Below are 56,092 nucleotides of genomic sequence, written 5' to 3' on the forward strand. Positions count from 1 at the left end.
ATGCGCTGTGTCGAGGGCTGGTCGATGGTGATCCCGTGGATCGGCTTTGAGCTGAATCGCATTATCGAGAAGGCGGCGCCGCGTGGCGATGCGCGTTATGTGGCCTTCGAGAGCATCTACGACCCGGACAACCTGCGGGGTCAACGTCGGCGCCCCAGAGCTTCCGGTGGGCTGGAGTGGCCTTACACGGAAGGGCTACGCATGGACGAGGCGATGCATCCGCTGACGATCCTGGCCGTGGGCCTGTACGACGAGGTATTACCCAACCAGAACGGGGCACCGATCCGGCTGGTGGTGCCGTGGAAGTACGGCTTCAAGAGCATCAAGTCGATCCAGCACATCCGCTTTGTCGAGGCGCAACCGCCGACGCTTTGGAATCAGGCGCAGCCGGATGAATACGGTTTCTATAGCAACGTGAACCCGGACGTGGACCACCCGCGCTGGTCGCAACGCACCGAGCGGCGCATTGGCGAGTTCCGCCGCCGCCGAACCGAGATGTTCAACGGCTACGGGGACGAGGTAGCGTCGCTGTACGATGGCATGGATCTGCGCGAGCATTTCTGATGGGGCCCACCCTGAGGAGGCTCGTGTGACCGCTTCGCGGCGCCAGCGCGCGCAGCCACCCAGAGGCGTATGGACAGCGGTGCTGCTGCTATCGCTGGTCCCGGCCATCTGGATCGGCATGCGCGCGCTTGGACTGTTGGGTGGCTTAGGCGTCAATCCGATTGAGAAATTACTGGAGCTTTCCGGCACGCACGCCATGATCGCGCTGCTGATTGCGCTCTCGGTGACCCCACTACGGCAGATGACCGGGCTCGCCTGGATCGTGCGCCTGCGCCGGATGCTGGGATTGGTGGCATTTGGCTATGTGACCGCCCACGCCCTGATCTGGCTGGGGGTGGATCTGTTTTTCGACTGGGAGCTGGTGCTCTACGACCTCACCGAGCGTCCGTTCGTGATGGTGGGGTTTGCCGCCTGGTTGATCCTTCTGGTGCTCGCCGTCACGTCCACCAATGCCGCGCAGCGCTGGCTCAAGAAGAAATGGGTCTTGCTGCACCGCGGCGTCTACGTGGCCGGCGTGCTGGCGGTGCTGCACTTCCTGTGGCTGGCCCGAGCCGACTATGCCGAGGTCGCGCTGTACGCGGCCATCCTGGCGTTCTTGCTCGGCTGGCGCGTCGTCTACCGCTGGCAAACCCGACGGCGTATCCACGCCCGCCGCCACGCCCCCGCCTGAAGGTGTAGGTCAAGGGCCCTTTTTTCACCACGAAGCGCACGAAGGCACGAAGAAGGGCAAAAGGCTTGTAACCACAGAGTTCACAGAGAACACGGAGAACGGAAACCGTAACAAGTGATTAGCGGAACTGCGGCCGGACAGTAGGGCGATGGGCCAAAGTCCGGCTCTGTGCCTGTAATCCTTTGATCTGCTCCGTGCCCTCCGTGGTTCAATCGCCCTTGACCCGGCCCTTCTTCGTGCCTTCGTGTACTTCGTGGTGAACAAAAGGCCTTTGACCGCGCCCTTACGAAGCGCGCTGGCCGGCGTTGAGGGTGACGAGGAATTCGAGGAGGGCCTTTTGGGCGTGGAGGCGGTTTTCGGCCTCGTCCCAGACGACGCTTTGCGGGCCTTCGAGGACCTCGGTGGAGACCTCTTCCTCGCGGTGCGCGGGGAGGCAGTGCATGAACAGGGCGTCGTCGTTGGCCAGCTGCATCAGGTCCGCATCCACGAAGAAGCCGGAGAAGGCCCGGCGGCGGGCGCTCTTTTCCTGTTCCTGACCCATGCTGGCCCAGACATCGGTGACGACCAGGTCCGCGCCCTCGGCGGCGGCGCGGGCATCTCGCGTCAGCTCGAAATGGCTCTGGGTGGTGTCGACCACGCTGGGTTCCGGGTCGTAGCCCTCGGGGCAGGCGGCGACTAGCTGGAAGTCCAGCGAACGCGCCGCGTACATGTAGCTGTGACACATGTTGTTGCCGTCACCGATCCAGGCCACGCGTTTGCCGCGAATGTCGCCGCGGTGCTCGAAGTACGTTTGCAGGTCTGCCAGCAGCTGAGCCGGGTGTTCCAGGTCGGTCAGGCCATTGATCACGGGCACGGACGAGTGTTTGGCGAACAGTTCGAGCTTCTCGTGCTCGTAGGTGCGGATCATCACGCAGTCGACCATGCGCGACAGCACTCGGGCGGTGTCCTCAATCGGCTCGCCGCGGCCTAGCTGAGTGTCGCGTGGGGACAGGAATAGGGCATTCCCACCCAGTTGCTGCATGCCCACTTCGAATGACACCCGGGTCCGGGTCGAGGATTTCTCGAAGATCATGCCCAGGGTTTTGCCGCGCAGCAGGTCGTCGTGATGCTCGCCGCTCTTCAGTTGCTGCTTGAGCTCGATGGCCCGCTGCAGCAGGGCACGGGTTTCGTCTCCGGAGAGATCGAGGAACGAGAGATAGTGACGTGGGTTCATGCAGAGACCTCATTGACGGGTTTGGACGTCAGAAAGGCGTCCACCAGGTCGGAGACGGTTATGGCGATCTGTTCGACCTGCTCGTCGTCGATGATCAGCGGCGGGAGCAGGCGGATGACCGACCCGGCGGTGACGTTGAGGACCAGGCCCCGTTCCAGGGCCGCCATGACCAGTTCGCCTGCGGGACGGTCGAGTTCGACCCCGATCATCAGGCCGCGTCCGCGTACGGCCACCACGCCCGTGTGGTCCTCCAGACGCTGGCGCAGGCGTTGCAGGAGCAGCTCGCCCTGGCGTGCGGCCTGCTCGCACAGGGCCTCGTCCTGCATCACATCGAGCACGGCCAGGGCCGCGCGACAGACCAGCGGGTTGCCGCCGAAGGTGGTGCCATGCATGCCTGGGTTGAACAGCTCGCGGGCCGCGCCGGCCACCAGGTTGGCGCCGATCGGGATGCCGTTACCGAGGCCCTTGGCCAGGCTCAGTACGTCCGGGGTGATGCCCTCGTGCTGGAAGGCGAACCAGTATCCAGTGCGGCCGATGCCGGCCTGGATCTCGTCCAGCATCAGCAACCAGTCCTTGCGGTCGGCCAGGTCGCGCAGCTGGCGCAGGTAACCGGGCGGCGGGACATGGATGCCGCCTTCGCCGGTAACCGGCTCGACCAGGATGGCGACCACGTCGGGGTCTTCGGCCAGGGCCTCGACAGCGGCCGCATCCCCGTGCGGGACGTGCACGAAGCCTTCCACTAGTGGCTCGAAACCTTCGCGGATTTTGGCGTTCCCGGTGGCGGACAGCGTGGCCATGGTGCGGCCGTGGAAGCTGCCTTCCATCACGATGATCTTCGGCGTGCCAATGCCCTTGGCGCGGCCATGCAGACGCGCGAGCTTGATCGCCGCCTCGTTGGCTTCCGCCCCGGAGTTGCAGAAGAAGGCGCGGTCCATGCCGGACAGGGCGCACAGGCGCCGGGCGAGTTGCTCCTGTAGCGGGATGCGGTAGAGGTTAGAGGTATGGACCAGCGTGTTGGCCTGGTCGCAGACGGCATGCGCCACCTTGGGGTGGGCGTGTCCCAGCCCGCACACGGCGATGCCAGAGAGCGCGTCCAGATAGCGGTTGCCCTCGGTGTCCCACAGCCAGGCGCCTTCGCCGCGTGCGAATGCGATCGGCAGGCGGTTGTAGGTGTTCTGCAGGGCATCATTCATGGGTTTCTCCAAAACCAAAGAGCCGGCGGAGGACCGCCGGCTCGATGAAAGGCGTGGCCGCGTCATGCAGCCAAAAACGCCTAGTGTAAGCCGCTTGGGGCTTTACTTCATCTGCTGGGCAACAAAGTCCCAGTTCACCACGGCCCAGAAGTTTTCCAGGTACTTCGGGCGCGCGTTGCGGTAGTCGATGTAGTAGGCGTGCTCCCAGACGTCGCAGGTCAGCAGCGGGGTCTTGCCGTCGCGCATCGGGTTGGCGGCGTTGGAGGTGTTCACGATCTCGACGGAACCATCGCTGTTCTGCACCAGCCAGGTCCAGCCGGAGCCGAAGTTGCCGACCGCGGATTCGTTGAACTTCTCCTTGAAGGCGTCGAACGAACCGAAGGCGCTGTTGATCGCATCGGCCAGCTTGCCGGACGGCTCGCCGCCGGCATTCGGGGCCATGCAATTGAAGTAGAAGGTGTGGTTCCAGACCTGGGCACCGTTATTGAAGATGCCGCCGGCCGGGGCCTTCTTGACGATGTCTTCCAGCGAGGCGTTCTCGAACTCGGAACCCGGCAGCAGGCCGTTCAGCTTGGTCACGTAGGTCGCGTGGTGCTTGTCGTGATGGTATTCCAGCGTCTCGGCGGAGATGTGCGGCTCCAGCGCGTTCTTGGCATAGGGCAGTTCGGGCAGTTCGTAGGCCATGAAAGACTCCTTGTACTGTGTCGTGAGAAACTGCGTGGCGGCGCGCCCCGAAGCAGGACCGCCGCCGAACTCGACAACGATAGTCACCTTGCCCAAGCGATGCAATTTCCGATGATTCAGGTTGGTCTTGTAATGGGGGGAAAACTGTTCTCGATTAGTGTTTCTTCAGTGGTTTTTCGAATCCCTGATCGCCTGAAAGACGAGGTAGATGGCCGATCGTGACGATAGTACGCAGCCGGACCAGGCGGAGTTGCCTGGAAAAACGCCGGTGAACTGGCGCGGCCGGTTCGGGTTGCTGCTTGGGCCACTGATCTTCGCGCTGTTCCTGATAGCGCCGGCACCGGCAGGCTTCGATCCCGCCGCCTGGTGGGTGCTGGGGCTGACTCTGTTCATGGCGATCTGGTGGATTAGCGAGGCTTTGCCGTTGCCGGTGACGGCGTTGCTGCCGATCGCGATCCTGCCGATCCTCGACATCACGTCGATGGAGTCGGCGACCGCCCCCTATGCCAACCCCATCATCTTTCTCTTTATGGGCGGGTTTGCGATCGCTCTGGCGGTTCAACGCTGGGACCTGCACCGGCGCATGGCGCTGGCGATTGTGGCGCGCTCCGGTAATCGTCTGCATATGCTGGTCGGGGCCTTCATGCTGGCGACCGCTGGGCTGTCGATGTGGGTCAGCAATACCGCGACCGCGGCGCTGATGCTGCCGATTGCCCTGTCCGTCCTGGGCCTGATTGAGCGGGGTGCCCCGCCGCAAGAGCAGGATGTGGCCTCGCGGCGCCCTGCGCTGGCCTTGCTATTGGGGATCGCGTTCGCGGCGAACATCGGCGGTATGGCCACCATCATTGGGTCGCCACCGAACGCCCTGACCGCGGCCTATCTTGGGGACCGGCACGGGATTGAGATCGGTTTTCTGGAATGGATGACCCTGGGATTGCCGCTGGCCGCGATTCTATTGGCGATGGCCTGGTGGCTACTGACGCAATGGGTGTTTCCTGTGCACCGGGTGGAGCTGAGCGGTCTACGTAGCTTGCTGGACGAGCAGCGAGCCTCTGTCGGTCGATGGTCGGCGGCGGAGAAACGGGTGGCGGGGGTGTTCGTGCTGGTCGCGCTGGCGTGGCTGACCCGGCCATCGCTGGAGGGGCTGCTGCCGATCTCGTTGACTGATGCTGGAATCGCGATTCTGGGTGCGGGGTTGTTGTTCCTGATCCCCTCGGGCTCGCGCGAGCAGCGCCGCCTGCTGACTTGGGACAACACCCGCGAACTACCCTGGGGTGTACTCCTTCTGGTCGGCGGCGGGTTGAGCCTGGGGGCGGCGATCGAGTCCAGCGGGCTGGCGGCGCTGGCGGCCGATGCGCTGGTGGTCGCACAGGTCTGGCCACTCATCTTGATCATGGCCGGCGTGGCTTTGCTGACGATGACGCTCAGTCATGTGACCAGTAACACCGCGACGGCGGCTACGTTGCTGCCCCTGGTGACCGCGTTCGCCTTGAGCATGGATGTGCCCGTGTTGTTGCTCGCACTACCCGTCGCGTTTGCTGCTTCGGTGGCTTTCATGCTGCCGGTGGCGACCCCGCCGAATGCCATCGTGTTCGCCAGCAATCGGTTGCGAGTGCTGGATATGGTGCGCGGTGGCGCGCTGTTGTCGGTGGTCGCGTTGGTTCTGATCAGCCTGGCGGTCTATGTCTTTGCCGAGGCGTTTTTGCTATAGGGAGACGCTGCTTTACGCGCGGGTTTGCGCTCGAGTCGCTTTGGCTTACATTTTATGCGCGGTTACTGCCGTGCAGCCATTCTGCACAAGGGAATCGCAACGCGGTTCGCGCACCCGTTTCTGGTCAACAACGGCCGGCCGAGCCCGCTCTTTCAATCAGTGTCTCCCCAGCCGCTTACGCCCGGTCATGGGTCGGTGTCTCCCCGGTGTTCTTGTGGGGAAAAAGGCTCTACGGGGTTCAAGTTTTAGCATTCGCCGCCGCTAGTGGGGTGACGGACCTGACTTTCCCGCGGTGCCGACTGGCATCCGATTGATCGAAGGAACTGGATAGATGTTCAACAACATTCGAATTGGCGTGCGGCTCATGGTGGGCATCATTGGCGTGGTGGTCCTCGCCGTGGCGCTGACCCTGGTGGTGGTGGTGAATGCCCTGGGGACGATGGCAGATCGGGCGGAGCAGCGTGAGCTGAACGACCTAACCGGGCAGTTGCTTGACCGTCTGGATCAGGAAGCCGTGCGGGCAACGGCCATGGCCGAGGCCGTCGCACGTATCCCGGATGTCGAGGAGGCCATGGCCAATGGCGACCGTGAACGCCTGGCCGCGATGACCGTGCCCAGCTTCGAGTCGCTCAGCAGCGATTTCGGGGTGAGTCAATACCAGTTCCATACGCCGCCGGCGACCTCTTTCTTGCGTGTACATCGCCCGGATCGCTACGGTGACGATCTGTCTGGCTTCCGCCAGACCGTTGTGGATACCAACGATCGGCAGGCCCCCATCTCGGGTCTGGAAGAGGGTGTGGCAGGCCTGGGTATCCGCGGTGTCGTGCCGATCGCCCACAACGGCGAGCATGTCGGCTCCGTTGAGTTCGGCTTGTCCTTCGGCGAACCCTTCTTCGAGCAGTTCACTGAAGAGCTGGGCGCCCCGGCTGCACTCTACCTGCGCGACGACGGTCGGTTCTCCCGCTTTGCTGGCACCATTGAGGGTGATGCGACCTTTACTGATGCGGAGATGCGTGGGGTGCTGGAAGGCGAGGAACGGGTGCGTAACGTCACCTATCAGGGCGAGCCGATGGCCGTCATCGCGCGTCCGGTGCTGGACTTTTCCGGTGATGCAGTCGGTGTGCTCGAACTCATGGTTGATCGCAGTGCCTATGTCGCGATGGCCCGCAATGCGACTGGAACGGTTGTGATGGTAGGCGCGCTTGCCGTCGTGCTGGGTGCCCTGCTGGCCTGGTTCCTGACTCGCAGCATTGTGCATCCGTTGTGCCAGACGGTGGTGCGCCTGAATGACATCGCCAGTGGGGAAGGGGATCTGACCCGCAAGCTGGAGGTTTCCGGAAAGAATGAACTGGGCGACCTCTCGATTGCCTTCAACCATTTCGTAGAGAAGATCCGGGTGCTGATCCAGCAGGTGGCTGCCGGGTCCGATCAGGTGGCAGCCGCCGCCACCGAGCTGTCCGCGACGAGCGAGGAGACCAACGAGCAGGTGCGCCGTCAGAAGGCGGAGACCGACCAGGTTGCCACCGCAATGAACGAAATGACGGCGACCGTCCAGGAAGTGGCGCGCAACGCGTCGGATGCCGCCGCTGCCGCGCGCAGCACGGACCAGGACGCCACTGCTGGCCAGCAGGTTGTGCAGAAGACCGTCAGCACGATCAATGGACTGTCCACGCAGGTGGAGAGCGCGGCGGATGTGGTGAGTCGCCTGTCGCAGGATGCCGAGCAGATCAATAAGGTCCTCGAGGTGATCGGTGATATCGCGGATCAGACGAATCTGCTGGCTCTGAACGCGGCCATCGAGGCGGCGCGTGCGGGCGAACAAGGCCGTGGCTTTGCCGTGGTCGCGGACGAGGTGCGCACGCTCGCGAGTCGTACGCAGGACTCGACCCACGAGATCCAGCAGATGATCGAGCGGGTTCAGAACGGTACCCGCGAGGCGGTCCAGGCGATGGAGGACGGGCGCGTTAAGGCGCATGCGAGCGTCGAACAGGTGAACCTTGCCGGCGAGTCGCTGATTGCGATTACCCAGTCCGTCACTCGTATCAGCGACATGAACACGCAGATCGCCAGCGCCGCGGAGGAACAGTCCACGGTGGCCGAGGAGATCAACCGTAACGTCGCCAATATCACCGAGGTACTGGACCAGACCGCCGCCGGATCGGAACAGATCCGCAATGCTTCCGAGGAGCTGTCCAAGCTGGCTTCGCAGCAGCAGCAGCGCGTGGGTCAGTTCAAGGTCTGATCACGCCCCAATGCCCGTAGCCGAGCCCGCCATCCTCGTTTCGAGGGGGCGGGCTTTTTCATGCGTGTGGGGGCGAAGGGGTTGATTCGCCACGGAGTGCGCGAAGGCACGAAGAAGGGCTGGGTCAAGGGCGAAGACCGGTCTACAGGAAGTGGGGAAGATCGGAAGAGAGATTGATGAGGTAGTGGAACTGGCAGGACTCGCCGGGGAGGGTTGGTGTGAAGGCCGGTGCTAGAGGACACGCGGGCGGGGGCTTCGCGGGCAAGCCCGCTCCCACAGGGGCGATCGGTGCGCCTGGTGGACCATCGTTTCGAACGGGTCCCGGGCGGTTCTGGCCGATCTATCCTTCGCGACTTCCAGTCTTCCTGTGAGTCGCCTTTGACCTTGGCCCAGCCGTTTTTCGTGCCTTCGTGCACTTCGTGGTGAATAGTGGGCTTTACGGAGCGGGGAAGAGGCGTTGGCCGTTTTCCCAGGCGATCATGCGAGCGACGTTGTCGGGGAGCTGCATCAGCCAGTCTCGGGTGCCGTCTTTTAGCACGGTGAAGTGTTCCCAGCGTGCGAGGCTGAAGGTGTCATTGCCGATCAGGAAGCGATCGGGATAGTCGAGAAATAGTTCGAACCAGTCGGCGTCGATAATCCCACCGGGATTGATGCGCGGATTGCGCATGGAGACGTCGATGACCATGTTGGGGTGACGGATCAGGTAGTCGCGTACCAGTGATGGGTAGGCATAGGACCCGGCATGGGCCCAGAGGATGCGTACCTCGGGCTGGAGAGCGTAGGCATGGTCGATTACGGCCGGGTCGCCATGGATGACGATCCAAAGATTGCGTTCCACCGCCAGTTCGAGCAGGTCTTCGAAACTCGGCGCAAAGCGGTCATCCGCCTGGATGTGGAGTTCGCCGATGCCACGCCAGGCCACGGCGTCGCGGTCCAGAATGGCCTCGACCTGTTCGCGCAGGTCCTCAACGTACATCCAGTCCATCTTGCGCCCGAGGCGTTGAGCGATCTCGAGAAACGGGATAATGCGCGCCTGGCTTGAGGATTCGAGCGACTCGATCAGCGAGGCCCGGGGGGCCATCATGATCGCGGCCTCGATGTGGTTTTCATCCAGCGTGCGAGCAACGGCATCAGGGGGGAAGCGCTCGGCCTGGGTGTCGCGATAGTGAAGGTGCGCGTCGAACAGCGGTTCGATCGCGTGGCTTGGGCTGCAAATTAGCAGTAGCGGACCTAGCAGAAGGGCCGCAGCGGCAACGGCTAGAACGTGGGGAAAGCGGCGCTGGGCGGTCGTCGATTCCATTCTGCGAGTTCCTCTAAATACGGGAACTCCAATTTTATACCGTAGAGTGCGACAGGGCGGGCCCCACGGTCGAGGGCGTCGCAGCTGCGCGGGGCTTCAGGCGCGGCTATCCCCAGACACGGTGGTGTCATTCGAAGAGCGATTGGAGTGGCCATCTCCGTGGTTGGGGTCGAAGCGTTCACGCAGGTACTGGCCGATCGCGTCCGACTCGTACAGCCAGCGGACGCTCCCGTCGGCTTCCTGGATGCGCAGGCAGGGTACCTGCAGCTTGCCGCCCTCACTTTGTAGTTCCTCGCGCCACGCGCCGGCGGCCTGCGCGTTGCGTAACTCGATATCCAGCGAGAGACGCTGCATGGTTCGCCGTGCGCGGATGCAGAACGGGCATGCGGGGAAGTGATAAAGCGCGAGTTGGCGCGTCTGCTCATCGACCTTGGCCTGGTCCGCCGGGTCACGCTCGATTCCACGCGGGCGCGACAGGCGCTCGCCGATCAGCATGAACGGGGTGAGCAGCAGGCGTACGCCACGGAAGAACCATCGGATCAGAAATCGCATGGCCGAAGAATGCCACAGCAACCCGCGCCCAATACAACACCCCGATCCCCTGTAGCGTTAGTCATGCTGGGTCAAGGGCGTTTTTCACCACGAAGGGCACGAAGGCACGAAGAAGGGCCAGGTCAAGGGCGAAAAAGCATCTACAAGAAGAAGGTAAGAGGGGCAGGGGACGTGATGTGGAATTGGAACTGGCCAGGCCCGCCGGAGAGGGTAGGTGGGAAGGCTGGTGCTCGAGTGGGCGTGGGATTCGCGGGCAAGTCCGCTCCTACAGGGGCGCGAGCCGGACCCTGGTTTCGGCGGGTTTCCGGGCGGTCCTGCCCGATCTATCCTTCCGATCTTCCAGCCTTCCTGTGAATCGCTTTTTACCTGGCCCTTCTTCGTGCCTTCGTGCCTTCGTGCGCTTCGTGGTGAAAAAGCCCCTTAGATGAAGGATCAGGGGGTGCCGAAGTCGAATTGCCAGGGGTCTTCTTCGGGGGCGTCGAGAAGGGAGGGGCGCAGGCGGATGATCTCGAAGCCGAGTTCGCGATAGTCATCAATGCGATCGGGTGCGAGGTCGGCGACTTCGACGAAGTCGGCGAAGGCATCGGCCTCCAGACCGCGCCAGTCAGCGAAGGTGCCGCAGACCGCGACGTTTACGCCCTCGTCGCGGACCAGGGCCTCCACCTCGGAATGCAGGCCTGGGTGCTGGGCCGCTTCGCTGCGAGTCAGGCTGAACTGCTCCGCGCCGTGCGCCACAACGGCGACCGGATAGTCGGGATCGTGATCGCGCAGCCGGGCGATGTTGGCCCGGATCTCGGGCAGTAGCGCGGAGAGCGCCGCGCGGTCATTCTCGATAATCTCGAAGACCACGCCCTCGGGGAGTTCGTCTCGCTTCAGGAGTTCGAGAATGGCGTCCGAGGGTTCGCCCTCGGGTGTAGCGTCGGGGGCGCTGAGCGGGTCGGCCGCCAGTGCGGGCAGGACGAACAGACACAGGGTCACAAGCCCGCCGAGGCGGGTGGAAAATATACTGGCGAGTCGATGTGGGCTCATGCCCCCTATTCAATCGGGCGCGTGTTCAGGACGCAAACGACCGCGTCCTTTCTGCGATGGACTCCAATCAGTGGCGGTCGCCGGTGGCTTGCTCGGCCATCTGGTCGTAGCTGGTGTGGCGCACGTCCTTGCCCTTAACGAAGTAGACGACGTACTCGCAGATATTGCGTGCGCGGTCGCCGATACGTTCCAGGGATCGGGTGGCCCAGATGATGTCCATCAGGCGCGGTACCGAGTCCGGCGAAGCGGTCATCTGCTTCATCAGTTTCTGGGTGATGGTCTCGTACAGGCTGTCGATCTGGATGTCGAGCTGAGCGACGCGCACGGCTTGATCCACGTCCATGCGGGCGAAGGCGTCGAGGGCGCCACGGGTCATCTCGCGGGCGTGTTCCCCCATGCTGGCGATATCCGCCATCGGGGCGCTGTTGCGGTCCTCGTCCAGCAGGTGCAGACCCATACGGCCCACGCGCTCGGCTTCGTCGCCCATGCGCTCCAGGTCGGTAATGGTCTTGATCACCGCGATCACCAGGCGCAGGTCGGAGGCAGTGGGCTGGCGCCGCGCGAGGATGTGAGTGCACTCCTCGTCGATCTCGACTTCCTTGGCGTTGACCTGGTAGTCCGAGGTCATCACCTTTTCAGCGAGTTCGACATCCCCCTCGACCATGGCGTGGACGGCATCGGCGAGTTGCTGCTCGACCAGGCCACCCATGGCCATCACCTGCTTGATGATGTCCTCGAGCTCCGCATTGAACTGCTGCGAGATATGCTGTTTGAAGAAGGTCTTGTCCATGGTGCGTGTCCTCAGCCGAAGCGACCGGTGATGTAGTCCTCGGTCTGCTTCTTGGCAGGCGAGGTGAACAGGGTGTCGGTGTCGGCGTATTCGATCAGTTCGCCCATGTACATGAAGGCGGTGTAATCGGACACGCGCGCAGCCTGCTGCATGTTGTGGGTGACGATGACCAGCGTATAGTCCTTCTTCAGCTCGATCATCAGCTCCTCGATCTTTAGCGTGGCCAGGGGGTCCAGCGCGGAGCAGGGCTCGTCCAGCAGTAGGACCTCGGGGTCGATCGCGATGGCGCGGGCGATCACCAGGCGCTGCTGCTGGCCGCCGGACAGGCCGAAGGCGTTCTCGTGCAGGCGATCCTTCACCTCGTCCCACAGCGCGGCACGCTTGAGCGACTTTTCCACCACCTCGTCCAGGCGTCGGCGATTCTTCACGCCCTGCAGGCGCAGACCGTAGGCGACGTTCTCGTAGATGGACTTCGGGAATGGGTTGGGCTTCTGGAACACCATGCCGACGCGGCGGCGCAGCTCCGGTACGTCCACCGCCTTTTCGTAGATGTCGTCGCCGTCGAGCCGGATCGTCCCTTCGATGCGGGCAGCATCGATCAGGTCGTTCATGCGGTTGAAGCAGCGCAGGAAGGTCGACTTGCCGCAGCCCGAGGGGCCGATGAACGCGGTGATGCGGTTTTTCGGGATGCGGATGTCGAGGCCCTTCAGGGCCTGGTCCTCGCCGTAGAACAGTTTCAGGCCTTCGGCGGTCAGGCAGATGTCCTCGCGATCCAGGCTCAGACCACGGTGGGCCTGCGTATTCTGGGCCACGTTGACGCTGTGGGTCTGGGAATCACTCATCTCGGGTACTCCATGGGGAACAGGGTTCGACACATCGCGTGATCGCGACGGTACGGAAAAGCATGGTCATCGCGAGCGCCGCATGCGCGTGGCGATCGGCGTGGTCGACCTCGACGCGACTCGGGGCAGGCGTCGGAGTTGCGTTGGGAGATGGCCACGGGTCCTGCGGACCCTCGCAATGACGGGGAAACAGCACCGTCATCGCGAGCGCCGCAGGCGCGTGGCGATCTCCGTGGTCGACCCCGACGTGAGCCAGGACGGGCGTCGCGCTTGCGTCACGAGGTTGCCGCGGCCCCCGCGGGGCCTCGCAATGACGGGGTGTGTGAGGCACGTTGTGCATCGCGTGCCTCAGTCGCTGTCGGCGCGGTACTTCTCGCGCAGGTAGTTGCGAATCGAGATCGCGGTCAGGTTGAGCACGATGATCAGCATCACCAGCACCAGGGCGGTGGCGTAGACCAGCGGGCGTCCGGCCTCGACGTTCGGGCTCTGGAAGCCGACGTCGAAGATATGGAAGCCCAGGTGCATGAACGCGCGGTCCAGGTGCAGATAGGGGAAGTTGCCGTCCAGCGGCAGGGTCGGGGCCAGCTTGACCACACCCACCAGCATCAGCGGGGCCACTTCGCCGGCGGCGCGGGCGACCGCGAGGATCAGGCCGGTCATCATCGCCGGGGCCGACAGCGGCACGATCAGGCGCCACAGCGTCTCGGCCTTGGTTGCGCCCAGCGCCAGCGAGCCGTGACGGATGCTGGCGCCGATGCGGGTCAGTCCTTCCTCGGTGGAGACGATCACCACCGGCAGGGTCAGTAGTGCGAGCGTCAGCGAAGCCCAGATGATCGCGGGCGAGCCGAAGGTCGGCGAGGGCAGTGCATCGCGGAAGAAGATCTGGTCGATGTTGCCGCCGATCAGGTAGACGAAGAAGCCTAGCCCGAACACGCCGAACACGATCGACGGCACCCCGGCGAGGTTGTTCACCGAGATACGGATGGTGCGCACCAGTGGGCCCTGCTTCGCATATTCGCGCAGGTAGATCGCGGCGAGCACGCCGAACGGGGTGACGACGATGGACATCAGGATGACCATCAGCACGGTGCCGAAGATCGCCGGCAGGATGCCGCCCTCGGTGTTGGCCTCGCGCGGGAAGCCGGTCATAAAGTCCCAGAAGGCGACGACATAGTGGCGCAGCTTGGCCGGCACGCTCATGTCGTTCGGCCACCAGGCATTCACGATGCGTGACAGCGGGATGGTCGCGTGCTGCCCGTCGGCGGTCTCCAGCACGATCGCAAAGCGGGCCAGTTCGTCGCGCAGGGCGTTGCGTTCGGCCTCCAGTTCGGCGTAGCGGGCGTCCAGCTCCTCGCGTTCGGCCTCCAGTTCTTCCTGCCGCTGGCCGCGTTCCTCCAGCGACAGCTCTTCGGCCCGCTCCACGCCGCGCTGGGCGATGCGCAGGCGTTCGAGATCGAAGTTGACCCGGCCGATCTCGATGCGCTCGATACGCTGGATCTGTTGGACCAGTTCGCGGGTCTGCGGCATGCGTTCCTCGAACGCGGTCCGCGCCTCGGCCCCCTCGGCGACGGTCTCGCCGTCCTCCTGGTATTCGCGGATATAGCCGAAGAAATCGCCCCACTGCAGGCGCTCCAGCACGACGACGTCGCGCGGGCGTTCCCACTCGGACATGAAGTCGTCCAGGTACCACTGGAAGTCGCGGCTGTCGAGGTCACGATTGCCACGCTTGATCAGGTGGCGGACCACGATGTCCTGGCCTTCCGGCACGGTGAAGCCGGCGTCGCGCATGGCCTGGGCGGTCATGGTCTCGGAGCGCTGCAGCTCGCCCATGACGCGTCGGGGCTCGGAGTCCTGCTCGGTCTGGTATTCGAATTCGATGACCTCGGAGGGCCAGAAGAAGGACAGACCGTTCACGGCGATCATCAGGATCAGGCCGAAGACCATCACCAGTGAGGCAGCGACCGCTCCAGCATTCAGCCAGATCCACGGGGTGCCGGATTTGAACCAACGATTCATCGGGTATGCCTCAAAGGGAGCTGTATTTCTGGCGCAGGCGCTGGCGCACGATCTCGGCGACCGTGTTTACCGCAAAGGTCAGCGCGAACAGGACCAGGGCGGCCAGGAACAGGATGCGGAAATGGGTGCTGCCGACGGCGGCCTCCGGCATCTCCACCGCGATGTTCGCGGAGAGCGTGCGCATGCCCTCGAAAATGTTGAAGTTGACCACCGGCGAGTTGCCGGTGGCCATCAGTACAATCATGGTCTCGCCCACCGCGCGGCCGAAGCCGATCATCACCGCCGAGAAAATCCCGGGGCTGGCGGTCAGCAGCACTACGCGCACCACCGTCTGCCACGGGGTGGCGCCCAGGGCCAGCGAGCCCTGGGTCAGGTGTTTGGGCACGTTGAAGACCGCGTCCTCGGAGATCGAGTAGATGGTCGGGATGACCGCGAAGCCCATCGCGATGCCGATCACGAGCGCATTGCGCTGGTCATAGGTGATGCCCTGGTCGGTCAGCCACTGGCGGGCATCTCCACTGAACATCCAGACCTCGATCAGCGGGCTCATGGACACGGAGAACCAGCCGATGGCCAGAATCACGGGGATCAGGATCGCGGCTTCCCAGCCAGCGGGTACGAGGTTGCGCAGGCTCTCCGGCAGCGCCCGTGTCCACAGGAACGCGGCGACCAGCATGCCCAGCGGCATCAGGATCAGGATGCTGGCGATCGCCGGCAGGTTGGCCTCGATGAAGGGGGCCAGCCACAGCCCGGCGAGGAAGCCGAGGATGACAGTCGGCAGCGCCTCCATCAGCTCGATCGAGGGCTTGGTGATGCTGCGCATGCGCCGCGACATGAAATAGGCGCTGTAGATCGCGCCCATGATCGCCAGCGGGGTGGCGAACAGCATCGCGTAGAACGCGGCCTTGATAGTGCCGATGGTCAGGGGTACCAGCGAGAATTTCGGCTCGAACTCGTCCGTGGCCGAGGACGACTGCCAGACGTAGTCACCCCCGGAACGGCCTTCGTACCAGACCTTTTGCCAAAGCACATGGAAGGAGACCTCCGGGTGCGGGTTGGAGAGGTCCTGCAGGTGCCAGGTCTCGTGGTCGTCGATCCCGATCAGCAGGCGGTTGCGCGGGTCGACATACACCCGATGCAGCGGCTGGTCGGTGATCTGACGTTCGATCAGGGTCCTTTGCGAAGTGGAATAGTGGATCTTGACCTCGCCGCGGTCGTCGGCGGTCAGGAAGCCCTTGCGGATGTACTCCGGCTGGGTGTTGCGGATCGGGCCGGCGTGCGACGGGAAATCGCGCACCCGGGTGATGCGGTTCACGTTGTCGTCGTCGCGCACCAGCATGTACTGCGCGACCGTGCCGTCAGATCCACCGACGATGATGGAGACCGTGCCCAGTAGGTATTCCAGCGAGGTCACCTTGGCATCGTCGCCGCGGATGACGCGCTTGCTGTCGACCAGGCTGGCGCGCGAGGGGTTGTTGATGTCGAAGAAGTGCAGCTGCCCCTGGTCGTCGCCGACCAGCATGTGGCGGCCGGTGATATCCAGCAGGATGCGGGTCGGCGTGGCGCCCTCCGGGAGCGAGGGCAGGTCGTAGGCGGAGCGTCGGACCTCGGTCTCGCCGGTCATCATCGAAGTGCGTTCCTCGAAGCGCACCAGCTTGAGGTCGCCATCTTCCGTTGCGGCGGCTATACGGATGCCACTGGAACCGCGTTGCACCCCGACGACCGAGATGGCGCGGCCCTCATCATCGACGTCCAGCAGGGCCGAGTCCTCATCGCCCAGCGGATACACCAGACCTGGGTCGTACAGGCGACCCTCGGGGCTGAAACGTTCGTTGTATTCGTACTCGATGGCCAGCACCTGGCCGTTGTCCAGGCCGGCGGCCACCAGGCGCGTGCGCGGCTCGGCTGCGCTGAAGCTCGTAACCTGCACATCCTCCGGTATCGGAAGTGCCTCCTCGTTCACGATCTCGCCGCTGTAGGGGCGGAAGAAGAGAGCACGGCGGTCCTCGGTCAGGCGCACGGCCATCTCGCGGTGGCGGTTCACGGCGAGATGGATGGTCTGGGTGTCGGCGCCGCCTGGGGCCGCGTATTCGGTGCGCGGTTCCAGTGTGGCCCCCTGGAACATGGGCAGCGTCTCGCTGGCCAGGTACACGAACATCAGGGTGAGCGCGCCGATCACGGCCACACCGAAAAAGCCGATGGTGTAGCGGGCGGTGTGATCCTTGGCGCGGCGCCAGCGCTGGAAGCGACCGAGGGTCGTGGTTGCGGTAAGGCTGGACATTCAGGGTCCCCTGATGCGGCAGGTGTAGGGTGGAACTGGCGGGAATGCTACGGGTGCTTCGTGACAAAAACGTGACAGCAATATGACGGACGATTGAACGCTGGATGGCAGGTTGTGGCGCCTGGGCGCATGCAACGGCCACAAAAAAACCGGGCCCCGCGAGGGGCCCGGTTCAGACCATCCGAAGATGGCCGGCAACTGACCTGGTTTATTCCAGGCCGAGGTTCTTGCGCTCGCGTTCGGCCACGGAGGCGGGCAGCGGGATGAACCCGTCACGCACCACGACTTCCTGGCCTTCCTTCGACAGCACCATCTTCAGGAACTCGGCCGCGCGCGGGGTCAGGCCGTCTTCCGGGTGCTTGTTGACCATCACGTAGAGGAAGCGGGCCAGCGGGTAGTCGCCGGTGGAGGCGTTTTCGGCGTTCGGCTCAAAGTACTCGCCCTCGTTCTCGCCTAGCGGGATGGCACGAACGCCGGACGTCATGTAGCCGATGCCGGAATAGCCGATACCGTTCAGGGACTCGGAGACACCCTGGACCACCGAGGCGGAGCCGGGCTGTTCGTTGACCGAATCCTTGAAGTCACCGTCGCACAGGGCATGCTGGCGGAAGAATCCATAGGTACCGGAGACCGCATTACGGCTGTAGATGGTGATGTCGCGGTTGTCCCAGGAACCATCCAGGCCGACCTGGCCCCAGCGGGTGATGTCCTCGGCGCCACCGCAGCGACGGGTGGAGGAGAAGATCGCATCGGTCTGCTCGAGGGTCAGGCCTTCGATCGGGTTATCGCGGTTCACGTACACGGCGATGGTGTCGATCGCGACCGGAACGGCGGTCATCTCGTAGCCGTGGCGCTGTTCGAACTCGGCGTGTTCGCTGTCACGCGGCATGCGCGACATCGGGCCGAAGTCGGCGGTGCCTTCGGTCAGGGCCGGCGGCGCGGTGGAGGTGCCGGCGCCCTGGATCTGGACGTTGACGTTCGGGTAGAAGTTCTGGAACTCCTCGGCCCACAGCGTCATCAGGTTGTTCAGGGTGTCGGAGCCGATGCTCGACAGGTTGCCGGAGATACCGGAGACCGACTCGTAGGCCGGGATGTCGGCATCGACTTCGGCCATCGCCGGGGTGATGGCGAGGGCGGCGGCCGCGGCGGCGGCGAGAATGGTGCGCTTGAACAGCATAGGTGTACTCCCTGGTGCTTGCTTGAAAGGTTGCTCGGACCCGGTCGGTCCTTGATGGAGGATTATCGGGAGGCTTGCTTGCAGTTCGGTGACGCGCACGTGACAGGCATGTGACATGTGGTGGGCCACTACGCCTGCGCAGCGATCGGGGATAGGGGTTCGGCCAGGCTCGGGCGATCCCCGATGGATTACTTCGCTGCGCTCGCAATGACATGGCGCTGTAGCGGTCATTGCGAGGAGCGCAGCGACGCGGCAATCGGTCCTAAGGGACCGCGGGTCGGGAGCCTTGCGGATGACCGTCAGGCGCCCGCCGGGTCTGCCTGACTGGACCGGTCTGGGGCTTCTCCGTGGCGGGTACGGCTCAGGGGGAACAGACAAGTGAAGCGGCTGCCTTGGCCGACCTGGCTCTCGATTGCGAGGTGGCCATCGTGGCGTGCGAGCACATGCTTGACGATCGCCAGCCCGAGCCCGGTGCCGCCGCGGGACTGTGTGCGCCCCGCATCCACGCGGTAGAAGCGCTCGGTGAGGCGGCCCAGGTGATGACTGGCAATCCCAGGGCCGGCATCCTCAACGATCAGCCGGGCCCCGTCTGGATCACGGCGCCAACGCAGGGTAATTGTGGTCCCGCCGGGGGTGTATTTCACGGCATTGAACAGCAGGTTCGCGCAGGCGGAGCGCAGTTCGTCCGGGTTGCCCCGGAACTCCAGTTCCGGGTCCGCCTGCAGTTCAATCTGGTGTGCCTCGCTGCCCGAAAGGAGGCGAGCCTCTTCGATCAGTTTATTGAGCATCGGATATGGGTTGAACCAGTCCTGCGGGCCGGTGGTTTCGCCCGTCTCCAGGCGTGATAGCAGTAGCAGGTCATCCACCAGCAGTTTCATGCGTTCGGACTGTTCACGCAGCATCTGGACCGAGCGCGTCAGTTGCGGCTGTTCCCCCAACTCGTCTTCAAGGCTTTCGGTGACGCCGTAGAGCACGGTGAGTGGGGTGCGTAGCTCATGCGAGACATTGGCAATGAAGTCGCGCCGCATCACCTCAAGCCGGTGAAGGTGGGTGGTGTCCCGGGCCAGCAACAGGTACTGCGCATCGCCATAGGGGAGCATGCGCATCTCCAGCTGACGCTCGCTGTCCAGTGGGCAGGGGACGGTGACGCGGGCCAGGGATTCGCGGGCGCGTTCCATGAAGGCGAGGAATTCCGGGTGGCGCAGCAGGTGGGTGATGCGCTGCCCCTCGTCCCGGGGCCAGTGCAGCCCCAGTAGTTGGCAGGCCATGTCGTTGACCCATTCGATGCGCAGGTCATCGTTGAGGATGACGACGGCGTCCGGCATCGCGCGAGCGGATTCGCGGTAGCGCTCCAGCAGTTGGCGCAGGCGGTGGACCCGGTTCTCGTGGCGTTTGCGGCGGCGGTAGAGGTGATCGAAGATCACCCCCCAAAGGCCGCGCACGTCTGGTGGTTCGGCGCGCCCGCCGCGCCGCAGCCAAGTCTCCAGCCACATCAGGTTGGCGATGTTCCAGGCCAGTGCGGCGCCGAGCAGGAAGGCCACGGTAGGCCAGAACTGGCCCGTGGCCCAGCCAAGCAACAGGATCGGCAGCGCGATCAGCAGGCTGGTAATGAGGATGTCGGGCCAGGTATTGCGTGGCTGCACGGGAACCGCCGGAGCTCAAGTAGATACCGATGAGTGTACAAACATCGGGAGCCGATTACGGCGTTTGCGAGAAACGGTACCCCGAGCCGCGGACGGTTTGCACAAGGTGGTCGTGGCCGGTGTCGGTCAACGCTTTGCGCAAGCGACGGATATGCACGTCCACCGTGCGTTCTTCTACGTAAACATTCGTACCCCAGACCTTGTCGAGGAGTTGTTCCCGGCTGAATACCCGGTCCTGATGGGTCATGAAGAAATGCAGCAGGTTGTATTCGGTGGGACCCATGCTGAGTGGTTCACCGTTGCCGGTGATGCGGTGCGAAATCGGGTCCAGGCGCAGCCCTTCGACCTCGATGGGTTCCTCGCTGGTGGTGGGCGAGGTGCGCCGCAGAACGGCCTTCATGCGGGCGACCAGTTCGCGTGGGGAGAACGGTTTGGTCACATAGTCGTCGGCGCCCACGTCCAAACCACGCACACGGTCTTCTTCTTCGCCGCGAGCGGTCAGCATGATCAGAGGAATGTCCTTGGTGACCGCGCTGGTCTTCAGGGTGCGTGCCCAGTCAATGCCGCTGATATCGGGCAGCATCCAGTCCAGCAAAATCAAATCGGGTGGGTCTTCCAGAAGCAAAGACTTGGCACTGCGGACATCGCCCGCTTCACGCACGTCGTAGCCAGCCTTCTGGAACGGCAGCTGTAGCATCTCGCGGATAGCCGCGTCATCCTCAACCAGCAGAATTCGAGTGGCCATGGCCTCGCCTCGTGATTGCCTGGTCGGCATTAGATAACAGCCATGTTACAGCCATGTGAACGCACGGACGTTGGATAGCCGTGGAATGGATAGAAGACCGATTCTAGGGAGACGCGGATTTAACTGCCGAGGACGAAGCGCTCGTCCCCGTGGAGGAAGATCATGCCGTCGTGGTGGGGCGAACGCGCCAATTGTTGACGTATGGCTTGTTCGTGACCTGGTTTGAGATGGGTAATGGCAATGCGCGGGCGGTGTTCCAGCAGGGCCAGATCCTCTTCCAGGTGTTGCGGGGTGTAGTGCTTGGCCAGGTCCGCCATGCCTTCCATCTCGTCGGGCAGCCCCGTCTCGATCATCAACAGGTCGAGATTGGGCATGGCGTTGAGGGCAGGCCAGAGCTTGCTGGAGGAGGTGGTGTCGCCGCTAAAGGCGAAGGCCGCGCCGTCGCTGTTGGTCACGCTATAGCCAACCGCCGGGACTGTGTGGCGCGCGGGTAGCACCCGTAGCTCGCGTTGGTCGACGTGAAGGATCTGATCCGGCTGTAACGACTCCAGGCGGATCAACGGTTGATCGGGTCGGGGTAGCCGGGTGAAATCCGGCCAGATGACCCAATTGAACACGTGATCGCAGAGGGCCTTCAGGGTTGCTGGGAGCCCATGCACGTGAATGGGCTCGGCGTTCGGGCTGTAGACCATGTCCGCCAGCATCGGCAGAAAGGCGATATGGTCCAGGTGCGAGTGGGTCAGAAAGACGTGGCGAATCCGCCGCAGTTCTTCCAGCGTTAGATCACCCACGCCACTGCCAGCGTCGATGAGGATATCGTCATCGATCAGGATCGAGGTGGTACGCCGACCTGGACCGATTCCCCCACTGGCGCCGAGGATGCGAACGGAGAGGCTCATGGGTGATCGTCGTCCAGTCCCATTTCGGGTGCACCTGCGGCCCCCGACATAAACCGGAGGCCAGGGCCGCTCGCCCCGGAACGCTGAAAGTGGGTGACGGACATATCGGTATGCTAGACCGGGTCCAGGCTCCAGTTCCGTGATGGGTCACGCGAAAAGGGCATTCGGTTGAGCGGTAGGACGAGTGAATCCTGTACCGATGGACTTTGCGCGGCCGGGGCTTCCCGCTAACAGGTGGAGTTGCTAGAATGCGCAGCTTCTGAAGGGGCGGTAGCTCAGCTGGGAGAGCGTCGCGTTCGCAATGCGAAGGTCGGGAGTTCGATCCTCCTCCGCTCCACCAGGATTCAAGAAAAAAGGCCTGCTTTTGCAGGCCTTTTTTTGGTTTCAGGTGTCGGCTCTTAACAACCTACCAGCTCTTGTAGGGCAGGAACTTGCCGTTCCAGGTGATCTTCACGCGGTCACCCTTCGGATCTTCGACTTTGTCGATGTCCATGGTGAAGTCAATCGCGCTCATGATGCCGTCGCCAAACTTCTCGTGGATCAGCGCCTTCATGGTGTCGCCGTAGACGTTGATCGCCTCGTAGAAGCGGTAGAGCACCGGATCAGTGGGAATGGTCTTGTCCCAATCCTTGTGCGGAAAGACCTGGAGTGCCTGTGAGACCTCCGGCCCGAGGCCGAGGAAGCTGACGAGCTTGTCGGCCTGGTCCGTTTCCAGGTGGTTCATGCCGTAGCAGGCGGAGGTCACGTAGACCTCGTGCAGGCCGGTGGCCTTGGCAATCTCGGCCCAGGTGGTGTCGCGGTTCTCCTTGGCCTCCAGGATGGTGGTGGTCATGGCGCTCTTGCTGAGACTCATCATGTGCTCCTTGAATGCGATGGATAAAGGGGGCTAGACCGCGCGGACCATGCGCGGGCCCGGTTCGGGGTTGGCCTCGGGGTTGGCCGGATTGACGCTGCGCGGGCTGTGGCGCGGATTGTCACCACGCGCGGCCGCTTCCTGAGCCTTGGCAGACATCACCTTGGCGCCCTCGACGAGGAAGTCGACCAGATGGTTTCGGATTGGGTAGTAGGCCTCTTCCTGGTGCAGCGTGGCCCGTGTGCGTGGGCGCGGGATGTCGATCTTGACCGACTCGGCGACCTGGGCATGCGGGCCGTTGGTCATCAGCAGCACGCGGTCGGCTAGCAGGATCGCTTCATCCACGTCGTGGGTGATCATGAAGACGGTCTGATGGGTCTCCGACCAGATCTTCAGCAGCTCTTCCTGGATCACGCCTCGGGTCAGGGCGTCCAGGGCCCCGAACGGCTCGTCCATGAGCAGCAACTTGGGTTCGATGGCGAATGCCCGGGCAATCCCGACGCGTTGGCGCATGCCGCCGGAGAGTTGCGACGGCTTGCGGTCCATCGCATCGTCCAGGCCGACCATCTTCAGGTATTTCTCGGCGTGTTCCAGCCGTTTGGCCTTGCTCCAGTTCGGCCAGCGAGCACGTACCGCGAACATCACGTTGTCGCGTGCCGACAGCCAGGGCAGCAGGCTGTGGTTCTGGAAGATCACACCCTGATCGAGACTCGGGCCCTTGATCTCCTTGTTATCCATGATCACGTTGCCGTCGGTGGGCGTGGCCAGGCCGGCGAGCACGTTCAGGATGGTGGATTTACCGCAGCCTGAATGGCCGATCAGGCAGACGAACTCGCCTTTTTCAATCCCGAGGTCGACGCCCTCAAAGACCGTCATCAGGTCCGGCGAGTCAGGTTGCGGGAAGCGCTGGCTCAGGTTCTCGATTTCGAGGAATCCCTTGCTCATGTTTTTACTCCTGGTTGGGCTGCGCCGACTCAGTCGGCGTAGCGCACAAGTTTGGTGGCCTGCGCGAGGGAGGCATCCAGCAGGAAGCCGATTACGCCGATCATCAGGATCGCGAAGATCACGCTGGCAAGATCGAGGTTGTTCCACTCGTTCCAGATGTAGTAGCCGATGCCGGTACCACCCACGAGCATCTCGGCGGCGACGATGACCAGCCAGGCGATGCCGATGGAGATGCGCATGCCGGTCAGAATGGTCGGGGCCGCGGCGGGCAGGATCACCGTGAACGCGGTGCGGACCTTGGACAGCTGATGCGTCTTGGCTACATTCAGCCAGTCGTTACGGACCGAGGCCACGCCATAGGCGGTGTTCACCAGCATCGGCCAGATCGAACAGATGAAGATCACGAAGATCGCCGAGATGTTCGAGTCGCGGATGACGAACAGGGCCAGCGGCATCCAGGCCAGCGGCGAGATCGGCTTGAGCACCTGGATGAACGGATCGAAGGCCTTGTTCAGCAGGGGCGACATACCGATCACGAAGCCGAACGGGATGGCGATCAGAGCGGCCAGGGCGAAGCCCAGCAGGACCCGGTAGATCGAGTAGGCCAGCTGGATGCCGATGCCCTTGTCGTTCGGGCCCGCGTCGTAGAACGGGTTGCTCAGCTCGCTGAAGGCGTGAGCGAACACTTCGGTGGGTGCCGGGATGCCGCTGCTCGAACTTCTGCGGTCCGTACCGGCGCCCATCAGCTGTTCGTACTCGCTTAGTTCGCCTTGTTGCGGGATCAATGCCTCCGGGGCGGTGGCAAGCTGCCACACGCCCAGGAAGAGCACCAGAATGGCGATCGAAAGTAGCGTTGCGCGGAAGTTGAGATTACTCAACATGGCTTAGCTCCTGCGGATTTCGAAGCTGTCGAGATAGCCTTCCGGGTCGGTGTAGTCGAACACCTTGCCCATGATCTCGAAGTTCTTGTAGGTGTCGCTGGGGGCTTCGTATCCTAGCTCGGCCATGACCTCGGCACACTCACTGGCGAGGAATACGTCTTCGGCCAGCTGGTTGTAGTCGAAGTCGCGATCCACGTAGCCCCAGCGCTTCATCTGCGTGAGAATCCAGGTCGCCATCGAGTGCCAGGGGAAGGGATCGAAGTCGATCCGGTGCGGGTCGTTCTTGACCTCGCCCAGACCGTCCGCGTAGCGCCCGGTCAGGACCTGTTCCACCACCGACTGCGGCTGGTTGAGGTATGCACGCGGGGAGATGGCCTCGGCGATCTCGGCCCGGTTGTTGATGTCCGAGCTGTACTGCGTGGCCTCAATCAGGGAACGGAACAGGGCCCCGAAGGTGTTCGGATGCTCTTCCGCCCAGGCCGCCGAGCAGGCAAAGGCGCAGCACGGGTGGCCGTCCCAGATCTCTTTGGTGAGCATGTGGATGAAGCCGATCCCGTCCCAGACCGCGCGCTGGTTGAACGGGTCGGGGGCCAGGTAGCCGTCGACGTTCTCGGCGCGCAGGTTGGCCACCATCTCGGGCGGCGGGACGACGCGGATGCTGATATCGCGATCCGGGTCCAGCCCGTGCTCGGCGACCAGGTAGCGCAGCAGGAAGTTGTGCATGGAGTACTCGAAGGGCACGGCGAAGGTGAAGCCCTTCCAGTCCTTCGGGTCCCGCTTGTCCTTGTGCTTGTTGTGCAGGGTGATGGCCTGGCCGTTGATGTTTTCCACCGCCGGCATGATGTAGTGCTCGCGCGAAGAGCCCGATCCCAGGGTCATCGACAGCGGCATCGGCGAGAGCATGTGCGAGGCGTCGTATTCGCCGGACAGCGACATGTCGCGGGCCACCGCCCAGCCTGCGGTCTTGATCACGTCGACATCCAGACCCTGGCGTTCGTAGAAGCCCATCGGGTGCGCCATGATGATCGGGGTCGCGCAGGTGATCGGCACGAAACCGACGCGCAGCTTGGTCTTCTCGAGCGGCCCGCCGTCCTTGATGGCGGCCTTCACCTTGTCCAGCGGCAGGACAGAGCCGAGAGCCGCGGCGACGGTGCCGCCTCCGATCATCTGCAGGAAGCGGCGGCGATTGATCTCATTATGTCCGAACATCCCGCGGACGATGGCGCTTTCGACCGCGCGGTCGACCATGGCCTCGTCGCTCAGGTCTTCTCCGGTGGTGTGGGCCTCGGCCGCCACGGGATCGTGGGTCGCGCGGCGTTCCAGCTTTTCTTCCAGGTCCGGGGAGGCCGTATCGAAGCAGCTGCAGCTACCGGGGCTGGTGTGGCCGTGGCGGCAACTGGAGCCGTGGCGCAGATCGGCATTGGCGTCAAACGGGTCGTGAAGGCTCTTGGTCGGCATGGGTTTGCTCTCCTCGTGTGTCGAATCGTTGCGGGCTTCTTTGCCGCGCATGTCGAGGGTCTTTGCAGGTGCCATGCCAACACCCGGGAAACGTACAGACGCGCGGACGAGGATCAAAAATGAGCAGACGCTTTGACGTCAATCCAAACAAAGTGGACGAAACGTCCACGTTCCGAGTAGGAGGTGCGCTAAGTCGTTTCTATGCCGAGTTTTTTCAGGCGGTAACGCAACTGGCGCGGCGTCAGGCCCAGGGCCATGGCGGCGCGGGTCTTGTTCCCGCCGGTTTGCACGATCGCCTGCTTCAGGCGTTCCGCTTCGGAGGCATTGACTCGTTGATAGGGGCGCACTATGTCGGTGCGCATTGCGCTGGAAGAGGGCATGGTTTGGCCCGTTGTGCCCGCCGATGGTGCCTCCGCGGGGGGCGATCGGGTTTCGGACTCGAAGGGGCTGATGCGCGACTCCTCATGCAGGATTTCGTCAATCAACGGGGTGCCGATGCGTCCGTCGGTGGATAGCAGCACGGCCCGTTCCAGTACGTTCTCCAGCTGGCGAATATTGCCCGGCCAGTCGAAGCCTTCCAGGCGCTCCAGTACGCCATCGTCGACGACCACGTTCCAGCCATGCAGATGGGTGTAACGGTCAAGGAAGTGGCGGGTCAGCAGGCGGATATCACTGGAACGGTCGCGCAGGGCGGGCATGTGTAGCGGGATCACGTTGAGCCGATAAAACAGGTCCAGACGGAAGTGCCCGGCGTTCACCGCGGCTTGCAGATTCTGGTGGGTAGCGGCGATGATGCGGACATCCACCGGTAGATCCCGATTGCCCCCGATGGGTTGTACGACGCGTTCCTGTAGCACGCGCAGGATCTTCGACTGCAGTGCCTCGGGCATGTCCCCGATCTCGTCCAGGAACAGCGTGCCACCGTCGGCCAGGGCGATCTTGCCGACTTTGGCGCTGGAGGCGCCGGTGAACGCGCCCTTTTCGTGCCCGAACAATTCGGATTCGAGCAGGTCGGCGGGGATCGCGGCGCAGTTAATGGAGATGAAGGGCTTGGCATTGCGCTGGCTGATCCGGTGGATCATGCGCGCAATCTTCTCCTTGCCCGTGCCCGAGGCCCCAGTGACCAGCACAGTCGCCTGGGTATCCGCGATGCGGTGGACCTGCTTGAGCACATGGCGCAGTGCGGGGCTTTCGCCGAGGATGCCGTACTGGCCGCCCTGGGTATCCAACGCGCTTTTCAGATAACGATTCTCGGAGACCAGTTCGGCGGTGCGTTCGGCAATCAATTGATGGATGCGCAGGACCTGGCCGATCATGCTGGCGACCACCCGTAAAAGATTCAGGTCGTCCTGGAACTGGCGCGTGCGCCGGCGCAGGCGATGCACGCCGAGCACGCCGATTGCGTGTTCGTCCTGGACGATGGGTACCGCGATATAGGCGACCGTCTCCTGCGGCAGGGTAGAGCGGTCGATGGCGCGGGCGAGGTATTCCGGTTCGTTGTCGATGTCCTGGATCAGCGCAATCTGACCCGTCTTCATGACGCGGCCGGTCACACCTTCGCCGAGGCTGTAGCTGCCACGGGCGCGTTCGGCATCGGTCAGGCCGTAGGCGTGTCGAATGCGCAGTTGGCCGCTATCGGGGTCCGGGAGCAGGACTCGGCCCCGGTTCAGGCCCAGCAGCTGCGACATCATCCCGAGGATGCGATATATGGCGGCGTCCGGGTCGCCGGAGCGTCCCATCAGCTTGGCGACTTCCAGCAGGAGGGTGATCTCCTGTTCACGGGTGGCCAGATCGGGGCTGGCGTGCTCTGTGGAGGTCTCCAGTGTCATACAAGGGGGCATGCAGAAAACTTGCCAGCGGCGAACACGGGTTGCGGCCCGTTGTTCCATCGCCAGCAGGCGCGATTGTGGTGCTTGTGCATTGCGATGGGGCGGGTGTTGCACCGGACGGTGGCGAAAAACAAGAAAGGTGTGGCCGGGGTAGCCCCGACCACACCGGATGCATCAGCCTTGTGCGTGGTAGCTGCTGCGCTTGATGAGCCGTACACAGATCGCGTCCAGCATGTAGCCGATGATGCCGATCACCAGGACGATGGCGGCAAGCTTGTCGTACTCAAGGGTGTCGCGGGCGTCGTTGATCGCATAGCCCAGGCCGGAGGTCACCCCCAGGTATTCGGCCGGTACCAGGACGATCCAGGCCACCCCGACCGCCAGGCGGATCCCGGCGAAGACATCCTGGGCTATCGCGGGCATCACGATATAACGCAGGGTGTGATACGGGTTGGCACCCAGGTTGTTGCCGACCTTCAGCCACGTCGGGTCAATACGTTGCACGCCATGCGCGGTCGCGTAGGTGATGGGCCAGACGGCGGCAATGGCGATCAGGAAGATGATGGCCGCGTCCCAGGTGGCGAAGGCCAGCACCGCGATCGGCATCCAGGCCAGCGGCGAGATCATGCGCAGGAACTGGAACGGCACATGGGTGACCTGCTTCAGGGTCAGGAAGTAGCCGATCATTACCCCCAGCGGGACGCCGATGGCGATTGCATAGGCCAGGCCCCAACCCACGCGATATAGGCTGGACTCGATCGGGGACCAGACGTTGCCAGTGCTGACAAGCTCCCAGAAGGCCGCCAGCGTGGGCCCGGGGGCGAAGCTGGCAAAGGCCATCGTGTCCTCGTTGTTGGCGATGGCCCAGCCGCCCCAGTACCACAGGGCGAACAGGCCGGCGATCCCCAGTGCCGGGTATTGCAGTGCCCGGCGGGCGCGGTCGGCGAACCGCAGAAGCGGCATCAGCCGCTCCACGGTTGTGGGGTCGACGGAGAGCGTGGCTTCGCGGTTCATAGGACCACCACCTCCTCGCGGTCAAAGGGCGAATCCATGTCGACGCCGGGCGCGCCCTGCCACGCGGTGTGTTGTTCCATGGCCTTGCGCACGAACTCATAGTTGACCAGGTCGTCCTTGACGAAGTCCGGATCAAGGTCGTCCAGGAACCGGGTGTCGCCGCCGACCAGGGTCTCGTTCATTGCGCCCACCAGCATCTTGGTGGCGGATGGGTAGGGCCACGGGGAGAAATCGATGCGCCCGTTCTCCCATTCGGGATGCCGGATCGCGCCGCTGTCGGCGTAGGTGCTTTCGTCGTGGTAGTGGGTCATGGCGCGTTCGACCACATTGGCGGGCATGGGCAGGTAACCCTTGCCATCCCGCGACAGCATGGTGGCGATGCTCTTCTTGTCTTCCTGAATGGTGCCCTGGGCGCGGACCACGGCGTTCATCACCTTCTGGGTCCACTCCGGCTCGCGTTCGGTCAGGCGCTCGTTCATGCAGACCACGCAGCAGGGGTGGTTCTTCCAGATGTCACCGGTGAAGCGCAGTACGTTCCCACGCGCCAGGAGTTCGCCAGCGGCATTGAAGGGCTCGGCGACGATGTAGGCATCGATAGAACGGGCGGCCAGGGCCGGGGGCATGTCCGGCGGCGGCATGATCATCAGGTTGACTTCGTGCGACTCGAGCGCGGCGCCCTGGTCGCGGATCACGGGGGTCAGGCCGGCATCGCGCAAGGCCATCTGCATCACGACGTTGTGCATGGAGTACCAGTAGGGGACCGCGACGCTCTTGCCGCCCAGGTCGGAGAACGACTGCACGTCTACGTGGCGTCCGGTGACCACGGCGGAACCGTTGGTGTGCGCCCAGGACATGATCTTCACCGGGAAGTCGTTCTGATAGCGCATCCACAGGGGGATGGGCTTGAGCAGATGCACCAGGTTGAAGCGGTTGGAGGCGAAGGACTCGATCAGCGGCGACCAGCCCCGGATCAGGGTCGGGTCGGCGACCTCCAGGCCTTCGTCCTCGAAATAACCCTCGGAGTGGGCGACCAGCAGGGCCGCGGCGTCGGTGATCGGGATGTAGCCGATGCGGACCACTCCGTCGAAGTCGCGAACGATGTTATCGGGTTCTTCGAGGGCGTCGGGTTCAACGCCGAACAGAGAGCCCGGCATGGCCAGGCCGGTACCGGCCAGACCACCCACAGCGGCGGTGCGCAGGAAGTTGCGGCGGGAAAAGCTGCGATCCAGCAGCTGGTCCAGTTCGCGGTCGATGTCGTGGTGATTGTCGCAGTTGCACATGGTGGCAATTCCTCGGTCAGGGTCGGTGATGGCGTTGGATCAGGCGGCGCGCACGCGGGCGCTGGAATGCTCGGTCTTGCTCTTGTCCTCGCCAGCGTCGTCGTCCGGCGTGGTTTCGGTTTCTCCGGTGCTGCTTTCGGCGGTGGCCGCGGTGCGAGTCGCGCCGAAGTACCCCATTAGTTCGGCCTTGAGGTCGACGAAGGCCTGGCTGTTCCGGTTGCGTGGGTGGGCGATATCCACCTTCAGTTCGGCTGTGATGGTTCCGGGGTTGGAGCCCATGACGAGGACGCGGTCGGCCATGGCAACGGCCTCCTCGATGTCGTGGGTGACGAACACCACGGAGATCCCGCGTTCGTGGGCGAGGCGTACGACCTCGTCCTGCAAGGCGACGCGGGTAAAGGCATCCAGGGCCGAGAACGGCTCGTCCAGCAACAAGAGCTCGGGGTCTGTGGCGAGGCTGCGGGCCAGGGCGACCCGTTGCTGCTGGCCACCGGACAGGGACTGCACGTTGACCTCGGCCTTCTCGGTCAGGCCGACGGTCTCCAGCAGGCTGTCGATGCGGGACTGCATGTCGCGCTTGCGCCCCTGAAAGATCAGGCCTAGCGAGGCGTTCTTGCGGACGGTCATCCAGGGATAGAGCGAAGGCTTCTGGAACATCATGTTCCAGCGCGGGCTGGGCTTGATGACCTGATGCCCGTTGATGCGCACGCAGCCGTCGCTGGGGATGAGCAGCCCCGCAAGCATGTGCAGCAGGGTGGATTTCCCGCAGCCACTCTGGCCGATCAGGGCGATGGTCTCGCCCGGTGCGACCTGCACCTGGATGTCCTTCAGGGTTGGCTGTTCCTGCCCGGGATAGTGATGGGTGATGTAGTCGATGGAGATGGCGGCGCCCATGGCGATTCCCTCTTGACCTTGCGTTCATGAGCCGGCGGATCTCGTGAGCCGACGGCGCGTTCACAGAGGTTCCTTACAAGCAGCGTGCCAAACCCGCACCGGGGACCGGAGATTGTTTGGATAAAGGGGTTGAAATCGCGTCTTGAAGCCGAATAGGGGTGGTTGCGGTCATGAAGCCGAACCACCGCGTGGTCGGTGGCGGGCTCGTCCAGGGCGGACAAAGCGGACAAAGTGTCCGACGCGGTTGAACAAATGGGACGAATTGTCCTGTTTGGGCGGACGGCTTTGGAAGCGATTTGCGGCGAAACGGCTTCATGCTGCGGTCTGCACGGTTTTGGCACGGCTTCTGCACTGGATTGGGCGACCCGGTCGAACGCCGGGCTTCATCGAATCCCAAATGTGAGGAGCCAAACCATGTCCGTAGCCGAAGCCACCACTTCCTTGTCCATGAACGCCCTGGAACCGATTGATCAGGACGGCCTGAACAATCTGGCCACCAAGGGCAAGGCCAACCCCGAGAGCATCGTGACCTTGAAGGCCACCACGGTCTGCGAGGGCAAGTTCCGCAACCTGACCTACGTGCGCGATCTGGATGCCCACGTGATCGACGAGCCGCCGCACCTGCTGGGTGACGATACCGCCCCGAACCCCTCCGAGGCGGTACTGGCCAGCCTGGGTGCCTGCCTGTCGGTCGGCATGCATGCAAATGCCATCGATCGTGGTATCACCCTGACCAAGCTGGAGCTGACGCTGGAAGGGGATATCAACGTGACTGCCGTCTGGGGCGTGGGTGACACCGATCAGACGAAGCGTCTGGGTTTCACTGACATCCGCGTGAAGGCCCATCTGGAAGGCGACGCCAGCGAAGAACAGTTGAAGGACCTGGTCGCTCATGCGGACTTCTGGTCCCCGGTCGCCAACACCATGCGTAACCCGGTGAACGTCAGCGTCGAGCTCGGCTGAACCGCGCTCTGAACCCAACGGGAGAAAACCCCAATGCTTGAAACCCGCACTCAAGATGTGACGGGGGTGTCGCCGGCCGCAAGGCCGGCGGATGCCGACGCGGCCCTGCAGGCGCTGGTGGAGCGAGATCTGGCTCCGCTGACCGCCCGTATCGACCGCGAGGGCCTGTACCCCGAAGAATTCCTCCGCGAGGCCGGACGCCTCGGGGCCTTTAATCGCCACCTGGCCAGTCAGAACGCGACAGGGACTACCGACATCGCCAGCGCGATCCGCGGAACCGAGGTGATCTCGGCGGAGTGCATGACGACAGGCTTCGTGGCCTGGTGCCAGAACGCCTGCGCCTGGTACGTGGAGAACAGTGCTTCGGACACCCTGAAGCGCGAGGCATTGCCGAAGCTGGCCAATGCCGAGGCGCTGGGTGCGACCGCGTTGTCCAACCCGATGAAATGGTTCGCCAACATCGAGGACCTCAAGCTGAGCGCCGAGCGGGTGGACGGGGGTTACGTCGTCTCCGGCTCGCTGCCGTGGGTCTCCAACCTGGGCGAGGACCATTACTTTGGCGCGATCTTCCGCACGACCGACGCCAACCCGCGCCCCGTGATGGCCCTGATCAACTGCTCCGATCCCGGCTTCAGCCTGACCGCCTGCCCGGAGTTCACCGCGCTGGAAGGTTCGCGCACCTTCGGCTGCCACTTCGATCGAGTCTTCGTACCGGATGAGCATGTTCTTGCGGATTCGCTTCCGGAGTACATCCGCCGCATCCGTCCCGGCTTCGTGCTGCTGCAAATGGGGATGGGTCTGGGGTTGATCGACGGCTGCATTCGCACCATGCGCGAGTCGAACGAGACCCTGGCGCATGTCAACGGCTATCTGGACGACCAGGTCGGGGAGCTGGAAGAGGCGCTGGAGGATGGCCGCGCGGCCTGTTACGCCCTGTCCGAGACCCCGTTCGACGACTCCGAAAGCTTCTTTGCGGACGTACTGCAAATGCGGCTCACCGGATCCGAACTTTCCCTGCGGGCCTCGCAGTCGGCCCTGTTGCACTGCGGTGCTCGCGGGTACCTGGCGAACGCGGCGGCCCAGCGCAAGCTGCGCGAGTCGTACTTTGTCGCCATCGTGACCCCGGCGATCAAGCACCTACGTAAGGAGCTGGCGCGTATCCACGCGCACTGAGTGCCCCCAACCCGAACCGCGAAGGATAGACCGATGCTTGAAATCACCACCCGACTCGATGCGGAAACCGTGGTCGAGAAGCTCAAGGCCGCAATTGAAGACCAGGGCTTGAAGCTGGTCGCGCACATCAATGGCCAGGCCAATGCCGCCAAGATTGGTGTCGAGGTCCCGACGGATCAGATCCTGGAGATCTTTCATCCTGCCTACGCCGTGCGGGTCTGGGAGGCCTGCAAGTCGGCGGGCATCGACATTCCTCTGCGCATCCATGTGTCCGAGGAGGGGGGACTGATTCACGTTCGTACTCGCCCCGCGAGTTCGGTGTTTGCGCCCTGGGGTAGCCCCCAGCTGGACGCCATCGGTGCCGAGCTGGATCCCAAGCTGGCGGCCGTTCTGGATGCCCTGGAAGAGGTGATGTCATGAGCGACGAACAAGACGATTTCAAGCGGTACATCTGCAAGGTCTGCGGCTACATCTACGACGAGGCGAAGGGTGATCCGGACTCCGGCCTCGCCCCCGGGACCCGTTTCGAGGATATCCCCGACGACTGGTATTGCCCGGACTGCAATGTGACCAAGGCCGACTTCACCGCGCTGGAACCGCGTGGCGAACTGGCGGATGCGGGCGCGGCGGCCATGGCCTGGAGTGCCACCGGTGGTGCAGATGATCCGAATGCGGTCGTGATCATTGGCGGCGGCATGGCGGGATGGGCCCTGGCCGAGGCGCTGCGTGAGCGCGATCCGCGCCGGACAATCCGGCTGCTCACCGCCGATTCGGGGGATTATTACAGCAAGCCACGGCTGTCCAACGCGGTCGAGCGCGGGGTGGCCGTGGAGGATCTGGTCGAGGAGCGCGGTGTGTCTCGAGCGGCGCGGTTGGGCGTCGAACTCATGCCGTTTGTTCGCGTGCTGGATATTCATCGTGCTCAGAAACGGGTGATTACGGCACGCGGGGGCATCCCCTACGGCGAGCTGGTCCTGGCGACCGGGGCGCGCCCGCGGCGCATCGAGTTTCCTGGCGATGCCGCGCCGCCTTTGAGCGTGAACACGCTGGATGATTACCGGCTTTTGCGGTCGGCGCTTGAGGATCGGGATGGCGCCCCCAGCCACACCCGTGTGGCGATCGTCGGGGCGGGACTGGTCGGCTGCGAGCTGGCGGATGATCTCGCCGCCGGTGGGTACCCGGTATCGCTGATCGAATGCGCTTCACAGCCACTGTCCGGTTTGTTACCAGGGGCACTCGCGGAAGACCTGCAAAACGCGCTCGCCGAGCGGGGTGTGGAATGGCATATGGAGGCCACGGTTGAGCGTATCGAGCGCGTGGCCGAGGGTACCCAGCGGCTGCAGCTGGCCACTGGCGAAGCCATTGAGGCCGAAGTGGTGATCACCGCGCTGGGACTGGTGCCGAATCGGGACCTGGCCGAGCGCATCGGCTTGGCCTGTCACCAGGGTATCGAGGTGGATGCACTGCTGCGCACCACCGATACGTCGATCTACGCCCTGGGGGATGGCTGTGAGTTCGAAGGGAAGCTGCGACCCTACGTGGAAACCCTGCGGGGTCAGGCCGCTGCGCTGGCGCGCACGTTGTCGGGCGAGCCCACGGTGTTTCGTCCGGATGCCGGGATCGTCCAGGTGAAGACCGCAAGCCTGCCGCTCAATGTCTGTCCGCCGTCGGCGGCGGGTGGTGACTGGGTCGAGATCGCAGGCGGTGCCTCAGGGCGTCATCTCGAATATCACGCCGAAGGGCGCCTCGTCGGCTTTGCCCTGTCCGGAGACCAGGCCCGACGGGTGCGCGAGCTGGAGACGCGCCTGGGCGAGTCGGCCGCGGATAACCGGCCCCGACTCGCGTCCTGACGATGCACCCGGCAGGCGGGGTCAGATGACCCCGTCGAGCCGCAGATAGCCGATCAGGAACAGCACGGCCAGTACACCCGCCAGGGCATACAGCCAGTTGGACAGCGTTGGATTGTCCGGGCGGCTGAAGAAGGCCGCCCACAGCGCGAGCAGAATCAGGACGAAAAAGAAGAACAGGAAGCGCATCGGTCAGGCTCCTTCCGGCACGGCATAGGGAAGCTCGACGATCTGAGCCTTCGGGCCATCCGGTGTGCCCCAGTGCAAATCGGTCTCGGCAGCGGCGACCTGGACGACCGCCAGTGCGGAATACAGGCCGTCCGGATGTAACTCCGCCGCGACAATCTGGCCGTCCGACTGATCCGGATTACCGGCGGCCTGGAATACGGGGGAACCCGGCTGGGGTGGGGTCTGAGTGTGGATCGCCAGGCGGAACATGCGTTTTTTGAGCTTACCCAGGTAGTGCATGCGGGCCACGACTTCCTGGCCGGGATAACAGCCCTTGTCGAAGCTGATCGCGCCCAGGGCGTGCAGGTTCAGCATTTGCGGAACAAACATCTCGGTGGTCTCTTCGACAACCGTCGGGACGCCGGCGAGGATGTCCAGCAGTGCCCAGTCGCGCGGGCCGACCGGAGCGGCGTGGACGTTCAGGCTATCCCAGGCCTTGCGCATGGCGTCGAGTTCGCCGAACAGTTCGAAGCGCGGGTGCAGGCCCGGGACTCGGACGACGGTAACGCCATCCTTCTCGGCGACATCCTCGGGGCTTTCCGGGCAGATGCCCAGGGCATTTTGCAGTTCCTTTTCGGCGTCCGGGCCAGAGAACCCGAAATGGATGCGCGAGTCGCCCGCGTGTTCGATGATCACGTTGGCGCGCAGCACGAACATCTGCAGGCGCTTGGCGACCGGATCGACGCGATCGGCCGGCATCTCCAGCAGATAGCCGTCGGCTGTGCGCAGCACCCGAAACACCGCGTAGGCGCGGCCCTTGGGGCTCGCGTAGCTGGAGAGCTGACCGTGCTGGTGGTCGACCGCGCGGATGTCATTGCCGAACTGGCCCTGCAGGAAGTCGGTGGCGTCGTCGCCGCGTACCTCCAGCAGACCGCGATGGGAGAGATCACAGATCACCTCGCCGTTGACGGCCATGCGCCGTTCGCGCTCCGGATTGCCGTAGTGCAGGAGGTCGTCCTCCTCGAACTCGGCCCCGGCATCGATCAAGTGATTTTTCCAGTCTTCGCGCATCGGAGATCTCCCGTGGCAACACTCGCCGCCGTGCGCCGCCGGACCCGGTCGATGATCGGGTATCGGGGCGTGCGGACAAGGCAGCGCTGCCCTGGACTGAGGTGGTAAGCTGAACCAAGCGGCTCGATAGTAGACGAACCGTTTGCAGGGTGTCAGCCCTGTTTCTCTTTCTTCCCGTTCTTGGGGGTGGCATGGCTCGGCAGGCACGTCCCGTTTTTCTGGATTTGCGCAAGATACGGCTGCCGTTGAATGCCGTGGTTTCTATTCTGCACCGGATTACCGGTGTCTTCCTGATTCTGGCGATCCCCGTGGTGCTTTGGCTGCTGGATCGTTCTCTGGCCAGCCCGGAGGGGTTCGCACAGGTCGTTACGATCATCCATCACCCGGCGGGGCTGGTGCTGCTCGCCATCGGATTGTGGTGGCTGCTGCATCACTTGTTTGCCGGGATCCGCTACCTGTTGATGGAATTCGGGATTGGCGAGGACCGCGAGGGGTCGCTGCGCACCGCACGCGACGCGCTTTACGCCGGTCTCCTGGCAACGGCGCTCGTCTGGCTGGGGCTGGTCCTGTGAGGCTCCTGAGCGGGCAGCGCGCCTGGCTTTTGCAGCGCATCACCGCGGTGTATGTCGGGGTCTACGTGATCCTGGCGCTGGGCTTCTTTGTCCTGGCGGCCCCGGACGATCACGCCGCCTGGCTGGGCGTTGTCGGGCACCCGGTCGTCGGGCTGTTGACGGCCCTGTTTGTGCTGTTGCTTCTGCTGCACGCTTGGATTGGTCTGCGCGATGTGGTGATGGACTACGTGCACCCACCCGCGACGCGGCTCACCGTGCTGGTGTTCGCGGCCGGGGGGCTGCTGCTGATGGGATTCTGGGCCTTACTTATTCTGATCCGCGCGGGGCTTGCATGAAGGTTTTGGCATGAACGTGACACGACGCAAGTTCGACGCTTTGATTATCGGGGCCGGCGGTGCAGGGCTGCGCGCGGCACTGCAGCTGGCGAATGGCGACGCCAAGGTGGCCGTCGTGTCCAAGGTATTCCCGACCCGTTCGCACACGGTGGCAGCGCAGGGCGGGGTGAATGCCGCGCTCGCCAATGTGCTGCCGGATTCGTGGCACTGGCACATGTTCGACACGGTCAAGGGTTCGGACTACCTGGGCGACCAGGACGCGATCGAGTACATGTGCCGTGCCGCCCCCAAGGTGGTGTACGAGCTGGACCACTTCGGCGTGCCGTTCTCGCGACTGGACAACGGCAATATCTATCAACGCGCCTTTGGCGGGCAGAGCCAGAATTTCGGCCAGGATCAGGCGGCGCGGACCTGTGCCGCGGCGGATCGTACCGGACACGCGATTCTGCACTCCCTTTATCAGCAGAACCTGCGCGCGCGCTCGCACTTCTTCGACGAGTATTTTGCGGTCGATCTGCTGCGTGATGAGCAGGGCTACGTACTCGGCGTACTGGCCTTCGAGATCCTGACGGGCGAGCCGATCGTGATCGAGGCCAAGACTACGCTGATCGCCACTGGTGGGGCCGGGCAGTTGTTCCGTACCACGACCAACGCCCTGATCAACACCGGTGACGGCATGGCGATGGCGCTGCGCGCGGGCGTGCCGCTCGAGGACATGGAGTTCGTACAGTTCCATCCGACCGGCATTGCCGGGCGCGGGATGCTGATCACCGAGGGCGCGCGCGGGGAGGGCGGGTTCCTGATCAACTCCGAGGGCGAGCGTTTCATGGAGCGGTACGCCCCACGGGCGAAAGACCTGGCGTCGCGGGACGTGGTCAGTCGTTCCATCGCCACCGAGGTGCGCGAAGGGCGCGGTTGCGGGCGCAACGCCGATCACGTGCTGCTGGATCTGCGCCACCTTGGGGCCGACACCATCATGCACAAGCTTCCGGGCATCCGCGAGACGAGCATGACCTTCCTCGGCGTGGACCCGATCGAGGCGCCGATTCCGGTGTTTCCGACCTGCCACTACAGCATGGGCGGGATCCCGACCAATCGTTTTGGGCAGGTGGTCGCGCCGGTAAAAGATACGCCCGAGGACCCGGTACCCGGTTTGTACGCGGCGGGCGAGGCCGCGTGTGTGTCGGTGCACGGCGCGAACCGCCTGGGCGGCAACTCGCTGCTGGATATCCTGGTCTTCGGCCGCGCGGCGGCCAACCATATCCTCGAATACCTGGCCGAGAACCGCTATCACCGCGCGTTGGACGACACCGCGGTAGAGCAGGCGATGGCGCGGCTCACGCGCTGGGACCGCAAGGACCCGGGCGATGGCTCCGCGGAGCAGGTCGAGCCGCTCAAGCGCGAACTGCGCAAGGTGATGGAGGATCACTGTTCGGTATTCCGTAGCGACGAGGTGATGCGCGAGGGTGTGGACAAGGTTCAGGCCCTGCGCGAGCGCCTGAACCATGCAGTGATCGCGGACCATTCCAGTACCTTCAATACCGCACGCGTCGAGGCGATGGAGCTGGAGAATTTGATGGACTGTGCCATCGCGACCATCCGTTCGGCCCTGGGCCGCGAGGAGAGCCGAGGGGCGCATTCACGCATCGACTTCCCGGAACGCGATGACCAGCACTGGCTGAAGCACAGCCTGTACTCGTTGACCGACGACAGCCTCGACTACAAGCCAGTGCGCACAAAACCCAACACCGTGGCCTCATTCCCGCCGAAGGAGCGGGTGTACTGATGGCCCGTTGGCAATGCAATGCAACGCGGGATGCGGTTCGTGCGGCGAATCGCAGCGGCAAGCGCTGAAGGAAAAGACCGATGGAATTCTCGATCTACCGCTTTAACCCGGAGACGGACACGCTGCCGAAGATGCAGCGCTTCAGCCTGTCCGACGCTCAGGTCGAGCCGGGGATGATGCTGCTGGACGCCTTGCTGCTGCTGAAAGAGCAGGACGATTCGCTCGGTTTTCGCCGCTCCTGTCAGCATGGCGTCTGTGGCTCGGATGGCATGAACATCAACGGTATGAACGGCCTGGCCTGTATTACGCCGCTGGCGGATCTGGATGCACCCATAACCCTGCGGCCGTTCCCCGGCATGCCGGTGATCCGCGACCTGATCGTGGACATGGGCAACTTCTGGGATCAATACCGCAAGGCCGAACCCTGGCTGGTCAACGACAGCCCGGAGCCTGAGGTCGAGCGCAAGCAGAGCCCCGAAGACCGTGAACAGATTGACGGGTTGTACGAGTGCATCCTGTGCGGCTGCTGTTCCGCCGCCTGTCCTTCCTACTGGTGGAATCCGGACAAGTTTCTGGGGCCGGCGGCGCTGCTGCAGGCGGCACGGTTCATTCAGGACAGCCGCGACGAGGCCACCGAACACCGCCTGGAGCAGCTGGACGATGCCTGGAAGCTCTACCGCTGCCACACCATCATGAACTGCACCCAGGTCTGCCCCAAGGGCCTGAACCCGAGCCGGGCCATCAGCGACATCCGCCGCACCATGCTGAAGAAGTCGCTGTGACCGAACTGCTGCAAACCGGCGGTTCAGCCCCCGTAGGAGCCTGCTTGCAGGCGAATGCCCCCGCCAAAGCCGGACGCGGGCAGGGGCTTCGCCTGCGAGCAGGCTCCCACAGGGGGGCTGGGCGGGCGTGTTGGTGATGGAACCCGATAGCCGGACGCGCTGGCGTTGCCGCCGCGGCATGCTGGAGAACGACTGGCTGCTCGGGCAGTTTCTCGCGCAGGGATATGCGCAACTGGACCAGGAGGGTCGCGATGCCTTCGAGCGCCTGCTCGACTACCCCGACAACGTGTTACTGGATGTGGTCATGGGGCGCCAGACCACGGTGGACGACGGGATAGCCCGGCTTGTCCCGGCGATCCGCGCCGCCGCTCAGGCTGCGGCTCCGACCTGATCCGCTTCTCCCCCGGCTCGCGCTTGCGGGCCAGATCCTGCTGCTGTTGGCGGTTGTGGCCTACGTGCTGGTCTACAGCCCGCTGTGGACGCTGGCCCCGGTATTCGGCCTGGCCATAGTCGGATGGTGGTGGCAATGGCGTTCGCGCCCGCCGGCCTGGGACTGGCTGGGCCAAACGCCGGATGGTGCGACCTGGCTGGCGACGGCTGAGGGCCTACGCCAAGAGCAGGTGGACTGGGTTGAGGTGTTGCCCGACACGCGGGTGCTGTGGCGCGTCGTGGTCCTGATCGTGCGCGAGCGCAGTACCGGGCGCGTGTCGCGCCTGTGGCTGCATGCCGCGCGCATGGATGCAGATGACCTGCGCCGGCTGCGAGTGCGGCTGCGCTGGTCGCCCGGCCGCGAGGTGGCGGATCCCGGCTGGTGGGTGCGGCTTCGCGCGGGGGTTGCGCAGGGCGTTGCTATACTGGCGCAAAGCCGAGTACCCGGAGGCCCGAGCATGGCTGGACCCTATAACGCGCAGGTGATGGTGGATGTCTCGCATCTGCTGAGCGACGAGCCCGATCACGTCTACAGCGAGGACGAACTGGATGCGATCGAAGAGCTCGATCCGGAGCTTGCGCTGCGTCTGGACCGGGCGCAGACCCATGCGCAGCGCGAGGCGGCGGACGTGCCCGCCGATGGCCCGATTGACGAGGACGCCGTGCGCGCGGCCATCGAGGAGGCACGCCGGATTCTGATGCAGGACGGCGGCGATATCGAGTTCGTGGAACTTGATGGCCGGACCGTCCGGGTCCGGCTCAAGGGTGCCTGTGTCGGTTGTCCGCGTTCCACCCTCGATCTCAAGAATGTGGTAGAGCGCCTAGTGCGTTCGCGGGCCCCCGGCGTGGCCAGCGTCGCCAATACCTTCTGACCCCCTTTCCGGACTTTCTGGTCAGCAGAACCGGGTTGTCGGCTGCGTCCCGGGCCTGATCGGAGGCCCACTTTGCAAGTGCCCCAGGACATGAACCCCTGCGCTGGGGCACTGCGCCCGGACCGCGGGTTAGAGGATTGCCTTTGGGAGGCCTTCTGCAATTGGCGCCGGAGCCCTCAGGGCGTCTGATGCTCGATAAAAAACCGTTCGGCGCATCAGTAGCCGAGGTCCAGGGCGGGTTCGTCGAGGGCGGCGGCCTGCTCACGCAGAGTGAGGATGTGGTCTTCCCAGAAGCGCGGGGTGTAGAAGACCGGGAAGCCGTCGATGAAGGCGGGGTCGTCCGCGCGCCGTGCCAGCCATGCGGCATGGCGCAGGATCCGAAGAGTACGTAACGGTGCGATCAGGCCCAGTTGACGACGATCCAGGGGTACGAAGGTCTCGTAACCCTCCAGCAAGGCCTGCATCTGCCAGGCCATCTCGCCGAGGTCCCCTGACAGGAACATCCACAAGTCCTGCATCGCAGGGCCGGTGCAGGCGTCGTCCAGGTCCACGAAATGCGGGCCTTCCTCGGTCCACAGGATGTTGCCGGGATGAGTATCGCCGTGCAGCCGCAACTGGGGGACCGGTCCGATGGTCTCCAGCGTGCGCTGGATGCGTCCGAGCAGGTCGGCGCTGAGATCCCGATACACCGATTCCAGCTCCATTGGCAGAAAGCCGGAGGCCAGTACGTCCTGGCGCGCCTCTTCGCCGCGCGGGATCGGATCCAGTATTGGGCGTTCGTGGAAGGTGGCGGCCCGGCCGACCTCGTGGATGCGCGCAATGAAACGTCCGATACGGACCAGGGTGTCGCGCTGTTCCAGATCCGGTGCCCGGCCGCCACAGCGTGGGTAAACGGCGAACAGGAAATCCGCGTGCAGATGCAGTGTCTCGCCCCGGTCATCGGCGAGCGGGGCCACCACCGGGACCTCACGGGCGGCCAGTTCCTGGCTGAATGCGTGTTCCTCGCGGATCGCCGCGGGTGTCCACCGCTGCGGACGGTAGAACTTGGCGATGACCGGCGTCGCGTCCTCGATCCCGACCTGGTACACGCGATTCTCGTAGCTGTTGAGCGCGAGCAGGCGGCCGTCGCAGCGCAGGCCGGTGGTCTCCACTGCATCGAGGATGTGGCCAGGTGTTAACGCGTCGTAGGGATGTGCATACATCCTTGCAGTGTACGGGTTTGCCGCGCATGGTTCCGGGCGGGATGGCGAAAGGGGGCGCGGGTGAATCGGTATTACTGGGGGCTGTTGGCAGCGCTTGTGTTGTTGCTGATCGCGTGGTTGGTTGCAAGCACCGGGAACTGGCTGGACCTGGCATCGCTACAAGCCGCAGGTGGCCGGATCGAGACCTGGCGCGTGGATCATCCGGCGATCGCGGTGGTCCTGTTTTTCTTGCTGTACATGGTCGTAGCGGCGTTCTCGGTACCCGGGATTGTGGTGATGACCTTGGCCGGCGGTGCTCTGTTCGGGGTGTTCTGGGGAACCGTGCTGTCGTCACTGGCGTCGACCCTGGGTGCGACGATCACCTTCGCCGTCGCTCGGGTTCTGGCGCGGGATGCGGTCCAGCGGCGTTATGCGCAACGATTGGAGCGGATCAACGAAGGATTTCTCCGCGAGGGCGCGTTTTATCTGTTTGCGCTACGTATGATCCCGGTGTTCCCTTTTCTGCTGGTCAACGCGGGGATGGGCCTGTTGCCGATACGGGCCTGGACTTATTTCTGGGTGTCGCTGGTTGGGATGTTACCGGCGACCGCGGTGTTTGCGAACGCGGGGACGCAGCTCGGCCGGCTGGAGGGGCTTGAGGATGTGCTTTCACCCATTCTGATCCTGTCCCTGGTCGCCACCGGGGTATTTCCTCTCCTGGCCCGGTGGCTAGTGGGGGCTGTAAGGCGCCGAAGGCTGCGGTAGCCGCCGTTGACACAAGTCTCCACGGCCTACCGTTACACCCCTCGATATACATATCTGAAAAAACAGATGTATTATTTTTTCGCAAGCCGTCGCATCGGCGGCCCGGAACGGCCGGCCGGGCGGGAAGTCATAACCACAACGAAAAAGGCGGTCGGGGATCCCCCGGGACGTCACGATGACGAGGAATCCTGCTTTGAAAACGAGTTTGTTGTTGCGACAGGGACAGGCGATTGTGCTTGCGCTGGGTCTGCTGGGACTTGGCCTGGTGGCACAAGCCGAGGAAGAGGAGCCGCGCGATCGTCCGATCGACCAGGTGCTGGAGCCGATCCAGCTGACGGATCGGGTGTACTACTTCTACGGTTCTCTGGAGAACCGCACACCGGAGAATCTAGGCTTCACCAACAACACGGGCTTTGTGGTGACCGATGATGGTGTGGTTCTGCTCGATTCCGGCCCCAGCTACAAAGTGGCGAAGCGGATGGCGAAGGCCATCGCCGAGGTAACCAACCAGCCGATCACCCATGTAATCTCGGTCGGGAGCCAGGATCATCGCTGGCTGGGCAACGGCTATTTTCATGAGCAGGGCGCCGACATCGTCGCTCTGGCGCGTACTGCCGCCACCCAGGCCGAACGCGGCGAAGGGCAGATCGCTTCGCTGGCGAATGCCGTGGGCGAGGACGCAATGAAAGGGACCGAACCGGTCCCCGCGCCCAATCCGATTGACGCGGACGAGCACACACTGACGGTTGGTGGCGTGGACTTCGAGTTGATCTTTGCCGGTGATGCCCACTTTCCGGGTGACATCATGGTGCACCTGCCGGGGGAAGATGTGGTGTTCACCGGTGACATCGTTTATACCGAGCGCATGCTGGGTATCCACCCGTTCAGCAATCCGGTCGAGAAGCTGGAGGCGTTCCGCCATCTGGAATCGATCGATCCGGAGATTGTTGTTCCGGGGCACGGGCGTGCGACGGATATGGCCGAGGCCCGCCGTGACACTGGCGACTATCTCGAGCTGTTGGTGCGAGAAGTGACCGCCGGCGTGGAGGACTGGGAATCGCTGGACGAGACGGTTAGCCGGTTGGCCGACCTGGACGACTTCAAGCATCTGCGTCACTACGATGACTGGCATCGCCCGAACGTGAACCGCACCTACCTGTTCATCGAAGGCAACATGTAAGTATCGACCGAACCCCGGCCGCAGGCCGGGGAACCTGCCGACGGCGCGTAGCACATGGTATGCTTCGCGCCGTTGTCGTTTCCGGCAACTTCCAATTTCTGATACGCGACGCGCGACCCCGCGTATGGGTCGGCGAAGGAGCCCCGCAATGCCCGCAGTAACCCTCCCCGACGGCAGCCGCCGCGAGTTCGATCATGCAGTCACCGTGCTGGATGTGGCCAAGGACATCGGTCCGGGCCTCGCCAAGGCGACCCTGGCCGGCAAGGTGAATGGCCAGCTGGTCGATGCCCGCCACCAGATCGACGACGACGTTGAACTCGCGATCGTGACCGACCGCGACCCGGAGGGGGTGGAGATCATCCGGCATTCGACCGCGCACCTGATGGCGCAGGCGGTCAAACAGCTCTTTCCCGAGGCGCAGGTCACCATCGGCCCGACCATCGAGAACGGCTTCTACTACGACTTCGCCTATGACCGCGGCTTCACGCCGGAGGATCTGGAGAAGATCGAGAAGCGTATGAAGGAGCTGGCCAAGCAGGACCTGCCGGTAGAGCGCTCGCTGATGGACCGCGACGAGGCGGTGAAGTACTTCCGCGACATGGGCGAGGCGTACAAGGCCGAGATCATCGCGTCGATCCCGCAGGGCGAGAACATCTCGCTGTACAAGCAGGGCGACTTCGTCGACCTCTGCCGGGGTCCGCATATCCCGTCCACCGGCAAGTTGAAGGCCTTCAAGCTGACGAAGGTGGCCGGTGCGTACTGGCGTGGCGATTCCGACAACGAGATGCTGACGCGGATCTATGGCACTGCCTGGCCGAACAAGGACCAGCTGAAAGAGCACCTGGAGCGGCTGAAAGAGGCCGAGCGTCGCGATCATCGCAAGATCGGCCAGGAGCTGGATCTGTTCTCGATCCAGGACGAGGCCGGTGGCGGCCTGGTGTTCTGGCACCCGAAGGGCGCACGAATCCGCCGCGAGATCGAAAAATACTGGTACGACATGCACGAGAAGGCGGGTTACGACTTCGTCGTCTCGCCGCACATCGCGAACCTGGAGCTGTGGAAGACCTCCGGCCACGCGGACTTCTACGCCGAGTCCATGTACGAGCCGATGGAGGACGAGCACCAGGCCTTCCAGTTGAAGCCGATGAACTGCCCGTTCCATGTGCTGATGTACAAGGACCGGCTGCACTCCTACCGCGACCTGCCGCTGCGCTGGGCGGAGATGGGTACGGTGTACCGTCGCGAGATGTCCGGTGCGCTGCACGGGCTGATGCGTGTGCGCGGCTTCACCCAAGATGATGCGCATATCTTTTGCCGCGAGGACCAGATCGAGTCCGAGGTGATGGCGGTCATCGACCTCACCCTGGAAGTGCTGCAAACCTTTGGTTTCGAGAAGTTCGACGTGAACCTGTCGACCAAGCCGGAAGATGCCGTCGGGTCCGACGCGATCTGGGAGCACGCGACCGCGTCGCTGCGCTCGGCAATCGAGAAGAAGGGGCTGGAGTACTCGGTGGACGAGGGCGGTGGTGCCTTCTATGGCCCGAAGATCGACATCAAGATCCATGACGCCATTGGCCGCGAATGGCAGTGCTCCACGGTACAGCTGGACTTCAACCTGCCCGAGCGTTTTGGCATGGAGTACGTCGCCGAGGATAACGAGCGCCGGCGCCCGATCATGATCCACCGCGCGCTGCTGGGCTCGGTGGAGCGCTTCTTCGGCGTGTTGATCGAGCACTATGCCGGACACTTCCCGACCTGGCTGGCCCCGGTGCAAGCCGAGGTGCTGACGATCACCGAGCGCCAGGATGCGTATGCCCAGGAAGTGACCAAAGCGCTGCGTGACAGGGGTTTCCGGGTCGAGGCCGACTTGAGAAACGAGAAGATCGGCTTTAAGATTCGCGAGCACACGCTCAAGCGCGTGCCGTACTTGCTGGTCCTTGGAGACAAGGAAATGGAAAACGGGCAGGTCGCGGTGCGCACGCGAAGCGGAGAAGACCTCGGCGTCATGAGCCTCGAGGACTTCGGCGAGCACCTCCGGGAGGAGGTTGCCGCTCGCCAACACTGACCTTGAATTGGAGAAAAGGCTATTAGCGCAGCAAAAACGGTCCGCCTGAACGATCAGATCACCAGCCCACAAATCCGGCTGATCGACGCCGAAGGCGAGAATCGAGGGGTCTGCAGTACTGCAGAAGCTCTGGAAATGGCCGCCGAAAGTGGTCTGGACCTGGTCGAGATCTCGCCGAATGCCGAGCCACCCGTGGCCCGGATCATGGACTACGGGAAGTTCAAGTTCGAACAGGCGAAGAAGGCTCAGGAAGCCAAGAAGAAGCAGAAGCAGATCCAGATCAAGGAAGTGAAGTTCCGTCCGGGTACGGACGAGGGCGACTACAACGTCAAGATTCGCAACCTCCGCCGCTTCATTGAGGGCGGCGACAAGGGCAAGGTGACCATCCGCTTCCGCGGTCGCGAAATGCGCCACCAGGAGCTGGGTGGCGAGCTGCTGGACAAGATTGAGCAGGACATGTCCGATATCGCGGTCGTCGAGCAGCGACCGAAGATGGAAGGACGCCAGATGATCATGGTGCTGACGGGCAAGAAGAAGTAAGCCCGTCAGACAACAAGGGCGGTCGGGTCTCCGCATACCCGCATCGCCTTTTCACAAACGGCCGACCCATTTGGGGTACGGCCCAAAATGCCGGAGAGAGTAATGCCTAAGATCAAGACCAATCGGGGTGCGGCCAAGCGCTTCACCCGTACCGGGTCGGGGAAGTTCAAGCGGTTCCAGTCGCACCGCAGCCACATCCTGACCAAGAAGCCTACCAAGCGTAAGCGTCACCTGCGCAGCCCAGCGATGGTGCACGAGTCGGATGCCCCGGCCGTGCGCAAACTGCTGCCATACCGTTGAACTGACCGAGGAATCGAGACATGCCACGAGTCAAGCGCGGTGTAACCGCTCACGCCCGTCACAAGAAAGTCCTGAAGCAAGCCAAGGGCTATTACGGCGCCCGGAAGAACGTCTTCCGTGTTGCCAACCAGGCCGTCATCAAGGCCGGTCAGTATGCCTACCGTGACCGTCGCCAGAAAAAGCGCCAGTTCCGGTCGCTGTGGATCGTTCGCATCAATGCGGCGGCCCGTCAGTTCGATCTGTCCTACAGCCGTTTGATGAACGGTCTGAGCAAGGCGGAGATCGATATTGACCGCAAGACCCTGGCCGATCTGGCTGTGCACGACCTGACTGCGTTCGGCAAGATCGCAGAGAAGGCGAAGGCCGCACTGCCGGCCTGATCAAGGCCTTAAGGACTGCCCGTCGGCGGTACGCCGGCGGGTCCCGAGAAGGGAGGGTCAATGCCCTCCCTTTTTTGTTTCGGGATCGACGAAAAAGGCGCCTGCAAGGCAGCAGTCCCTGAACTACGGACCGCTGCCTTGCAGGCGAATATGGGGCCGGGGAGGCCCGTACCAGTCGGGGGAAGACGTGGAACAACTGCAACAGCTGGTCGCCGAGGCGCGGGAACGCATCGAAGGGGCCACGGATCTGAAGGCGCTGGACGAGGTCCGGGTGCACTACCTCGGCAAGAAGGGTGCGCTCACGGCTCAGCTCAAGGAGTTGGGCAAGCTTCCGGCGGAGGAGCGGCCGGCGGCGGGCCAAAAGGTGAATGAGGCCAAGACCGAGGTGGCCGGGTTGATCGAGGCGCGCAAGGAAGCGCTGGCTCAGAGCGCACTGGCGGAGCAACTGGCGGGCGAGAAAGTCGATGTGACCCTGCCGGGGCGCCGTCTGGCCGATGGCGCCTTGCATCCCATCACCCAGACCCTGGAGCGGATCGAGGCCTTCTTCGGTGGCCTGGGCTTTCAGGTGGCGGAAGGCCCGGAGGTGGAGGACGACTTTCACAACTTCGAGGCCCTGAATATTCCCGAGCATCACCCTGCGCGCGCGATGCACGACACCTTTTATTTTGATGCCCATCGCGTGCTGCGGACCCATACCTCGCCGGTACAAATCCGCACCATGGAACAACAGCGGCCGCCGTTGCGCGTGATTGCGCCAGGGCGTGTCTATCGCTGCGATTCGGACCTGACCCATAGCCCGATGTTCCACCAGGTGGAAGGGCTGTGCGTGGACACCGACATCACGTTTGCCGATCTGCGCGGGGTGCTGAGTGCGTTCCTGCAGGCGTTCTTCGATCGCGACGATCTCGCCACACGCTTTCGGCCGTCGTACTTCCCGTTCACCGAGCCATCGGCCGAGGTGGACATCCAGTGTGTGCATTGTGGCGGGGAGGGCTGCCGGGTGTGCAGCCATACCGGCTGGCTGGAGGTGATGGGCTGCGGGATGGTGCATCCGAACGTGCTAGGGCATGTGGGAATCGACGCCGAGCAGTACACCGGCTTTGCCTTTGGTCTGGGCGTCGAGCGCATGGCGATGCTGCGCCATGGGGTGAACGACCTGCGGCTGTTCTTCGACAACGATATCCGGTTCATCGGGCAATTCGGGCAGACAGGCTAATGCGTATCAGTGTGCAGTGGCTGCAGGAATGGCTGCAGATCGACGAAACCCCGGAAGCGCTGGGTCATCGCCTCACCATGGCCGGGCTCGAACTGGATGCGCTGGAGCCGGCGGCACCGGCGTTCAGTGGCGTCCGGGTCGGGCATGTGGTGGCGGTCGAACCGCACCCGGACGCGGACCGTCTGCGCGTATGCCGTGTGGAAGCGGGCGAGGCGGAGCCATTGACCATCGTCTGTGGTGCGCCGAACGTCCATCAGGGGATGCGGGCGCCGGTCGCGGTGATTGGTGCCGTGCTCCCCGGTGATTTCCGTATCAAGCGCTCCAAGCTGCGGGGTGTGGCATCCGAAGGGATGCTCTGCTCCGCCCGCGAGCTCGGACTTGCCGAGGATGCCGCGGGCCTGATGGCCTTGCCGGAGGGTTTGGAGGCTGGTGTCGACCTGCGCGAAGCCCTGGGCCTGGATGACACTATCCTTGAGGTCGACTTGACGCCGAACCGGGCGGACTGCCTTGGAATGCGCGGGATTGCTCGCGAGTGTTCGGCGCTCTTGGATCGTGCACTTCATGCCCCGGAGTGGCCCGAGCCGAAGGTAAGCCTGGAGGCCCGTATCGCGGTGGAGTCCGGGGACGCGGCGGCTTGCCCGTTGTATGGCGCACGGGTCTTTGAGGGACTCGATGCCAAGGCGGCAACACCGTTGTGGATGACGGAGCGTCTTCGCCGGGCCGGGGTGCGCCCGCTCAGCGCCATCGTGGACGTAACCAATTACGTCATGCTGGAACTCGGGCAGCCCTTGCATGCCTTTGATGCCGACCGCATTGGAGACCAGATCCAGGTTCGCTGGGGTAAGGAGGGGGAGGCCCTTACGCTTCTGGGTGGCGATCAGACAGTCAAACTTTCGCCGCAGGACCTGGTGATTGCAGATGTCGAACGACCCCTGGCGCTGGCCGGGGTGATGGGTGGAGCGGACAGCGCTGTCAGCGACACCACCACGCGGGTGGTCCTGGAGTGTGCGCATTTCGCACCGCGGGCCTTGGCCGGCCGGGCGCGCGCCCATGGCCTGCATACGGACGCCTCCCATCGTTTCGAGCGGGGCGTGGATCCAACGCTGGTTGCGCAGGCCATGGCGCGCGCGACGCAGTTGCTGCTGGAAATTTGCGGCGGACGCTGCGGCCCGGTCGCGCAGGTGGGGGAATCACCAGCCACCCATGGGGAGCAGGCGATCGGCTTGCGCTCGGAACGTATTCAGCGCTTGCTGGGTGTAAGCCTGGAAGCGCCTGAGGTCGAGCGCATCCTGCAGGCACTCGATTGTCGTGTTGAGCGTGCAGCGGACGGTTGGACCGTTCATGCGCCACGTGCGCGTTTTGATCTGGAACGCGAAGAGGACCTGGTCGAAGAACTGGCACGGGTGCACGGCTACGACGCCTTGCCGCAGACCCTACCCAAGCCGGTGGCGCCCGCCTTGCCGGCGACCGGGTTGCGGTCACTGCGCACAGGGCTTTCCCGCCAAGGTTTCCACGAGGTGATCAGTTTCAGCTTCATCGCCCGCGAAGCCGCGAGCGCCTTCTATCCGGATGTGGAGCCCTTGGCACTGGCCAACCCGATCTCGTCGGACCTGGCGGTGATGCGTCCAGGGTTGTGGCCGGGGCTCGTGACCACCGCCGCGTACAACCAGGCGCGGCAGCAGTCGGATCTGCGTTTGTTCGAACACGGCCTGCGTTTTGTTCCGGATGCATCCGGGCTGCGCCAGGAGCCACGACTGGCGGGTCTGCTCGGGGGGCGGGCGTCCCTGGAGAACTGGGAGGGTGAGGCCCGTCGTCTGGACTTCTTCGATGCCAAGGGAGTGGTCGAAGGGCTGTGCAAACGCGTGGACGGGACGCTGGGCTTCCGGATGGAGCGGCACCCGGCCCTGCATGATGGCCAGTCGGCCCGCGTGCTGGTCGCCGGCGCGGCAGTCGGCTGGGTGGGGCGCTTGCATCCAGCGCTCTGCGAGCGCTTCGATGTCGAGCCGGTCTTTCTGTTCGACCTGGATGCTGCGGCCGTCACGCACGCACCAGTGGCCCAGTTCACGCCCTTGTCGGCCTATCCGTCGATCCGCCGTGACCTGGCGCTGGTTGTGGCCGACACGGTAGCTGCTGGGGATGTGCTGGCCGCCATCGATGAACTGGACCTGGAGCTCCTGCAGGATGTGCGCCTGTTCGACGTGTACCAGGGCAAGGGCTTGAATCCGGACGAAAAGAGCCTGGCTTTGGGCTTGATTTTGCGGGCTTTTGATCGCACCCTAGGCGAACAGGATGTGGCTGGCGTCACTGATTCGGTGGTGCAGCATCTCCAGGCTCAGTTCAACGCAACCTTGAGACAATAGCCGATGGCAGCTGTAACCAAGGCGGACCTCGCCGCCGCGCTTAACGAGGAATTGGGTCTCAACAAGCGTGAGGCGAAGGAATTCGTCGAGATGTTCTTTGAGGAGATGCGTCAGTCGCTGGAGACCGGCGAGGGTGTCAAACTCTCCGGCTTTGGCAACTTTATTCTGCGCGACAAGAACCAACGGCCTGGACGCAATCCGAAGACGGGCGAAGAGATCCCGGTCTCTGCACGTCGGGTGGTGACCTTCCGGCCGGGACAAAAGCTGCGTGAACGGGTAGAGAGCTATGCTGGAGGCGAGTAACCACCAGGAACTCCCGGCGATCCCGGGTAAGCGCTACTTCACGATCGGCGAAGTCGCGGAGCTGTGTCAGGTCAAGCCGCATGTTCTGCGCTATTGGGAACAGGAGTTCCCAATGCTGGAGCCGGTCAAGCGCCGCGGCAACCGACGCTACTACCAGCGTCAGGACGTGATCCTGATCCGTCAGATTCGGGCGCTGCTCTACGAGGAGGGCTACACTATCAACGGTGCTCGGCAGAAGCTCTCCGGTGACGAGGCCAAGGGCGATCGCCAACAGGCCCAGCAAATCATCCAGGACACGATCTCTGAACTCGAATCCGTATTGCGGGTGCTGCGCGCCTGACGTTCGCTCCTGCCCGGGTTCGGAAGAGAGTGTTTGAACCACAGAGGGCACAGAGTTCACGGAGAAAGTCGTTAGGGTGTGATCGCAGGATGAATGCCCTGCATGTCGGTATTTTCACTAGCCGAGCGCCTTAACGCCCAGGCCGGTTCCGCGCCAGTGGGGCTCACTTCTTCTTTGAATTCACTATCCATCGTTGTCCTGCGTCTCCCTAGCGCATTTCTCCGTGTCCTCGGTGCTCTCTGTGGTGAAACAAACAGCCGAGCGCACGATGCTTTATCGGCATGATTGCCTCATAGGCCGATAAGTTCTCTGTGACGGTGATTGGCGCTTTCGTGAGGGGCGGGAATCCGCTATGATTCGCTGCTTCGGGGCGTGGCGCAGCCTGGTAGCGCATCTGCATGGGGTGCAGAGGGTCGCAGGTTCAAATCCTGCCGTCCCGACCAAAAAATAAAGCCGGATCAACCGCTTGGTCGATCCGGCTTTTTTGTGTCCGGGGATTGGTTCGGCACCACGGAATCGATTGCTTCGCGTCCCAGGGTAACGGTGGCATCAACGCGGGGCAATTCTGGTGGCGAGTGACGCGTTCCTCACTCCATGGAGCGGCGGCGTGCCTCGCGCTGATAGTGCAGCAGGGCGATGTTGGTTTGTCTCTCCAACCACTGTGTCATCCCTACGATCTCGAAACCGGCGTACTCGTGGCCGTCTCGGGTGCTGTTACGACGATTGGCCAGGCGCAGGTCGCCGGAAAGTCGTTCACTCACCTCGGGAAGCAACAGGTTCGCGAAGGCAAGGGCCTCGCCGGTCTCGAGGGTATCCAGGATCGTGGTGGGAAGTTCGATGCACATACCCTGGCCGGAGAGATCGACGAGATCGCCGATGACTGGATCCTTCCAGTCCTTTGCGCGTAGCTCGACCTGTGGCCGTTGGGACATGGGGATGTGGACCCGGAAGGTCTCGCGGCGTTGCAAATGCTGGAGTGTGTCTGGGTAGGGGCAGGCATAGAGAGCCCCGTCTTCTTCCTGCTCGATGCGGGCGACCGGCGTCGTGAAGCGCACGGCGACTCCGCGCAAGGCGGCAAAGACGCGCAGGCTCATGCCGCTCTTCACGTGCTGATGGGCACGAGGCGGGTTCAGCTCGTCGAGAAAGAGTTCTTTGGCTTCGGGGTCGAGTCGGATCAGGGCAGATGTGTACAGCGGGCCGTCGGCGTCCAGGCGAACGCTGACCATCGTGAGTTTGTTATCCAGATCCTTGAGGATGCCGGCGATCCGGTCGGGTTTGTCGACCGTGTAGTCGGTTTCGTCCATGCGTCCGTGGAGTTAGTAAAGTGTGAGGACGCAAGGTACTGGTGGATGTTCGGAAATGCCAGCACCGCGGCGAAAAAGATGTCTCAGGCTTGAGTAATACGCCGTCCGCCGCGGCTATTGGGACGCGTTCGACCGTAGGGGTCGTAGGTCGCGGCTGGGCCGATTTCTTCCCCACGCAGGATCTGCATCGAAAGCTCAACACGCTGGCGGTCGCGCTCGATCAGGCGGGCATTTCCGTGGTTCAGGGTATTGCAGCGTTCGATGGACTGACGCAGGGCCTGCCAGTGGTCGTTTAACACTGCACCATCCTCGAGCCGTGCCAGCAGGCGCGCCATGCCCTCGGGTGTAAAGGACTCGTGCTCGGCTTCGGCGATCTCGCGCTGTTGCCGCGTTTCGGTCTCGAGTTCCTGTAGCAGGCCCTGCTTGCTGGCGACCACGTCCTGCAACGTCTCGGGCGTGCGGGCCTGGACCGCGCGGGTTTCCTGGATCAACGCTTCCTCCAGCTGATGGGCAAGCCGGATGGAGGTTTCCAGGGAACGTTGCAGACGGTGGCGCGTGTCGGTGTTCATGGCGGGGTCCTGGCGTCGGATCAGCGCAGCAGGCGTTCGAGGTCAATCATGCGATCGGCCAGCTGTTCGTTGTCCATGGGGTAGTTGCCATTGGAGATCGCCTCGCGCAATTCGGCAACCCGTGCCGCGTCGAACGGAGCGTTTTCCCCGGCGCTGGAGGCCGAGCTCATGGCCTGGGCGGCACCGGTCAACGTAAGCGAGTCGTTCCCGGCCGCAGGGGCATTGCTGGGGCCCTGGGCGTGGTTACCGGTGTTGCCGTTGTCCTCGCGTCCCTTAACCGTGGAGCTTTGGCTGTCGGGGCGCAGACTGTTCGAATTGAGGCCCTTGATATCCATTGTGCCGTCCTGTCGTTGTAACTGTGCTGCAATTGTTTACGGCCGGGATGACTGAAACTGTAGCCCGAGCGCGACCGGTTTTGTAACCGTCTTCACAAACCGGTGTTTAAAGCGCGACCCGGACATGCCCGGAAGGCATGATCTCGCCCTCTACGATGCGCCCTGAAGAGGCATTCTTGACCCGAATGCGATCCCCCAGGGTACCGTTCTCCAGCGCTTCCCCTTGCATGCGGATGGCGATCGAGCCGTTCTCGGCCAGAATCGTCACCCGCTGACCGCGGCTCACGATTTCGCGCTGGGTGACATGCTGGGTGCCAATGATTTGTCCCGGTCGTATGCTGCGACGGGTTTGTTGGCCGACCAGGTCGGATTTGTCTTCATGATAACTGCCGGCGTGCCGCGACGTCTCGATCCGCTGATAGCGGAGATCCCCGTTCGTGAGTGTGTGCTGACGCGGCAAGTTGCGGCTGGCTACCAGCACTTCGGCGTAGCGCTCGACCGTGGCCGGGACGTACAGCTGCCAGGTCACCGGGCCCGCGCATTGGAGATGGACAGCGGTATTGCCATCACTTCGCCCGCCGGGTGGGAATCGAGCGTTCAGTCCATCGTGGCAATAGGCCAGACGCAAGCGGTTGTCGAGCTGGCCGATCTCGATGTTGATGTCGTCCGCAGCCGAGGCGTTTAGCTCTTGTAACAGGAATTGCTCGGCGGCTTGGCGAATCTCTCCGACGGGATGGATCTCCGCGGCGCCTGCGGCGCTTGGCAATACCAGAATAGCGATCAGGCCCAGCCAGCGCGGGGCCCTGATTCGGTGGTTGTCGGTTGGCCACAGTGCCATTTTCGTTTCCTGTCCGCCCAGGGCGGAGGTGCTACGTCGTGTACGGGGGCACAATGCCCCTGGCATGGCAAGAGGTATGCACAATTAATGCCAGGAAGAGATTGGGGGTTCGGTTCAAGCCCGGGCCACAGCCGCCGTTATCCCGAGGAGACGGCGCGTGGCGGGGCCTGCGCGCCTGTATGAATGACAGGCCGGGGGTGCGCAGTGCAAACTCGGGCACAGATACCGGCCCGAGCGCACGGTATTCGGGACAAGGAGAGCGGCACCATGAGTCAATTCATTGACGATGTGAATCAACGAACACAGTTGGTCGGGCAGAACCGGATGGAGCTGCTGCTGTTCCACCTGGGCGGGTCTCAGACATTTGGGATCAACGTGTTCAAGGTGCGCGAGGTCATCCCATCGCCGCCCCTGCGCCAGATCCCGGGCTCGATGAGCGTGGTGCGGGGCGTGGCGACCCTGCGCGGCGGTACGGTTCCAATTATTGACCTGGCCCTATCCATGGGCCTGCGAAGCGCCGCGGGTACAAGCGAAAGCGACTCCCAGAAGGTGGTGGTCACCGAATTTAATCGCTCTGTGCAGGGCTTCTGGGTATCGGCGGTGGATCGGATCGTCAACGTGAACTGGCAGGATGTGAAATCACCCCCGCGCGGTACCGGGCGCGAATCCTTCCTGGTCGCGGTGACCGAGATCGACAACAAGCTGGTCGAGATCATCGATGTCGAAAGGGTGCTTTCCATCGTGAATCCATTGCCAACCGAGGTCTCCGAATCTATTCGTGACGAAGCCGTGTCACCAGGGGGGCGCAAGGTAGTAATCGTCGATGACTCGGTGGTTGCCCGCAAACAGATCGAAAGCGCGATCAATGGCTTGGGCTTTGAATACGTGATCTTTAAGGATGGCCAGGAAGCACTGGAGTTCCTGGAGCAAAAGGCCGAGGAAGGTCCGATCAGAGAACAGATCGAGCTGGTGATCTCGGATATCGAGATGCCGCGGATGGACGGCTATACCCTGACTGCGCGCATCCGGGATTCTGCCGGGCTTAAGGATCTGAAGGTGCTGCTGCACTCTTCGCTTAGTGGCGAATTCAACACCGACATGGTCAAGCGTGCGGGTGCCGATGCCTTCTTGTCCAAGTTCAACCCGGACGAGCTGGCGAGCGCGGTGCTGGATCAGACCGGGCGTGATGGTCAGTGACGCGGCGAGGCGGCAGCCGCTTGCCGGGTGGCCATGCAGGAGCGGTGCTGAATGGCCGGATCGGTGCTTGCGCAGCGTTCTGGGCTTGGAGCCTGTCGTGCCGAGTGCTGGAAACCGTATACTGGAAGCTGCTTAGTGATGTTGACCCGGACCGTGGAGCCGGGCGGCCCTGTCAAGGATTCGTCATCAGGATGCTCCATCACCATGGACTGCGCTTAGGGATGAACGGGTGATTGATTCCCGCGACTACGAGGAATTCTCGCGTTTCCTGCAGGATTGCTGCGGTCTCGTGCTCGGCGATAGCCGGCAATACCTAGTGTCCAGCCGCTTGTCGCGCCTGCTCGACGAGTTCAGCTTCAAGAGCGTTCCTGAACTTTTGCATGCGATGCGCCAGGCGCCGAATCCGCGCCTGCGGACGCGTGTGATCGACGCGATGACGACGAACGAGACCTCCTGGTTTCGTGATGGTTTTCCGTTCGAGATCCTGCGCCATGTGTTGTTGCCGGAACTCGCTGC

General features: G+C 63.5%; 55 protein-coding genes and 2 tRNA genes (2 of these 57 only partly in view). 28 read left to right on the forward strand and 29 right to left on the reverse strand.

Translation table 11 applies throughout. The annotated features are described in order from the left end of the window. A protein-coding gene (gene msrP / locus D002_RS0105355; protein ID WP_018140886.1) for a protein-methionine-sulfoxide reductase catalytic subunit MsrP crosses the window boundary here: on the forward strand, nt 1-564 show its 3' portion. Its footprint begins 411 nt before the window's first position; only the last 564 of its 975 coding nucleotides appear in the window; its start codon lies beyond the left edge, outside the window; the stop codon is at nt 562-564. Nucleotides 565-589: 25 nt separating this feature from the next. Beyond that, nucleotides 590-1,234 carry a sulfite oxidase heme-binding subunit YedZ gene (locus D002_RS0105360; RefSeq protein WP_026181546.1) on the forward strand — a complete coding sequence of 215 codons (645 nt, stop codon included), beginning with the start codon at nt 590-592 and terminating at the stop codon, nt 1,232-1,234. A gap of 283 nt (nt 1,235-1,517) precedes the next feature. On the opposite strand, the gene argF is transcribed toward D002_RS0105360, so the two are convergent. From argF to D002_RS0105375, 3 genes are all read right to left on the reverse strand, one after another. Continuing rightward, nucleotides 1,518-2,447 (reverse strand): ornithine carbamoyltransferase, encoded by a 930-nt coding sequence (argF, locus tag D002_RS0105365; RefSeq protein ID WP_018140888.1) that lies wholly within the window; start codon nt 2,445-2,447, stop codon nt 1,518-1,520. After that, nucleotides 2,444-3,640: an acetylornithine transaminase gene (locus tag D002_RS0105370; protein WP_018140889.1), complete on the reverse strand. Its 1,197-nt coding sequence runs from the start codon at nt 3,638-3,640 to the stop codon at nt 2,444-2,446. Before D002_RS0105370 ends, argF begins: the two co-directional genes overlap by 4 nt. A 102-nt stretch (nt 3,641-3,742) precedes the next feature. Next, complete coding sequence (locus tag D002_RS0105375; protein WP_018140890.1) at nt 3,743-4,324, reverse strand: superoxide dismutase; 582 nt, start codon at nt 4,322-4,324, stop codon at nt 3,743-3,745. Nucleotides 4,325-4,532: 208 nt separating this feature from the next. On the opposite strand from D002_RS0105375, the gene D002_RS0105380 reads away from it, so the two are divergent. Both D002_RS0105380 and D002_RS0105385 read left to right on the forward strand, forming a co-directional pair. Then, nucleotides 4,533-6,035 (forward strand): DASS family sodium-coupled anion symporter, encoded by a 1,503-nt coding sequence (locus D002_RS0105380; protein ID WP_018140891.1) that lies wholly within the window; start codon nt 4,533-4,535, stop codon nt 6,033-6,035. Between the two features lie 331 nt (nt 6,036-6,366). Beyond that, nucleotides 6,367-8,277 (forward strand): methyl-accepting chemotaxis protein, encoded by a 1,911-nt coding sequence (locus D002_RS0105385; RefSeq protein WP_018140892.1) that lies wholly within the window; start codon nt 6,367-6,369, stop codon nt 8,275-8,277. Nucleotides 8,278-8,713: 436 nt separating this feature from the next. On the opposite strand, the gene D002_RS0105390 is transcribed toward D002_RS0105385, so the two are convergent. The 11 genes from D002_RS0105390 to D002_RS0105440 form a co-directional block, all read right to left on the reverse strand. Then, on the reverse strand, nt 8,714-9,577 hold the full coding sequence (locus tag D002_RS0105390; RefSeq protein WP_018140893.1) for a hypothetical protein: 864 nt from the start codon (nt 9,575-9,577) through the stop codon (nt 8,714-8,716). A 96-nt stretch (nt 9,578-9,673) separates the two neighbouring features. Beyond that, nucleotides 9,674-10,129, reverse strand: a complete 456-nt coding sequence (locus D002_RS0105395) for a glutathione S-transferase N-terminal domain-containing protein (protein ID WP_018140894.1) — start codon at nt 10,127-10,129, stop codon at nt 9,674-9,676. A gap of 432 nt (nt 10,130-10,561) precedes the next feature. Next, nucleotides 10,562-11,158: a DsrE family protein gene (locus D002_RS0105400; protein ID WP_018140895.1), complete on the reverse strand. Its 597-nt coding sequence runs from the start codon at nt 11,156-11,158 to the stop codon at nt 10,562-10,564. Nucleotides 11,159-11,225: 67 nt separating this feature from the next. Beyond that, the gene (gene phoU, locus D002_RS0105405) at nt 11,226-11,948 is read right to left on the reverse strand and encodes a phosphate signaling complex protein PhoU (RefSeq protein ID WP_018140896.1); all 723 of its coding nucleotides are present in this window, start codon (nt 11,946-11,948) and stop codon (nt 11,226-11,228) included. A gap of 11 nt (nt 11,949-11,959) precedes the next feature. Continuing rightward, complete coding sequence (gene pstB, locus D002_RS0105410; protein WP_018140897.1) at nt 11,960-12,790, reverse strand: phosphate ABC transporter ATP-binding protein PstB; 831 nt, start codon at nt 12,788-12,790, stop codon at nt 11,960-11,962. 348 nt (nt 12,791-13,138) lie between these two features. After that, nucleotides 13,139-14,806, reverse strand: coding sequence for a phosphate ABC transporter permease PstA (gene pstA, locus D002_RS0105415; protein ID WP_018140898.1), 1,668 nt, complete (start codon nt 14,804-14,806; stop codon nt 13,139-13,141). Nucleotides 14,807-14,816: 10 nt separating this feature from the next. After that, nucleotides 14,817-17,087: an ABC transporter permease subunit gene (locus D002_RS0105420; RefSeq protein WP_018140899.1), complete on the reverse strand. Its 2,271-nt coding sequence runs from the start codon at nt 17,085-17,087 to the stop codon at nt 14,817-14,819. A 208-nt stretch (nt 17,088-17,295) separates the two neighbouring features. Further along, the gene (locus D002_RS0105425; RefSeq protein WP_018140900.1) at nt 17,296-18,264 is read right to left on the reverse strand and encodes a PstS family phosphate ABC transporter substrate-binding protein; all 969 of its coding nucleotides are present in this window, start codon (nt 18,262-18,264) and stop codon (nt 17,296-17,298) included. A 299-nt stretch (nt 18,265-18,563) separates the two neighbouring features. Further along, a complete protein-coding gene (gene phoR, locus D002_RS0105430) occupies nt 18,564-19,907 on the reverse strand; it encodes a phosphate regulon sensor histidine kinase PhoR (protein WP_018140901.1) in 1,344 nt (447 codons plus the stop codon). 55 nt (nt 19,908-19,962) lie between these two features. Then, nucleotides 19,963-20,652 carry a phosphate regulon transcriptional regulator PhoB gene (gene phoB, locus D002_RS0105435; protein ID WP_018140902.1) on the reverse strand — a complete coding sequence of 230 codons (690 nt, stop codon included), beginning with the start codon at nt 20,650-20,652 and terminating at the stop codon, nt 19,963-19,965. Nucleotides 20,653-20,771: 119 nt separating this feature from the next. After that, nucleotides 20,772-21,551: a 3',5'-cyclic-nucleotide phosphodiesterase gene (locus D002_RS0105440; protein ID WP_018140903.1), complete on the reverse strand. Its 780-nt coding sequence runs from the start codon at nt 21,549-21,551 to the stop codon at nt 20,772-20,774. 264 nt (nt 21,552-21,815) lie between these two features. On the opposite strand from D002_RS0105440, the gene D002_RS0105445 reads away from it, so the two are divergent. Further along, nucleotides 21,816-21,891, forward strand: a tRNA-Ala gene (locus D002_RS0105445). Nucleotides 21,892-21,957: 66 nt separating this feature from the next. On the opposite strand, the gene cynS is transcribed toward D002_RS0105445, so the two are convergent. From cynS to D002_RS0105485, 8 genes are all read right to left on the reverse strand, one after another. After that, nucleotides 21,958-22,404 (reverse strand): cyanase, encoded by a 447-nt coding sequence (gene cynS, locus D002_RS0105450; protein WP_018140904.1) that lies wholly within the window; start codon nt 22,402-22,404, stop codon nt 21,958-21,960. Nucleotides 22,405-22,437: 33 nt separating this feature from the next. Further along, nucleotides 22,438-23,349: an ABC transporter ATP-binding protein gene (locus D002_RS0105455; RefSeq protein WP_018140905.1), complete on the reverse strand. Its 912-nt coding sequence runs from the start codon at nt 23,347-23,349 to the stop codon at nt 22,438-22,440. A 29-nt stretch (nt 23,350-23,378) separates the two neighbouring features. Next, nucleotides 23,379-24,230 carry a nitrate ABC transporter permease gene (gene ntrB / locus D002_RS0105460; RefSeq protein WP_018140906.1) on the reverse strand — a complete coding sequence of 284 codons (852 nt, stop codon included), beginning with the start codon at nt 24,228-24,230 and terminating at the stop codon, nt 23,379-23,381. A 3-nt stretch (nt 24,231-24,233) separates the two neighbouring features. Then, nucleotides 24,234-25,688: an ABC transporter substrate-binding protein gene (locus D002_RS0105465; RefSeq protein WP_026181547.1), complete on the reverse strand. Its 1,455-nt coding sequence runs from the start codon at nt 25,686-25,688 to the stop codon at nt 24,234-24,236. Nucleotides 25,689-25,876: 188 nt separating this feature from the next. After that, nucleotides 25,877-27,517, reverse strand: a complete 1,641-nt coding sequence (locus tag D002_RS0105470; protein ID WP_018140908.1) for a sigma-54-dependent Fis family transcriptional regulator — start codon at nt 27,515-27,517, stop codon at nt 25,877-25,879. A 174-nt stretch (nt 27,518-27,691) separates the two neighbouring features. Next, nucleotides 27,692-28,531: an ABC transporter permease gene (locus tag D002_RS0105475; protein WP_018140909.1), complete on the reverse strand. Its 840-nt coding sequence runs from the start codon at nt 28,529-28,531 to the stop codon at nt 27,692-27,694. Next, nucleotides 28,528-29,811, reverse strand: a complete 1,284-nt coding sequence (locus D002_RS0105480; RefSeq protein WP_018140910.1) for an ABC transporter substrate-binding protein — start codon at nt 29,809-29,811, stop codon at nt 28,528-28,530. Before D002_RS0105480 ends, D002_RS0105475 begins: the two co-directional genes overlap by 4 nt. Before the next feature lie 39 nt (nt 29,812-29,850). After that, entirely contained in the window at nt 29,851-30,705 is an 855-nt protein-coding gene (locus tag D002_RS0105485) for an ABC transporter ATP-binding protein (RefSeq protein ID WP_018140911.1), read from the reverse strand. 414 nt (nt 30,706-31,119) lie between these two features. Here D002_RS0105485 and D002_RS0105490 point away from each other — a divergent pair, with 414 nt between their 5' ends. Genes D002_RS0105490 through D002_RS0105505 form a run of 4 tightly spaced genes read left to right on the forward strand, consistent with a single transcriptional unit; the run spans nt 31,120 to nt 34,691 of the window. Beyond that, entirely contained in the window at nt 31,120-31,668 is a 549-nt protein-coding gene (locus tag D002_RS0105490; protein WP_018140912.1) for an OsmC family protein, read from the forward strand. A gap of 33 nt (nt 31,669-31,701) precedes the next feature. Then, entirely contained in the window at nt 31,702-32,841 is a 1,140-nt protein-coding gene (locus tag D002_RS0105495) for an acyl-CoA dehydrogenase family protein (protein ID WP_018140913.1), read from the forward strand. Between the two features lie 33 nt (nt 32,842-32,874). Then, complete coding sequence (locus tag D002_RS0105500) at nt 32,875-33,261, forward strand: DUF302 domain-containing protein (RefSeq protein WP_018140914.1); 387 nt, start codon at nt 32,875-32,877, stop codon at nt 33,259-33,261. Continuing rightward, nucleotides 33,258-34,691 (forward strand): FAD-dependent oxidoreductase, encoded by a 1,434-nt coding sequence (locus D002_RS0105505; RefSeq protein ID WP_018140915.1) that lies wholly within the window; start codon nt 33,258-33,260, stop codon nt 34,689-34,691. Before D002_RS0105500 ends, D002_RS0105505 begins: the two co-directional genes overlap by 4 nt. 21 nt (nt 34,692-34,712) lie before the next feature. On the opposite strand, the gene D002_RS13795 is transcribed toward D002_RS0105505, so the two are convergent. Next, on the reverse strand, nt 34,713-34,877 hold the full coding sequence (locus D002_RS13795; protein ID WP_018140916.1) for a hypothetical protein: 165 nt from the start codon (nt 34,875-34,877) through the stop codon (nt 34,713-34,715). A gap of 3 nt (nt 34,878-34,880) precedes the next feature. Then, on the reverse strand, nt 34,881-35,927 hold the full coding sequence (locus D002_RS0105515) for a folate-binding protein YgfZ (protein WP_018140917.1): 1,047 nt from the start codon (nt 35,925-35,927) through the stop codon (nt 34,881-34,883). A gap of 191 nt (nt 35,928-36,118) precedes the next feature. On the opposite strand from D002_RS0105515, the gene sdhC reads away from it, so the two are divergent. The 6 genes from sdhC to D002_RS0105545 all read left to right on the forward strand — a co-directional run bounded on the left by sdhC (nt 36,119) and on the right by D002_RS0105545 (nt 40,703). Beyond that, nucleotides 36,119-36,499: a succinate dehydrogenase, cytochrome b556 subunit gene (gene sdhC / locus D002_RS0105520; RefSeq protein WP_018140918.1), complete on the forward strand. Its 381-nt coding sequence runs from the start codon at nt 36,119-36,121 to the stop codon at nt 36,497-36,499. Next, nucleotides 36,496-36,834, forward strand: a complete 339-nt coding sequence (sdhD, locus tag D002_RS0105525; RefSeq protein WP_026181548.1) for a succinate dehydrogenase, hydrophobic membrane anchor protein — start codon at nt 36,496-36,498, stop codon at nt 36,832-36,834. The genes sdhC and sdhD overlap by 4 nt, the downstream gene beginning before the upstream one ends. A gap of 10 nt (nt 36,835-36,844) precedes the next feature. Next, nucleotides 36,845-38,620 carry a succinate dehydrogenase flavoprotein subunit gene (gene sdhA / locus D002_RS0105530; RefSeq protein WP_018140920.1) on the forward strand — a complete coding sequence of 592 codons (1,776 nt, stop codon included), beginning with the start codon at nt 36,845-36,847 and terminating at the stop codon, nt 38,618-38,620. A gap of 80 nt (nt 38,621-38,700) precedes the next feature. Then, the gene (locus D002_RS0105535; protein ID WP_018140921.1) at nt 38,701-39,402 is read left to right on the forward strand and encodes a succinate dehydrogenase iron-sulfur subunit; all 702 of its coding nucleotides are present in this window, start codon (nt 38,701-38,703) and stop codon (nt 39,400-39,402) included. A gap of 136 nt (nt 39,403-39,538) precedes the next feature. Then, a complete protein-coding gene (locus D002_RS0105540) occupies nt 39,539-39,793 on the forward strand; it encodes a succinate dehydrogenase assembly factor 2 (protein WP_026181549.1) in 255 nt (84 codons plus the stop codon). Then, nucleotides 39,747-40,703, forward strand: coding sequence for a NifU family protein (locus tag D002_RS0105545; protein ID WP_196800105.1), 957 nt, complete (start codon nt 39,747-39,749; stop codon nt 40,701-40,703). The genes D002_RS0105540 and D002_RS0105545 overlap by 47 nt, the downstream gene beginning before the upstream one ends. Before the next feature lie 215 nt (nt 40,704-40,918). Here the strand turns inward: D002_RS0105545 and D002_RS0105550 are convergent, their stop codons facing one another. Further along, nucleotides 40,919-41,905, reverse strand: coding sequence for a serine/threonine protein kinase (locus D002_RS0105550; protein WP_018140924.1), 987 nt, complete (start codon nt 41,903-41,905; stop codon nt 40,919-40,921). Between the two features lie 60 nt (nt 41,906-41,965). On the opposite strand from D002_RS0105550, the gene D002_RS0105555 reads away from it, so the two are divergent. The 11 genes from D002_RS0105555 to D002_RS0105605 all read left to right on the forward strand — a co-directional run bounded on the left by D002_RS0105555 (nt 41,966) and on the right by D002_RS0105605 (nt 51,776). Continuing rightward, nucleotides 41,966-42,649 (forward strand): TVP38/TMEM64 family protein, encoded by a 684-nt coding sequence (locus D002_RS0105555; protein WP_018140925.1) that lies wholly within the window; start codon nt 41,966-41,968, stop codon nt 42,647-42,649. A 193-nt stretch (nt 42,650-42,842) separates the two neighbouring features. Beyond that, nucleotides 42,843-43,829, forward strand: coding sequence for an MBL fold metallo-hydrolase (locus tag D002_RS0105560; RefSeq protein ID WP_155996138.1), 987 nt, complete (start codon nt 42,843-42,845; stop codon nt 43,827-43,829). Between the two features lie 148 nt (nt 43,830-43,977). Then, nucleotides 43,978-45,894: a threonine--tRNA ligase gene (gene thrS, locus D002_RS0105565; RefSeq protein WP_018140927.1), complete on the forward strand. Its 1,917-nt coding sequence runs from the start codon at nt 43,978-43,980 to the stop codon at nt 45,892-45,894. A 21-nt stretch (nt 45,895-45,915) separates the two neighbouring features. Further along, nucleotides 45,916-46,434, forward strand: a complete 519-nt coding sequence (infC, locus tag D002_RS0105570) for a translation initiation factor IF-3 (protein WP_081610823.1) — start codon at nt 45,916-45,918, stop codon at nt 46,432-46,434. 102 nt (nt 46,435-46,536) lie between these two features. After that, the gene (rpmI, locus tag D002_RS0105575) at nt 46,537-46,734 is read left to right on the forward strand and encodes a 50S ribosomal protein L35 (RefSeq protein WP_017942014.1); all 198 of its coding nucleotides are present in this window, start codon (nt 46,537-46,539) and stop codon (nt 46,732-46,734) included. 20 nt (nt 46,735-46,754) lie between these two features. Then, nucleotides 46,755-47,114: a 50S ribosomal protein L20 gene (gene rplT, locus D002_RS0105580; protein ID WP_018140929.1), complete on the forward strand. Its 360-nt coding sequence runs from the start codon at nt 46,755-46,757 to the stop codon at nt 47,112-47,114. Nucleotides 47,115-47,301: 187 nt separating this feature from the next. Further along, nucleotides 47,302-48,330, forward strand: a complete 1,029-nt coding sequence (gene pheS / locus D002_RS0105585; protein ID WP_018140930.1) for a phenylalanine--tRNA ligase subunit alpha — start codon at nt 47,302-47,304, stop codon at nt 48,328-48,330. Then, nucleotides 48,330-50,690: a phenylalanine--tRNA ligase subunit beta gene (gene pheT / locus D002_RS0105590; RefSeq protein WP_018140931.1), complete on the forward strand. Its 2,361-nt coding sequence runs from the start codon at nt 48,330-48,332 to the stop codon at nt 50,688-50,690. Before pheS ends, pheT begins: the two co-directional genes overlap by 1 nt. Nucleotides 50,691-50,693: 3 nt before the next feature. Beyond that, the gene (locus tag D002_RS0105595; RefSeq protein ID WP_018140932.1) at nt 50,694-50,993 is read left to right on the forward strand and encodes an integration host factor subunit alpha; all 300 of its coding nucleotides are present in this window, start codon (nt 50,694-50,696) and stop codon (nt 50,991-50,993) included. Beyond that, on the forward strand, nt 50,977-51,333 hold the full coding sequence (locus tag D002_RS0105600) for a MerR family transcriptional regulator (protein ID WP_018140933.1): 357 nt from the start codon (nt 50,977-50,979) through the stop codon (nt 51,331-51,333). The genes D002_RS0105595 and D002_RS0105600 overlap by 17 nt, the downstream gene beginning before the upstream one ends. A gap of 366 nt (nt 51,334-51,699) precedes the next feature. Continuing rightward, nucleotides 51,700-51,776, forward strand: a tRNA-Pro gene (locus tag D002_RS0105605). A 144-nt stretch (nt 51,777-51,920) separates the two neighbouring features. Here D002_RS0105605 and D002_RS0105610 read toward each other — a convergent pair. From D002_RS0105610 to flgA, 4 genes are all read right to left on the reverse strand, one after another. Then, nucleotides 51,921-52,637: a flagellar brake protein gene (locus D002_RS0105610; protein ID WP_018140934.1), complete on the reverse strand. Its 717-nt coding sequence runs from the start codon at nt 52,635-52,637 to the stop codon at nt 51,921-51,923. A gap of 83 nt (nt 52,638-52,720) precedes the next feature. Continuing rightward, nucleotides 52,721-53,206, reverse strand: coding sequence for a flagella synthesis protein FlgN (locus D002_RS0105615; protein WP_018140935.1), 486 nt, complete (start codon nt 53,204-53,206; stop codon nt 52,721-52,723). Between the two features lie 20 nt (nt 53,207-53,226). Next, nucleotides 53,227-53,541, reverse strand: a complete 315-nt coding sequence (gene flgM, locus D002_RS0105620; RefSeq protein WP_018140936.1) for a flagellar biosynthesis anti-sigma factor FlgM — start codon at nt 53,539-53,541, stop codon at nt 53,227-53,229. A 106-nt stretch (nt 53,542-53,647) separates the two neighbouring features. Next, nucleotides 53,648-54,322, reverse strand: coding sequence for a flagellar basal body P-ring formation chaperone FlgA (gene flgA / locus D002_RS0105625; RefSeq protein ID WP_196800107.1), 675 nt, complete (start codon nt 54,320-54,322; stop codon nt 53,648-53,650). Nucleotides 54,323-54,646: 324 nt separating this feature from the next. On the opposite strand from flgA, the gene D002_RS0105630 reads away from it, so the two are divergent. Both D002_RS0105630 and D002_RS0105635 read left to right on the forward strand, forming a co-directional pair. After that, on the forward strand, nt 54,647-55,576 hold the full coding sequence (locus tag D002_RS0105630) for a chemotaxis protein (protein WP_018140938.1): 930 nt from the start codon (nt 54,647-54,649) through the stop codon (nt 55,574-55,576). 229 nt (nt 55,577-55,805) lie between these two features. After that, nucleotides 55,806-56,092, forward strand: the 5' portion of a protein-coding gene (locus D002_RS0105635; RefSeq protein WP_018140939.1) for a protein-glutamate O-methyltransferase CheR. 529 nt of this gene lie beyond the right edge of the window; the window shows 287 of its 816 coding nt (coding positions 1-287); the start codon lies at nt 55,806-55,808; its stop codon lies beyond the right edge, outside the window.

Source organism: Thioalkalivibrio sp. ALJ7, from assembly GCF_000376865.1.
Lineage (GTDB): Bacteria > Pseudomonadota > Gammaproteobacteria > Ectothiorhodospirales > Ectothiorhodospiraceae > Thioalkalivibrio.

Coding starts and splice junctions, on each gene's coding strand:
- argF (WP_018140888.1), bottom strand. CDS start 2,447: ATGAACCCACGTCACTATCTCTCGTTCCTCGATCTCTCCGGAGACGAA.
- D002_RS0105370 (WP_018140889.1), bottom strand. CDS start 3,640: ATGAATGATGCCCTGCAGAACACCTACAACCGCCTGCCGATCGCATTC.
- D002_RS0105375 (WP_018140890.1), bottom strand. CDS start 4,324: ATGGCCTACGAACTGCCCGAACTGCCCTATGCCAAGAACGCGCTGGAG.
- D002_RS0105380 (WP_018140891.1), top strand. CDS start 4,533: ATGGCCGATCGTGACGATAGTACGCAGCCGGACCAGGCGGAGTTGCCT.
- D002_RS0105385 (WP_018140892.1), top strand. CDS start 6,367: ATGTTCAACAACATTCGAATTGGCGTGCGGCTCATGGTGGGCATCATT.
- D002_RS0105390 (WP_018140893.1), bottom strand. CDS start 9,577: ATGGAATCGACGACCGCCCAGCGCCGCTTTCCCCACGTTCTAGCCGTT.
- D002_RS0105395 (WP_018140894.1), bottom strand. CDS start 10,129: ATGCGATTTCTGATCCGATGGTTCTTCCGTGGCGTACGCCTGCTGCTC.
- D002_RS0105400 (WP_018140895.1), bottom strand. CDS start 11,158: ATGAGCCCACATCGACTCGCCAGTATATTTTCCACCCGCCTCGGCGGG.
- phoU (WP_018140896.1), bottom strand. CDS start 11,948: ATGGACAAGACCTTCTTCAAACAGCATATCTCGCAGCAGTTCAATGCG.
- pstB (WP_018140897.1), bottom strand. CDS start 12,790: ATGAGTGATTCCCAGACCCACAGCGTCAACGTGGCCCAGAATACGCAG.
- pstA (WP_018140898.1), bottom strand. CDS start 14,806: ATGAATCGTTGGTTCAAATCCGGCACCCCGTGGATCTGGCTGAATGCT.
- D002_RS0105420 (WP_018140899.1), bottom strand. CDS start 17,087: ATGTCCAGCCTTACCGCAACCACGACCCTCGGTCGCTTCCAGCGCTGG.
- D002_RS0105425 (WP_018140900.1), bottom strand. CDS start 18,264: ATGCTGTTCAAGCGCACCATTCTCGCCGCCGCCGCGGCCGCCGCCCTC.
- phoB (WP_018140902.1), bottom strand. CDS start 20,652: ATGGCCACTCGAATTCTGCTGGTTGAGGATGACGCGGCTATCCGCGAG.
- D002_RS0105440 (WP_018140903.1), bottom strand. CDS start 21,551: ATGAGCCTCTCCGTTCGCATCCTCGGCGCCAGTGGGGGAATCGGTCCA.
- cynS (WP_018140904.1), bottom strand. CDS start 22,404: ATGAGTCTCAGCAAGAGCGCCATGACCACCACCATCCTGGAGGCCAAG.
- D002_RS0105455 (WP_018140905.1), bottom strand. CDS start 23,349: ATGAGCAAGGGATTCCTCGAAATCGAGAACCTGAGCCAGCGCTTCCCG.
- ntrB (WP_018140906.1), bottom strand. CDS start 24,230: ATGTTGAGTAATCTCAACTTCCGCGCAACGCTACTTTCGATCGCCATT.
- D002_RS0105465 (WP_026181547.1), bottom strand. CDS start 25,688: ATGCCGACCAAGAGCCTTCACGACCCGTTTGACGCCAATGCCGATCTG.
- D002_RS0105470 (WP_018140908.1), bottom strand. CDS start 27,517: ATGACACTGGAGACCTCCACAGAGCACGCCAGCCCCGATCTGGCCACC.
- D002_RS0105475 (WP_018140909.1), bottom strand. CDS start 28,531: ATGAACCGCGAAGCCACGCTCTCCGTCGACCCCACAACCGTGGAGCGG.
- D002_RS0105480 (WP_018140910.1), bottom strand. CDS start 29,811: ATGTGCAACTGCGACAATCACCACGACATCGACCGCGAACTGGACCAG.
- D002_RS0105485 (WP_018140911.1), bottom strand. CDS start 30,705: ATGGGCGCCGCCATCTCCATCGACTACATCACCCATCACTATCCCGGG.
- D002_RS0105490 (WP_018140912.1), top strand. CDS start 31,120: ATGTCCGTAGCCGAAGCCACCACTTCCTTGTCCATGAACGCCCTGGAA.
- D002_RS0105495 (WP_018140913.1), top strand. CDS start 31,702: ATGCTTGAAACCCGCACTCAAGATGTGACGGGGGTGTCGCCGGCCGCA.
- D002_RS0105500 (WP_018140914.1), top strand. CDS start 32,875: ATGCTTGAAATCACCACCCGACTCGATGCGGAAACCGTGGTCGAGAAG.
- D002_RS0105505 (WP_018140915.1), top strand. CDS start 33,258: ATGAGCGACGAACAAGACGATTTCAAGCGGTACATCTGCAAGGTCTGC.
- D002_RS13795 (WP_018140916.1), bottom strand. CDS start 34,877: ATGCGCTTCCTGTTCTTCTTTTTCGTCCTGATTCTGCTCGCGCTGTGG.
- D002_RS0105515 (WP_018140917.1), bottom strand. CDS start 35,927: ATGCGCGAAGACTGGAAAAATCACTTGATCGATGCCGGGGCCGAGTTC.
- sdhC (WP_018140918.1), top strand. CDS start 36,119: ATGGCTCGGCAGGCACGTCCCGTTTTTCTGGATTTGCGCAAGATACGG.
- sdhA (WP_018140920.1), top strand. CDS start 36,845: ATGAACGTGACACGACGCAAGTTCGACGCTTTGATTATCGGGGCCGGC.
- D002_RS0105535 (WP_018140921.1), top strand. CDS start 38,701: ATGGAATTCTCGATCTACCGCTTTAACCCGGAGACGGACACGCTGCCG.
- D002_RS0105540 (WP_026181549.1), top strand. CDS start 39,539: ATGGAACCCGATAGCCGGACGCGCTGGCGTTGCCGCCGCGGCATGCTG.
- D002_RS0105550 (WP_018140924.1), bottom strand. CDS start 41,905: ATGTATGCACATCCCTACGACGCGTTAACACCTGGCCACATCCTCGAT.
- thrS (WP_018140927.1), top strand. CDS start 43,978: ATGCCCGCAGTAACCCTCCCCGACGGCAGCCGCCGCGAGTTCGATCAT.
- rpmI (WP_017942014.1), top strand. CDS start 46,537: ATGCCTAAGATCAAGACCAATCGGGGTGCGGCCAAGCGCTTCACCCGT.
- rplT (WP_018140929.1), top strand. CDS start 46,755: ATGCCACGAGTCAAGCGCGGTGTAACCGCTCACGCCCGTCACAAGAAA.
- pheT (WP_018140931.1), top strand. CDS start 48,330: ATGCGTATCAGTGTGCAGTGGCTGCAGGAATGGCTGCAGATCGACGAA.
- D002_RS0105595 (WP_018140932.1), top strand. CDS start 50,694: ATGGCAGCTGTAACCAAGGCGGACCTCGCCGCCGCGCTTAACGAGGAA.
- D002_RS0105600 (WP_018140933.1), top strand. CDS start 50,977: ATGCTGGAGGCGAGTAACCACCAGGAACTCCCGGCGATCCCGGGTAAG.
- D002_RS0105610 (WP_018140934.1), bottom strand. CDS start 52,637: ATGGACGAAACCGACTACACGGTCGACAAACCCGACCGGATCGCCGGC.
- D002_RS0105615 (WP_018140935.1), bottom strand. CDS start 53,206: ATGAACACCGACACGCGCCACCGTCTGCAACGTTCCCTGGAAACCTCC.
- flgM (WP_018140936.1), bottom strand. CDS start 53,541: ATGGATATCAAGGGCCTCAATTCGAACAGTCTGCGCCCCGACAGCCAA.
- D002_RS0105630 (WP_018140938.1), top strand. CDS start 54,647: ATGAGTCAATTCATTGACGATGTGAATCAACGAACACAGTTGGTCGGG.